We start from the raw sequence: 55,844 nt of genomic DNA, 5'->3' as shown, positions 1-55,844 counted from the left end.
AATCACTTCGAAGAATGTCGGCAAGCGCTTCGCCATCGTGCTCGACAACCAGGTGATCACCGCACCGGTCATCCAGCAGGCGATCACCGGCGGCTCGGGCCAGATCAGCGGCAACTTCACCCCGCAATCGGCCAACGATCTTGCCGTGCTGCTGCGCGCCGGCGCGCTACCGGCCAGCCTCGACGTGGTCGAGGAGCGCTCGGTCGGCCCCAGCCTCGGTGCGGACTCGATCCGCGCCGGCATCACTGCAGGTGCGGTGGCCTCGGTCGCCGTGCTGGCCTTCATGGTTATCGCCTATGGCCTGTTCGGCGTGTTCGCCAACGTGGCGCTGGTGCTCAACATCTTCCTGATCCTCGGATCGCTCTCGGCGATCGGCGCAACGCTGACGCTGCCCGGTATCGCCGGTATCGTGCTCACCATCGGCGTGGCGGTTGACGCCAACGTTCTGATCTACGAGCGCATGCGAGAAGAGCAGCGGGCGGGCAAATCGATCCTCGCGGCGCTGGACGCAGGCTTCCATCGCGCCTGGGGCACCATTATCGACTCCCACCTGACGCAGCTGATTGCGGCCATTGTGCTGTACTTCCTCGGCTCAGGCCCGATCCAGGGCTTTGCCGTGACGCTGGCGCTCGGCATCCTGACCTCGCTGTTCACCGCCTATACGGTGACCCGCTTCTTTATCGGCATCTGGTACCACTGGAAGCGCCCCAAGACGCTGCGGATCCAGCACTTCCGGTTCATCCCGGACGGAACCAAGATCGACTTCATGAAGATGTCCCGCGCGGCGATCATCCTCTCGATCGTCCTGACCGTGCTCGCCATCGGCACCGCCTACTTCAAGGGCTTCAATCTCGGCATCGACTTTGTCGGCGGCTCCGCCATCGAAGTGCAGCACACCACGGGCGATGCCGACCCGGCGCGCGTGCGTGAATTGCTCGAGCCGCTGAACCTGGGTGAAGTGCAGGTGCAGAGCTTCGGCACGCCGCAGGACCTGCTGGTCCGCATTCAGCTGCAGCCGGGCGGCGACGCCGAGCAGCAGGTGGCCGTGCAGGAAGTCACCAAGACGCTGGCGACCGAGGAGTACGAGGTTCGACGCACCGAGGCGGTGAGCGGCACGGTTTCTGGTGAACTGGCCGTCCACGGCACGATCGCCGTGCTGGTGACGCTGTTCGCCATCCTGATCTATGTCTGGTTCCGCTTCGAGTGGCAGTTCGGTCTCGCCGCCGTGACGACGACGCTGCACGACGTGATCATGACCGTCGGGTTGTTCTCGATCACCGGGCTGGAGTTCAACCTCTCCTCGATTGCGGCGGTGCTGACACTGGTCGGCCTGTCGCTCAACGAAACGGTGGTGATTTCCGACCGCGTCCGAGAGAACTTACGAAAATACAAGAAAATGTCGGTGCCCGAGATCATCAACCTCTCGATCAACCAGACGATCGTCCGCACCTCGCTGACGCAGTTCACCGTGCTCCTGGCGCTGTTCCCGCTGGTGTTCTTCGGCGGCGAGTCGATCCGTGGTTTCACCATCGCCATGACCTTCGGCTCGATCTTCGGAATGTACTCCTCGATCTTCATCGGCGGCCCGATCCTGATCTATTTCGGGCTCAAGCCGCGCAGCGAGATGGAAGAAGAGAAGGAAAAGAAGGCCAAGGCGAACAAGCGCGCCGACGGCGCCGCGGTTTAATCCGTGGTTGAGCGAGGGGAGGGGTTCTATCCCCGGCAGGTCCCCATCGATGCCTACGGCAATGGCGGTTTCCGCTTTGCCGGCCTGTCGCATCGCGGCTCGCTGCTCTGTCTCCCCGGCGGCATGTTCGCCTGGGAGGCGACGCAGCCCAGCGAGGTGACGCTCGATAGCCTTCAGGCCGTGCTGGAGGCCGCCGATCAGCTCGATGTGCTGCTGATCGGGCTCGGCGGCGATATCGCCGGGCTCGACCCCGCGGTGCGCGCCGCGCTGAAGGAGCGCCGGGTGATCGTCGAGGCCATCGCCACCGGCGGGGCAGTGCGCACTTACAACGTGCTGCTGGCCGAGGATCGTGCCGTGGGCGCGGCTCTCCTCGCGGTCGAGAACGCCCGATGAGCGAAGACGCCGGGTACGTCGCGAGCTTCCTGCGCGACGCCGATCGCGATCGCTATTTTGCGACGCTGCTGCTGAAAGAGCCGGAACGCACGGCGATCCAGTCGCTCTACGCCTTCAGCGCCGATGTGGCGTCGATCCGTGACCGGGCGCGCGAGCCGACGGCCGGAGAAATCCGCCTGCAATGGTGGGCCGACGCGCTGAAGGGGACAGGGCACGGCAATGTGCGCCAGAACCCACTGGCGGCGGCCCTGCTCGACGCCATCGAAAACTACCGCTTGCCGAGCGGACCACTGCTCCGGCTGGTCGCGGCACGGCGCTTCGACCTCTACCAGGACCCGATGCCGGACGTTCAGAGCTTCGAAGGCTATGCCGGCGAGACGGTTTCGGTACTGTACCAGCTCGCCGCGATGGTGCTGAACGGCGGCACCGAGATCGAGACCGGTGATGCGGCCGGACATCTGGGCGTCGCGCAGGCGCTGACGGGGCATCTGCGCGCCTTCGGCTTCAACGCTTCGCAGGGGCGGATCTTCCTGCCGATGAACATTTTTTCCGCCAATGGCGTGACCGATGGCGAGATTCTGGCGGGGCAGGAGAGCGAGGGGCTGTTTGCGGCGCTCGGGCAGGTCAACGACCTCGCGCTGGAGCATCTCGACAAGGCGCAGCGGGCCATAGCGGCGCTGCCCAGACCGCTGCGGCCGGCCTTCTCGCCAATGGCGCTGCTCGGCCCCGAGCTGCGCCAGGCCGCCCGCAACCGCACGCCGTTTGCCGCGACAGCCGCGACGGCCGACTGGCGCAAGATCCTCGGCCTGTGGTGGTGGTCGGCGCGCAACGTGTGACGGCGCTGGCGGACGGTCCGAGAATCGCCATCATGACACCGCAGGCATTGCCTGAGGGAAGAGGGCGCGATGGGCTTCAGGGCGTGGTTGGAGAAGCAGGCTCCGGATTTCCTGTCGACCGGCCAGCGGTTCCCGTTCGCCATCCTGTTTGCCGCCCTCACCACGATCATCGTCATCGGCGCCATCAACGGCGTTGACTGGATGCGCGATGAGCAGTGGGCGCGCGCGGCGCTTGGCTGCGCCACCGCGGCGGTGCTCGCAGTGGCCGGGGTCTATTTCGCCGAGAGCCGGCCAGAGGCGCGTTTCGTTGGCGCGATCCTCAAATACGCCCTGCCGATCGCCGTCGCCGCAGCGTTCCAGATCACCGACATCGCCTGGTTCGTGCCCTATGCGCTGCCTGCCGTCGCGGTGCTCTGGCTCTCGGTCTCGCCATTCACCCGCATCGAGCGCGGCGCTCCGCGCGAGGAAGTACAGAACCGCTTCTGGTGGGTGAACTTCCAGGCTTTTGCCACCGCCGTGATCGCAGCTGCCGCCTTTCTGATCGTGGCGCTGGGCCTTGCCGCCATCGAACGATCGCTCGGCATCCTGTTCGGGCTGGAGACCGGGCAGGTTTTCTACAACTGGGTGCTACCCCTCACCGGGCTGTTCTTCACCCCGGTCTACTGGCTTTCGACGCTGCCCCGCCTCTCCGGCTATCGCGCCGAGGAGCTGCAACGGCCGGATTTCCTGCCGCGTGCCTTTGGCTTTCTCGGTCAGTTCGTGCTGGTGCCGCTGCTGCTGATCTATGGCCTGATCCTCCTCGCCTATACGCTGCAGATCGTCGTCACGCAGAAGCTGCCCGAGGGTATGATTGGCTGGATGGTGCTGGGCTTCGTCACCGTCGGCGCCGCCACCTGGCTGGTGTTGCATCCGCCCTTCATGCGCAGCCGGGCGCTGGTCCGGGTGTTCCGCACCTGGTGGTTCTGGCTGACGCTGGTGCCGCTGGCGCTGTTCTTCGTCGCGGTGTGGACGCGGGTCGATGCCTACGGGCTCACGGAGGAGCGCATGCTGCTGGCGGCAGGCGGCGTGTGGGCGGCGGTGCTGGCCGCAGTGTTCCTTATCGGCCGTGGCGACATCCGGCTGGTGCCGACGCTCGCAGGCCTCATTCTGCTGCTGGTTTCAGTGGGGCCGTGGAACTACCGCAGTCTCCCCATGCAGCAGCAACTGGGGAAGCTCGACGCGCTGGTCATGAACGCCGGCGCGGACCGCTCGCTCAGCCCGCCGAGACCGGATTGGACGGGCGCGGAAATCGCACAGGCGACAGCCATCATCGACTACCTCAGCGATAGCGCCGAAGGTCGGGCCGGGGTTCGGCAGGTCATGGGTACGTATGGGGTAACCTGGCCGGCCGACCGCGATGGCTCCGCCGAGGTTCTCCCGGCACTCGGATTTGCCCCGCATGGTAGTATGCTAGCGCAACACAACTCAACGATCTGGCGCAGGGTCACCGCGGTTCCGGTCGCGGCGACGCCTTTTTACCTTGGGCAGGTGTCGATCCTGCAGCCCGGGTCCACGGTCAGCACGTTCATGCGTTGGACCGACCAAGAGGGGAGCGAGCACGTCAATACGACTCGTGAAGGCGGCGGCGAGATTGCCCTGTCGATCGACGACGGACAGTTGCGGATCGAGGCCCTTCCTGGTGCGCCGGCATCAGGTGGCCTGGTTCCGGTCGTCGTCAGTCTTGCGGCGTTCGCGGCCCGTCAAACTGACGACTACCTGGTTGAGCCCTGGATCGATTTCACCTTCGCCGAAACGAACTACCGGCTAGCCTTGGACACGGCGGGCTTGGAGCGGGTCGCTGATCGCGAAGATCTGCAAGTCAACGGCCTGTTGGGCCAATTGTTCGCCGACCGGCCGCCTATGCCCACGCCATGATGTCGTCGAGCGCCCGGGAGGTGATCGCCTCCTTCTTGGCGATGGTCTTCTCGGTCGATTTCCAGCGGCCGACATGGCCTTCGGGTTTGGCGATCGATACCGGCGGGAACAGGCCGAAATTGACGTTCATCGGCTGGAAGCTGCGCGCCCCGGAATAGGCCTCGGCCTCGAGATGGCCGCCGGTGATGTGGTTGATCAGGGCGCCCATCGCCGTAGTGGCCGGCGGGATCGCCAGTTGCTCGCCGCGCGCGTCGGCGGCGGCCATGCGGCCGGCCATCAGGCCGACGGCGGCGCTTTCGACATAGCCCTCAACGCCGGTGACCTGGCCGGCAAAGCGCAGCCGCGGCATCGCCTTAAGCCTCAAGTTTGCATCCAGCACCTTGGGGGAGTTGAGGAAGGTGTTGCGATGCAGTCCACCGAGCCGGGCGAACTGCGCATTCTCGAGACCGGGGATCATGCGGAAAATCTCGGCCTGGATGCCGTAGCGCATCTTGGTCTGGAAGCCGACCATGTTCCAGAGCGTGCCCAGCGCATTATCCTGACGGAGTTGCACGATGGCGTGCGCCTTTACCGTCGGGTTGCGCGGGTTGGTGAGGCCGACCGGCTTCATCGGGCCCCAGCGCAGCGTGTCGCGGCCGCGCTCGGCCATCACTTCGATGGGCAGGCAGCCATCGAAATACGGCACCTTCTCCCAATCCTTGAACTCATGCAGCGGGGCGCTGACCAGCGCATCGACGAAGGCGTTGTATTGCGCTTCGTCCATCGGGCAGTTGAGGTAATCCTGGCCGTTGCCCATCGGCCCGACCTTGTCGTAGCGCGACTGCGCCCAGACGATGTCGTGGTTGATCGACTCATGGTGGACGATCGGCGCGATGGCGTCGAAGAAAGCGAGCGAGTCCTCGCCGGTCAGCTGCTGGATTGCCTCGGCCAGGGCAGGGGAGGTCAGCGGCCCGGTGGCGACGACGACGTTCTGCCACGCTTCGGGCGGCAGGCCCGCAACTTCACCGCGCTCGATCGTGACGTTCGGGTGGTTGTGGATGGCGGCGGTGACCGCATCGGAGAACGCGTCGCGATCGACCGCCAGCGCGCCACCGGCCGGCAGCTTGTGCGCATCGGCGGCACGCATGATCAGCGAGTTGCAGCGGCGCATCTCTTCATGCAGCAGGCCGACGGCGTTGTGCTGGTGATCGTCGGAGCGGAAGCTGTTGGAGCAGACCAGCTCGGCAAAGCCTTCGGTCTGGTGCGCGTCGGTCTTCTGGGTAGGCCGCATCTCGTGCAGCACCACCTTGGCGCCGGCTTCGGCGGCTTGCCAGGCGGCTTCCGAGCCGGCGAGCCCGCCGCCGATCACATGAATGGGTTCGAGGTGTTTTGACATGGGCGCCAGATAGCAATTGGGGCGCGGCTGCGCAACGTTGGGGGCGGCGCCTTCGCCATCACGCATCGGCGGGACAGAGCGATCCGGACGACACGGGGACGTGTGTTACCCGCCACGGCCCTCGGTGCTGGAACTTGGAGCGGCCGGGTCGCCCCCCTCGGCGACGCGTTTCCCGCTCTGTCACGGTCCGGTCCCGGACAGCGTGCACCAAGCTTAGGGAGGCCCACATGAAGAGATTGTTCGTTGGTTTTGTCGCCCTCGGAGCGCTCGCCCTGGCAGTCTGGCCAGCGCTGGCGGATGACGCCGCAAACGAGGCGCTCGCCCGGCGGTTCTACACCGAGTTCAACGCTCGAAACTTCGATGCCTTTGCGGAGTTCATCGCTGCCGACATCGTCGATCACACTGGCGGCCCTGATATGGCTGCGGGTGTCGAGGCGCTGACCAAGGAGCTTCAGGGGTTTGCCGCGGCGTTCTCCGACATGAAGATCGAGAACGACATGGTGCTGGTGAGTGGCGACTACGTGACCGTGGTTTCCACCGCCAAGGGCACCAATGACGGGAAGATGATGGAGATGCCCGCCACCAACAAGCCGGTGGACTTCAAAGCGATCGATGTCTGGCTGGTCCGCGACGGCAAGCTCGCCGAGGTCTGGCACGTCGAGCAACTCCTGCAGATGATGACCCAGATGGGCGCCATGAAGCCCCCGGCGGCCAACTGAGACTACAGAGCAAGGCCACGGCCCGCGAATGACGGTTTGCGGGCTCGGTCGGCCTGCCCTTGTTTTGCCATTGCGCGCCAGATAGCTAGCGAGTGGGAACCACGCAACTTTCTGGAGACGCCATGACCATCACGCTTTGGGGGCGCTTGAGCTCGGGGAACGTCCAGAAGGTGGTGTGGGCGCTGGAAGAGCTCGAGCTGCCTTACGAGCATGTGCCGCTGGGCGGCGGTTTCAAGGGCAACGACACGCCCGAGTATCTGGCGATGAACCCCAACGGGCTGGTGCCGACGCTGCGCGACGGCAACCTGACGATCTGGGAGAGTCACGCCATCGTCCGCTATCTGAGCGCCGAGTATGGCAGCGGGCTGCTGTTTCCGATGGAGGCGCGTGATCGGGCGGTGGTGGACCAGTGGACCGACTGGACGGCGACGACATTCCAGCCGGCCTGGATCGGGCTGTTCTGGCTGAAGGTGCGCACGCCGGTGGCGCAACAGGACGCTACGGCGATCGACAAGGCGCTGGCGGCTTCGATCAAGTGCTTCCGCCTCCTGGAAGCGCGGCTGGCCGAAGCGCCGTACCTGGGCGGCAACGAACTCAGCTATGCCGATATCGTCGCTGGTGCGTCGCTGTTCCGCTGGTCAACCATGCCGATCGAGCGGCCATCGCTGCCGCATGTCGAGGCCTGGCATTCGAGGCTCAACGAGCGCGCGGCGTTCCGCAAGGCGATCAACGTGTCATACGAGGAACTGGTGGGGCGGCTGGCGTTTTGACCAGACTGATTCTTGGTCGCGCTGTCGAACCGGAAAAGTCTGCAACTTTTCCTGACAACGCTCCGAGCCCCAGAAAGGCTGAACGCCCGCTTCTATCAGGAAGCGAGCGTTCTAAGATGCCGGCGTCAGGCACGAACCAGAAAGCGAACCGTTAGATGGTGCGCGCATGGTCGCGGGCGATGCGCTGGATGTCGGTGCGAGTGATGCCGAGATCGCTCAGCTGACGGGTGTCGAGAGCATTGAGCTCACGGACGGTCTGCTGGTAGGCGGCCCACTTCTTCAGCGTAGTGCGAATACCCATTTGGAAGTCTCCTTTCGTTTACGAGAACATAGATAGTCTCGTTCGTGGGGGACGAGCAGATGGAGATGTATCAGAACCGTTATGCGTCTGGTGCATGGCATTAACCGCTCACGTTCATTTGCGATTCAGGTTGGCGGCAGGCTCCGGGCAAGAAAATGGCCGCCGGGCACACGGCGGCCATTCTCGAATGGTTAGCGACAGATGAAGGGCTAGCGGTCGAACAGTCCGCGGGTCATCTTCTGGAAGTCGGGTCCCACAATCCCCAGAGCATCGCGGGTTGTGGGGACGTCCAGTTCCCGCAAGGTCTGCCTGATGTCGACCAGTCGCCGATGGCGCCAGACGGCACGAACAAACATGGCGTTCTCCTTTTGCGGATCACCACACCCGGAGCATGAGCCGATTTGCGCCAATGCGCATGCAGTGAGTTATCAGTGCCGACATGCATCAGATGCATGGCAATTTCACGCGACTGTCACAGATTTCGCGCAAAAGCGCCGACCCGCCCGGCCGGCGCCACAAAGGGCAGGGATCGGGGCCGAACAGTTTCATGTGGTCGCGCTTTCGAACCGGAAAAGTCTGCAACTTTTCCTGAAAACGCTTCGGTTCAGCCGATCGTGCGTTCGAGCAACGACAGCCAATTGCTGCTAGCGATACGCTCGAGCAGCGGCCGGTCATAGCCATGGCGCTCGAGTGCCTCGACCAGCACTGGCAGGTCGGCTGCCGAGCCGATAGTCGACGGGATCATGGCGCCGTCGAAATCCGAGCCGATGCCGACATGGGTGTCGCCGGCGATCTCGATCAGGTGGTCGAGGTGGCGGACCATCAGTTCGATATCGGTCTCGGGGTTCATCTGGCCGTCGGGTCTCAAAAAGCCGGTGGCGAAGTTGAGCCCGACCATGCCGTTGCTGTCGCGGATGGCGCGCAACTGGTCGTCGGTGAGGTTGCGCGGCGTCGGGCAGAGGGCGTGGGCGTTGGAGTGGGTGGCGACCAGCGGGGCGCTCGACAGTTCCGCCACATCCCAGAAGCCGCGCTCGTTGAGGTGCGACAGGTCGATCAGCACGCCCAGCCGATTGCAGGCCGCGACCAGGCGCTTGCCGGCCTCGGTGAGGCCCGGGCCGATATCGGGCGAGCCGGGGAAGCGGAACGGCACTCCATAGCCGAAGGCATTGTTGCGGCTCCACACCGGGCCCAGCGAGCGGAGCCCCGCGGCATAGAGCACTTCGAGGAAATCGAGCTCGGGATCGATGCACTCGACGCCCTCGATATGGAGGACAGCCGCCATCGCTCCACGCCCCATGGCGCTGCGGATATCGGCGGCGCTGCGGCATACTGCGAACTGGCCGGCGGAGGCGCGCTCGAGCTGGAACAGCAGCGAGATCATCCGCACGGCGCTCTGGCGGGCCGCGTCCATGGGGAGCGGCGGCGGCATCGGCACCTCGCCACCGGCGGCGCGCAGGGCGCCGAAATCGATCTTCTCAGGCGAAGGGCAGAACACCGCGAACAGGCCACCGGCGAGATGGCCGGCGCGCGCCTTGGGCAGGTCGATATGCCCGTCCTCGCCACCGGCAAGAAAGCCGGCGACCGGGTCCGCAGCAGTCGAATTGAACAGGCGCAGCAGCGCGTCGTTATGGCCGTCGAAGATGGGGAGGGGCGTGGTCAAGGTGAGGTCCATGCGCGAGAGAGTCTGATAGAGAGAAGAGCAGGGGCCGGGGATCGGAACAAGAGCCCGCCGCCCGGTTCCGCGGGCGGTGTCACTTCGCCAAGCGGTTGGCGATAAGCTCGGCCTTCATCCAGTGCGTCTCGTCCTGAACGTGGCCCGCCCGCACATATTTGCCCATGCGGATCGGCATTTCCGCTTCCGGGAACGCAGCCGCGACGCGCACGACGAAGCCTTCCTGCCTCGTCCGATCCAGCGATGCGGCGAGGTTTTCGAACAGGCTTGTCGTGAAGGGCCCGCGATAGAGTGTTGGTACCGGCGTGACGCCGAGCTCTTCGAACCGCGCCAATGTGGCATCCCAGGGCTGGATCTCGTCGTCGATGATCCAACCGAAGCCGAGGAAATAGGACGGCAGGTTGTCATAGCCCACTGAATGTCGGGCGTAGACGTTCTCGCCGACGATGCGTTCGCCATCGGTCAGTTGCGAGCTGATGCCAGCGGCAAAGGCCTTCAGCCAGTCACGGGATGGGTGGTATCGGCTATCGGGGCTGCGGGCGTGCGAACCCCCGTGATGGATGGTGGTGTTCTCGCCGTCCATCTTCTCGGTGACCACCAGATCGTCGGCCATCAGCCCGTCGAGCCCCAGCATGACCTTGTCGTCGCTGGTGACGCCGGGCGAAATCGGCAGGTGGTAGGTCCGTCCGTATTTCTTCATGCTGCGCACCAAGCACGCCGTCGGGCTGCAAAGCAATCACGCCTGCCAGGCAAGGACCGCGCCGGCAGGCTGCTGTCGGGTCGACCGCTTCGCCGATGCCTCGATGCCGGAAGTCATCCCGCAGCCAAGCGGCTTTACTCCGCCGCAGTCCGCTGCGGGCGGCGTTCCATGATTTCCTTGAGGAAGCGGCCGGTGTGCGAGCGCGGGTTGGCCGCGATGTCCTCGGGGGTGCCGATGCCGACCACCTCGCCGCCGCCATCGCCGCCTTCGGGGCCCATGTCGATGACCCAGTCGGCGGTCTTGATGACTTCGAGGTTGTGCTCGATGACCACCACGGTGTTGCCGGTGTCGACCAGCTCGTGCAGCACTTCAAGGAGCTTGGCGATGTCGTGGAAATGCAACCCGGTTGTCGGCTCGTCGAGCATGTAGAGTGTGCGCCCGGTGGCGCGGCGGCTGAGTTCCTTCGAAAGCTTGACGCGCTGCGCCTCGCCGCCCGAAAGGGTGGTGGCCGGCTGGCCTACCTTGACGTAGCCGAGGCCGACGCGCTGCAGGGTGAGGAACTTCTCGCGGATCGAGGGAACCGCGGCGAAGAACTCAACGGCTTCGTCGATGGTCATGTCGAGCACATCGGCGATCGACTTGCCCTTGAACTGCACCTCGAGGGTCTCGCGGTTGTAGCGGTGGCCCTTGCACACTTCGCAGGTGACATAGACATCGGGCAGGAAGTGCATCTCGATCTTGATGACGCCGTCACCTTCGCACTTCTCGCAGCGGCCGCCCTTGACGTTGAACGAGAAACGCCCTGGGCCATAGCCGCGCGCCTTGGCTTCCGGCAGGCCGGCGAACCATTCGCGCATCGGACCGAAGGCGCCGGTATAGGTGGCGGGGTTCGAGCGCGGCGTGCGGCCGATCGGCGACTGGTCGATGTCGATCACCTTGTCGAGGTGCTCGAGACCGGTGAGGTGGTTATGCGGCGCCGGGTTGACGCGCGCGCCGTTCAGCCGGCGGGCGATCGCCTGATACATAGTGTCGATCATCAGCGTCGACTTGCCGCCGCCGGAGACGCCGGTGATGGCGACGAAGTTGCCCAGGGGCACGTCGACCGAGACGTTCTTCAGATTGTTGCCGGTCGCCCCGTCGATGTGGAGCTTCTTGGTCTTCGATTGCTTCCGCCGTTCCACCGGCATCGGAATGCTGAGCGCGCCCGACAGGTACTGGCCGGTGATGCTCTTGGGATTGCTGATCACCTGCTGCGGCGTGCCTTCGGCGACGATGTGGCCGCCATTGACGCCGGCGCCCGGGCCGATGTCGACGACGTAATCGGCGAGTAGGATGGCGTCCTCGTCGTGCTCGACGACGATCACCGTGTTGCCGATATCGCGCAGCCGCTGCAGCGTTTCGAGCAGGCGCGCATTGTCGCGCTGGTGCAGGCCGATCGAGGGCTCGTCGAGCACGTAGAGCACGCCGGTGAGGCCCGAGCCGATCTGGCTGGCAAGCCGGATGCGCTGGCTCTCGCCGCCTGACAGCGAGCCGGAATTGCGGGCCAGCGTCAGATAGTCGAGGCCGACGTCGTTGAGGAAGCCGAGGCGCTCGCGGATCTCCTTGAAGATGCGCTCGCCGATCTTGTTCTGCTGCTCGGTGAGCTTGGCTGGCAGGGTGGTGAACCACTCGGCCGCGGCCTTGATCGACTTCTCGCTGACCTGCGCGATGTGCAGGCCATCGATCTTTACCGCCAGCGCTTCGGGCTTCAGGCGGTAGCCGTTACAGGCGACGCAGGGCGCCTGCGACATGTACTTCTCGATTTCCTCGCGCATGCCGGCGCTCTCGGTCTCCTTGTAGCGCCGCTCGAGGTTGCCGATCACGCCCTCGAAGGGCTTGGTCGACTTGTAGGTACGAAGGCCATCGTCATAGACGAAGTTGATCGGCGTCGAGCCGGTGCCGAAGAGGATCGCGTGCTGCACCTCGAAGGAGAGCTCCTCCCAGGCGGTGCCGGTGGAGGCGCCATAGTGCTTGGCTACCGCCTGCAGGGTCTGCAGGTAGTAGGGCGCGCTGGTCTTCGACCATGGCAGAATAGCCCCGTCGCGCAGCGAAAGGCTGACATCGGGGACGATCAGGTTCGGATCGATCTTCTGCTCGGTACCGAGACCATCACAGACCGGGCAGGCGCCGAACGGGTTGTTGAACGAGAACAGCCGCGGTTCGATCTCGGGGATGGTGAAGCCGGAGATCGGATCGGCGAATTTCTCGGAGAAGATCAGCCGCTTGGGCGCGCCGTTCTCATCGAGCTCGTCGGCGAACTCGGCGAAGGCGATGCCATCGGCGAGCTTCAGCGCCGTCTCGAAGCTTTCGGCGAGGCGGGTGGCGATGTCGGGGCCGACGACCAGGCGGTCGACCACCACTTCGACGTCGTGCTTGATCTTCTTGTCGAGGTTAGGCGCGTCTTCGATGTCGTGGAACTCGCCGTCGATCTTGACGCGCTGAAAGCCCTTGCGCATCAGGTCGTTGAGTTCGCGCTTATACTCGCCCTTGCGGCCGCGGGCGATCGGCGCCAGCAGATAGAGCCGGGTTTCCGGCGGCTGCGACATGACGATGTCGACCATCTGGCTGACGGTCTGGCTCTGGATGGGGAGGCCGGTGACCGGCGAGTAGGGGATGCCGACGCGCGCGAATAAGAGGCGCAGGTAGTCGTAGATCTCGGTGACCGTGCCGACGGTCGAGCGCGGGTTGCGCGAGGTGGTCTTCTGCTCGATCGAGATGGCGGGCGAGAGGCCGTCGATCTGTTCGACATCGGGCTTCTGCATCATCTCGAGGAACTGGCGCGCATAGGCGCTCAGCGATTCCACGTAGCGGCGCTGGCCCTCGGCATAGATGGTGTCGAAGGCGAGCGACGACTTGCCCGAGCCACTCAACCCGGTCATCACGATGAGGCTGTCGCGCGGCAACCTCAGGTCGATGTTCTTGAGGTTGTGTTCCTTGGCGCCCCTGATGACGAGATCGCGGTTCGGGTTAGGTCTGTCGGCCATCAAAGACTTCCACTTGACGAGGGCAAGCGACCATAGTGCCGCTTTGTGCCAAATCGTGTCAGGGTTTCAAAAAAGAGGGGCTAGGCCGCACATCTGGGTATCCGGCGCCCGACTTGCAACTTAACCACGCCGCAACGGTTCCTGTCACCACGGCGGTTCACAGCTCTGCTCAAAACTTCACGTGAACATAAGAGGAACAACCCGAGAGTCGGTCAAGTGCCGTCCTGCGGTGGCACATTGCAGCCCACGCTTGACAAACCGCGGCGCGAGGAGAACATAAGGGGAACAGCGACGCGCCGACGAAGCTGTGGGCTAAGGCCCTTTGGCGCGCGCGCCGGGCGGACGATAGCGGTAGGATACGCGCCGGAGTTTCTCCCGGGCGCGTTTCCGGGAAAAGTTGGAAAGGAAAGTGCCATGGCTGGCAGCGTGAACAAGGTCATCCTGGTGGGCAATCTCGGCAATGACCCCGAGGTGCGGAACCTGCCATCGGGTGGCAAGGTGGTGAACCTGAGCGTCGCGACCTCCGAACAGTGGCGCGACAAGAATTCCGGCGAGCGCAAGGAGCGTACCGAGTGGCACCGTGTGGTGATCTTCTCGGAAGGCCTGGTGCGCGTCGCCGAGCAGTATCTGCGCAAGGGGTCCAAGGTCTACATCGAGGGCCAGCTGCAGACCCGCAAGTGGCAGGACCAGTCGGGCCAGGACAAGTACTCGACCGAGGTGGTGCTGCAGGGCTTCAACTCGAACCTGACCATGCTCGATGGCCGCAATGACGGCGAAGGCGCCGGCGCCTCGGGTGGCGGCGGTTTCTCCAGCCCGCGCGAATCCAGCGGCGGCGGCTTCGGTGGCCCGCCGGCCCGGCAGGAGCGCCGCCCGAGCTCGGCCCCGGCCTTCGAATCCGGCTCGATGGATGACGACATCCCGTTCTGAGGCGGTAGCCGCATCGGACAACTGGGTTACGACGGGTCGCGCAAGCGGCCCGTTTTTGTTTGAGGTCGGGGGCAGCGCTGCGTTTTACCTTTGGAAGGCACAGTTCGCTTAACCCACTCGATGTCATCCCAGCGAAAGCTGGGACCCATCTATCCACCTGCGCGGGAGGCGAAATGGGTCCCAGCTTTCGCTGGGATGACACCGGTGGGGAAGGCGATCCCGCGGGAGTACCGGCGTTTTCGCGGCTGGCAGTCCTGTCGGTCCGCGAGATGCTCTACCCCGGCACGATGCTTCCCCAGGTCACCAGCGTCCTCACCGTGTAGTTCAACTGGCCCGCTACGGCATATGGGCCGAGAAGCTCAGCCAGTTCGGCGTCAAACGCCGCTGTCCGATTGCCGAGCTTCGAATAGGCCCAGGTGTCGCGCGAGTGCTGGCACTTGATGAAATCCTCGAGGCTCTGGTTGACCGGCGCGGTGAAGAACGCGCGGCCCGCCACATCGACGTGGCCGCCAAAGTCACTGGCGATCGCATCACGCCATCGCGGATCGAGCCGGCGGCCGGTGACTTCCATCACCCATTTGCCAAGGAAGCGCTGCCAGTCGGCCTCCCAAGGTGGCTCGAAGGCATCGTCACCGGAGACTGCCGCAAACACGTGGCCGGGCGCCGCGTGCGCCAAGAGCCGCGGGAACAGCCGGTCATGATCCATCCAGTGGATGCTGGCAGCGGCGACCGTGAGGTCGAAGCGCCAACCGTCGAGCGGCGCGTCCTCAGCGAGGCCGCGCACCCAGTGAAGGTTCGGCGCGCGGCCGTCGGGGAGGCTCTTGCCGAGCCCGATCATGTGCTGCGAGGGATCGACGGCAACCACATCGGCGAAGGACCGCGTCAATGGACGGGACACCTTGCCCGGACCGCAGCCGATATCGAGCATCGCGTTGTGCCGGGGCGCCACCTCGCGCAGCTTTTCGAACACCGCTTCGGGGTAGGGCGGACGAAACGGGTAGAGGTCGACGACCTCGCTTTGCTCAAAGGATGCCCCGGGACGATCGTTCATCAGGTGCCTCCAGCTGCGGGCTCCGTAGCAGAAGGTGGTGCCGGTTTGACGACGATCAACCAACCAGCCGTGGGGTGCGGAGCTTGCGGGGGGCGGCGACGCTTTGGTTTCGGCCCTGGCCTTTGGCGTCGTAGAGGGCGAGGTCGGCGGTGCTGATCAGCCAGGAGCCGTCGTGGACGGCATCCTCGTCGCGCGGATCGATCGAGGCGACGCCGATGCTGACCGTCGCGACGCGCCAGGGCAGGTTCCGGGCGTGCGGAATGGCGAGGGCCTGCACCTGGCGGCATAGGTCGGTGGCGATGGCGCGGGCGGCGTCGGTGTCGGTATCAGGCAGCAGCAGGACCAGTTCCTCGCCGCCATAGCGGGCCGCGAGGTCGGTGGGGCGCCGCGCCGCGATGGCGACGACGGCGGCGATCGACTTGAGGCAGGCGTCGCCGGCGAGATGACCGTGATCGTCATTGAAGCGTTTGAAGCGGTCGGCATCGACCATCAGCAGCGACAGCGGGGTGGAGAGCCGGCGGGCGCGGGCGATCTCGCGGGTCAGGGCAGCATCGAAGGCGCGGCGGTTGGCGATGCCGGTCAGGCCGTCGCGCATGGCCAGGCTCTCGAGCTTCAGCTCGAGGCGCTTGCGTTCGGTAACATCGCGGGTGACGCCGACCACCGACAGCCGGTCGGAACGTTCGGCGGCGATCCGCAGCGAGGTTTCGAGCCAGATCTCACGGCCATCCTTGTGCTGCATGCGGAACGACACCGTCTCCTGCTCGGTGGCGCCCTGGCGCAGTCGTTCGGCTGCTGCCTCGACGGCCGGACGGTCCATCGGGTTCACCACCTCGAAGGCGTTCTTGCCCAGCATTTCCTGAGGCAGGTGGCCGGTCAGGCGCTCGAGGGCAGGGGAGATGTAGGTGCGCGTGCCGTCGCTGTCGAAGCGTTCGACCAGGTCGCTGGCGCTTTCAGCCAATAGCCGGAACTCCGCTTCCTTATGCTCGAGCACCGTTTCGCTGCGTTGCCGGCGGCGGATCTGATCGACCAACCGCAGGCCGAGCAGCGCCGCGGCGAGCGTCAGGCCGAGGGTGATGGCGCCGCGCTGCAGGGCGCCGCGGCCCCAGCTGGCCAGCGCCTCGGCATGTGAGACGGCGACCACCGAGACGATGGGGTAGCGCGCCCCACGGTCATAGCCACCGATGCGACGATGGCCGTCAACGGCGGAATCGTAGTGGTAGGCGCCCGAGGCCTGGGCGAGGTCGGGCCGGGCGAACAGCTCGCCCTCGCCGAGGTCTTCATCCCTGAGGTCGGGATGATAGGGTTTGCGGCTGAGCAGCAGGCCATTGCTGTCGTAAAGGCTGATGGTGCCGAGCCCGCCCACGTCGATGCCGTCATAGACATCGGCGAAGTAGCGGGTATCGATCGCCGCGACCACCACGCCGCCAAAACTGCCATCCGACCGGTCGAAGCGACGACTGACCGTGGTGACCATCGCGTCGTCGCCGGCGGCGCGAATCGGCGCGCCGAAGGACGGGGCGTCGCTCGGCGAGTTCATGTGATTGCGGAAGTAGCTGTAGGCGGCCTGGTTGCCGCCCGGCGGCATGTTCTCGGCGGTAGTGACCATCCAGTTGCCGTCGGCATCGTAGACATAGATGCCGCGCAGCCGCTGAGCGCTCTGCATGGTGCGCAGCATGAAGGCTTCGGTCTGCTGCAGCGCCTCGGGTGCGATGCCGGCGGTCTCGATCTGGTAGCTGACGAGGGAGACGGCCTGATCGGCGATTTCGTAGGTATCCTCGGCGTGCTGGCGCATCGAGCGGGCGAGGTTCTGCGTCTCGAGCTCGGCCTTCTGCACGGCGGCGTCATAGGCCACCCACTCGCGCCAGCCTTCCAGCACGACGATCGCCGCGCAGATGGCGACGACGAACAGCGCCGCGCGCCGCGTCAGCGATTTGGGGGCCGGGCGGGCCATGAGGCAGGGCTTCCGGAACGGATTCTGTCCCGGATTTTCTCGCATGATCTCGTTAACATCGGCGAAAGCGGGAACTTAGCATCGTCCCTCATCTGTTCACCAAAACGCAAACGGACGGCCATGGGCCGTCCGTCGAAACGCTTAGTGTTGGGCCAGGGCTTACTTGCTGAACGGCACCGAGGCTTTCAGCATCTCGCCGGTGGCGTTGAACACCACCTGGAAATCGACACCGATCGACTTGCCCGAGCCCTTGAGGACGATCGCAGCCGTAACGGTGAGGTCGTTGCCGGCCTCGTCCTTGTTGCGCTCCTTGAGGTTGAACACGATGCTGTCGCCCGACTTCTTGCCGACGGCGAGGCCGGAGAAGGTGACGTTCGAGGTCATCGCCGCCTCATAGCGCCGGTTCTGGTCGCTATAGGCGAGGGTGCCGTTGACCGCGAGGCTGGTGCCGGCCAGCGTGCAACGGCCCGAATAGTTGACCTTCTCGGAGTTGCCTTCGCTGAGCGTCAGGCGGCACACCACGGACTCGCTCTCGGCGCCCACCAGGGTGCCGCGGCCTTTCCAGCTGCCGACATAGGACTTCAGCAGCGCCACATCGGCCGGTGCGGCCATTACGGGCGCGGCGGCCATGGGGGTGACGGCCAGCAGACCAGCGAGCGCGACAATGCGCGGCAGGGGTCCGAAGAGCTTCATTTCTTAACGCCTCCAAGCGGATGAAAGAATCGCCCCCCGGCGACCAGCAGAGCCGGCAGGATGAACACATCGCCGATCAATGCAAAGCCGAGAGTTATCACAAACAGGGTGCCAAACAAGGCGACTTGCGGCAGCGCCGAGAACATGACGATGGCCATGCCGGAGCAGAGGATCAGCGTGGCGGCAATAATCGCGCCGCCGATACGCTCCATGGTGTGATGAATAGCATCGAGGTGCGAGCGTCCTTCTTCGCGCCGCGAATGCAGATAGTGCGACAGGAAGTGTGTGGTGTCGTCGACGGCGATACCGAAGGCGATAGTCAGCGCCAGCACAGTGGTGAGCTGCAGCCCCGAACCACTGAAGTACAGCCACGCTTCGGTGCCGAGCACCGGGAAGAGGTTGGGGATGGCGGCGGCGACGGCGACCCGCAGCGAGCGGAAGGCCCAACCGATCAGGAACAGGTTGACGATCACCGACAGCGTCAGGTCGAGCTGCAGGCCGCGTACGATGTTATCGGTGGCATAGGTGGTCATCACCCGGAAGCCGCCGACTTCGGCGCCTTCGATGCCGGCTGCCTTGATGTCGGCCTCGATGCCCTCCTTGAGCCGGACCAGCTCTTCGGACGAGATGATCGTCGGCATGAACCCGGTGACGAGGGCGCGGGTGCCGTCGGGTGTCACGAAGCGGCCGCGCAGGTCGCCAACGGCGTTGAAGATCTGCTCGCGGGTAAAGCCGGACTCGGCATAGTGCGTGAAGGCGGCGGCCGAGATCACCTTGTTGACGCCGAGGTGCTTCTCGACGATCTGGTGGACCTTCTTGACCTTCTCGAAGTCCTTGTCGCCGACATCGGCGATGCCTTCGTCCAGCGGCACGTTGACATAGAGCGGCGCGACGCCGCCGACGCCCTGGTCGATCTGCTCGGCCGCGGTCAGGGCGGTCGAGTTCTTGGCCATGAAGTCCTCGAACGAGAACCGCGGCTGGATCAGTGCATAGGGGATCAGCAGCAGGCCGGTGAGGACGATGGCGATGGCGGCGAGCGGGCGGCCGAGCTTCGAAGCGACGAACCAGGCCAGCGGGATCGGCGCGGTAATGGCGTAGCTCGGCTTGGGCGCCTTGAAGCCGAGCCGGATGGCGAGCTTCAGGATCAGCGGCAGGAACGTCATCAGGCAGATGAAGTTGATCACCGAGGCGAGCGAACCGGCCCAGGAGAATTCCTGGATGCCCTGGCCGGCGGTCAGCGACAGCGACAGGAAGGACACCAGCGTCGTCAGCATAGTGAGCCCGCTGGCGGGGCCGACGACACGCACCGTCTCATCGACAGCCTTGTAGGGATCCATGCCTTCTCGCCAGTAGGCGAGCCAGTTGAAGATGAAGAACAGGCTCTCCGCGAAGGCGATCACCAGGACGATCGTGGTGACGATGATGGTGAGGAAGGAGAACGAGCCGAACAGCGCAATGATCGTGCCCATCACCCAGATCACGGCGACGAACGGCGTGGCGGCGACCAGCACGGCGCCCCAGAAGGAGCGGAGCGAGAACAGGGCGATCAGCGCGCCGAGCGCGAAGCCGTAGACCGTGAAGGTGATCTGGTCGTCGACCGCGGCGTTGAGCATCTCGCTGGTCCAGATCGGCGGACCGGTGAGCTCGACCTGGACCTGGTCCGACTCGTAGTCGGCGACCAGCGAGCGCAGGTCGTCGATCATGGCGCGGGTGCCGCCGCCCTTGGTCATTTCGGGATTGGGGAACACGATGATGACCACGCCGGACAGGTCCGGGTTGATCAGGTTCTTCATCATCGGGTCGTTGTTGTAGAGGTCGGTCAGCGCCTTGCTGACTTCCTCCGATGTCTGCATGCCCTCGGGGACGGCGGGCAGGGTGGTGCCATCAGGGGCCGGAACGCGCAGCGTGAACGCCGACATGGTGCCGGTGATGTACTCGCTGTTCGAGATATCGAGCGCCATGGCGCGGATCGTCTCGATGGTCTCGGGGTTGGTGAGACTCGGTGAATTGACCAGCAGGTAGATGTCGTTTTCGAACGTGCCGAAGGTATTGGCGAGGTGTTCGTAGTTGTCGTATTCTTGCCCGGAATGCGCGAAGACGCGCAACATGTCGCCGTCGACGCTGGCGCGCGGCACCTGCACGATGCAGAACACGGTCATCAGCAACACGAAGGCGGTGATGACCCGCGGATGCTTCAGCGTGATGTGGCCGAGCGTTTCAAGCCCGAAGCCGATGGAACGATCATGCCCGAAGGCCCAGTTCCACAGCCGGCCCAACAGAGAATTCTTCGACAATAGACTCGTCCCCTAGACGGTGGCGCCCCGCGTCAGGCGCGGATTACTACGGATTCACGGTCGACGCGTCCAGCCGTTTGAGCGGCGCATCACCCTGCGAATGTGGCGCAACAGGGCGATTCCGGCCCAAAGTTGCCGCAAACCCACGTCACTATCCTGAGACGCGTAGCGCGACGCCTGTTACCAATACCGTGGACATCTCGCCGGCAACCCCGCGCCGATTGGTCTTCGGAACGGGAATCGCCTAAAGCTTTCCGCAGCTTTCATAGTTCGAAAACGGCCCCGTGGCAGACAAGACCGACGACCCGAACGGCGCAGCGCCGCTCCCCTCCGACATCGCCCCGATTTCGATCAGCGACGAGATGCGCGAGTCCTATCTTAGTTACGCGATGAGCGTGATCGTGAGCCGGGCTCTGCCTGACGTGCGCGACGGGCTGAAGCCGGTGCACCGGCGCATCCTCTATTCCATGCACGAGCAGGGCTACGTGTGGAACCGACCGCACCGCAAGTCGGCCCGCGTGGTCGGCGACGTGATTGGTAAGTACCACCCGCACTCCAACGACGCGGTGTACTTCTCGTTGGTGCGCATGGCGCAGGAGTTCTCGCTCCGCGTGACGCTGATCGACGGGCAGGGCAATTTCGGCTCGGTCGATGGCGATATGCCCGCCGCCATGCGCTACACCGAAGTGCGCATGGAGAAGGTGACCGACAGCCTGCTCGATGACATCGACAAGGACACGGTCGACTTCAAGGACAACTACGACGCGTCCGAGCGCGAGCCGACGGTGCTGCCGGCACGCTTCCCGAACCTCCTGGTCAATGGCGGCAGCGGTATTGCCGTCGGTATGGCGACCAACATCCCGACCCACAATCTGGGCGAGGTGATCGACGCCGTCCTGATGCTGATGGACAACCCCGGTGCGATCACCGAGGAACTGATGACCGTGCTGCCGGGGCCGGACTTTCCGACCGGCGCCATCATCCTCGGCCGCTCCGGCATCCGCCAGGCCTATGAGACGGGCCGCGGCGCCATCCTCATTCGTGGCAAGGCCCATACCGAGGAGATGCGCAAGGAGCGCGAGGCGATCATCATCACCGAGATCCCGTATCAGGTGAACAAGGCGACGATGATCGAGAAGATGGCCGAGCTGGTGCGCGACAAGCGCATCGAGGGTATCTCCGATATCCGCGACGAATCCGACCGTAACGGCATGCGCGTGGTCATCGAGCTGAAGCGCGATGCGGTGCCCGATGTGGTGCTGAACCAGCTCTATCGGTTCACCCCGCTGCAGGGTTCGTTCGGCTGCAACTTCGTGGCGTTGAACGGCGGCAAGCCGGAACTGATGAGCCTCAAGCAGATGCTGGTGGCGTTCCTCGACTTCCGCGAAGTCGTGGTGACGCGTCGTACCCGGTTCCTGCTCAACAAGGCGCGCGACCGCGCCCACATTCTCGTCGGCCTCGCCGTGGCGGTGGCCAACGTGGACGAGGTCATCGCGCTGATTCGCACCTCGCCCGACCCGGGCACCGCCCGCGAGCGGCTGATGGCGCGTGACTGGCCAGCCCGCGACGTGGCACCGCTGATTGCGCTGATCGACGATCCGCGTCACCGGATGAACGAGGACGGCACGTTCAAGCTGAGTGACGAGCAGGCGCGCGCCATTCTGGCGCTGACGTTGAGCCGGCTCACCGCGCTGGGCGTCAACGAAATCGGCGAGGAACTGGCCGGGCACGGCAAGGATATCTCCGAGTATCTCAGCATCCTGCGCTCGCGCGAGCGGGTGCTGGAGATCGTCCGCACCGAGCTGACCGAGATCAAGGAGCAGTTCAACACGCCGCGCCTGACCGTCATCGACGAGGCGGCCGGCGACTTCGAGGACGAGGACCTGATCGCCCGCGAAGACATGGTCGTGACCGTCACCCATGGCGGCTATATCAAGCGCGTGCCGCTGACCTCGTATCGGGCGCAGCGCCGCGGCGGCAAGGGCCGCTCCGGCATGGCGACGCGCGACGAGGATTTCGTCAGCCGGCTGTTCATCGCCAACACCCACACGCCGGTGCTGTTCTTCTCGTCGGCCGGCCAGGTCTACAAGATGAAGGTGTGGCGCCTGCCGATCGGCGAGCCGCAGGCTCGCGGCAAGGCGCTGATCAACATGCTGCCGCTTGATCCGGGCGAGCGCATCACCTCGATCATGCCGCTGCCGGAAGATGAAAGCAGCTGGCAGCAGCTCGACGTGATGTTCTCGACCATACGCGGCACGGTGCGCCGCAATTCGCTGGCCGATTTCGTCGAGATCAACAAGAACGGCAAGATCGCCATGAAGCTCGATGAAGGGGACGGCATCGTCGATGTCGCCACCTGCACGGCCAATGACGACGTGCTGCTGACCACGGCGCTGGGGCAGGCGATCCGCTTCCAGGTCGATGAGGTCCGGGTGTTCAAGGGGCGCGATTCGACCGGTGTGCGTGGCATCAGCCTCGCCGAGGGCGACCGCATCATCTCGATGGCGATCGTCCACCACTTCGACGCCGAGTCTTCGGAGCGCTCTGCCTACCTGAAGATGAGCCGCGCGGTGCGCGGCGAGGGCGAAACCGAGGAGGTTTCCGACGACGCCGAGGATGCGGTGCCGGCCGGCGAGCTGAGCCAGGAGCGCTATGCGGCAATGTCGGCCGCCGAGCAGTTCATCCTGACTATCTCGGAAAACGGCTACGGCAAGCGCACCTCGAGCCACGAGTACCGCATCACCGGACGTGGCGGCAAAGGCATCGTCGCCATGGCGGTGAACAAGCGCAACGGCCCGCTGATTGGCTCGTTCCCGGTGGAAGATGGCGACCAGATCATGCTGGTGACCAATGGCGGCCAGGTGATCCGCGTGCCGGTAGATGCCGGCCCGGATAACCGCATCCGCATCGTCGGTCGCTCCTCGCAGGGCGTCACGGTGTTCAACACCGCCGATGGCGAGAAGGTGGTCTCGGTGGAGCGGATCAGCGAGCCGGAAGGCGAGGATGCCGAGCCGGAGGCTGGCGAGCCGGGGCCCGACGAGCCGGGCGATGGCACCGCCACCTGACGGCGACAGGGTTTCGATCAAGCAGCGGGCGGCAATTGCCGCCCGTTTGCGTTCCGCCATCGAGCAGAGCTTCGCCCCACTGGGAGGCGGTGCCCGATCTCGACTTCGATGCCGTATTCGACGCGTATCTCGACGAAGTCTTGGCGGCCGAGACGCGGCTGGCCTTCGTCCTCGCCAACCAGCGGCTGATGGCGCAACTGCGCAACGGGCATAGCGGCTTTCACGATGACTGGGTGATGCAGCGGCACGGGCGATCGTTCGGGCTGATGCTGCGGTCGCTGGCGCCCATCGCGGGCGACTGGCGATCCTGATCGACGGCACGGTCGGCTCGGCAGCGGAAGATTTCGCCATGCCGTTCAAGGACAATGGGCGCGCCCTGCTGGTGGGGGAGGCGACTGCTGGAAGCAGCGGGCAGCCGCACCACTTCGATCTCGGCGAGGGGTTTCGCGCGTGGGTCGGGGCCAAGCGCGAGACGTTTCCCGATGGCGCCAGATTCGAGGGCGTCGGAATTGCTCCTGACCTCGAGATTACCCAACAGGCGGCAGATTCACGCGAAGCCAGCGACCGCGTTCTGAACGGCACTTTGGCATTCATGGCGTCGCAATAGCGAGTAATATGCGATGAATACGCTGATATTTTGGAAATCGATTGACGAACCCGTCCAATTGGCGGAAGACCATGCTGCTGGCCGCGGGTTGCTGACCCTGCTTGCGGCGCAGCGATAGTTGTGGCTGGCTCGTTGGAGCGAGCCAGCCTAACGCCCCGGAGCCCCCGATGATCGATCCCGCCATCCTTCTTCCGTATGTTCTCGCCTGCCTGCTGTTCGCCGTCGTGCCCGGACCGTCGGTCACCGTGGTGGTCGCCAATTCACTGGCGCGCGGCACCAAAGCCGGGCTGCTGACGATTCTCGGCACCGAGATCGCCATGCTGAGCATGGTGTTCATCGTTGCCGTCGGGCTCGACGCGGTGATGACGCTGGTGTCGGAGGCCTTCACCATCATCAAGTTCGTCGGCGCGGCCTACCTGGTGTGGATCGGCTTCAAGATGTTCACCTCGTCGGGCAAGCTCGAGATGGGCACCCCGGGCGAGAAACTGCCGCTTGGCCGCTACATCTGGCAGGGGGCGCTGATCAACTGGTCCAACCCCAAGACGCTGTTGTTCCTCGGGGCGTTCCTGCCGCAGTTCATCGATATGAGCCGCCCGGCCTTCGAGCAGATCATGGTGCTGGGGCTGATCGTCATGGCCGTCGCTACCCTGTCGGACTGCGTCTACGCGGTGATCGCCGGCAGCGCCCGGCAGCTGCTGACCATCGCGCGGGTGCGGATGATGAACCGGGTATCCGGCGTCATCCTGATGATCGGCGGCGTCTGGCTGGCGTTCCAGAAGCGCAGCTGACAGGACTGTCTCAATCCTCATGGCGGTGCTAGTTCAGCGCCGCCATGCCTGATCTCCCGATCCTCATATCGTTCATCGTCACCGCCTTTGTCGTGGTGATCGTTCCCGGGGTTACCGTCTCGGCGCTGGTCAGCACGTCGCTGGCTCGCGGCATGGCGGCCGGGTTGTGGATGGAAGCCGGGGTGCAGGTGGGGCGCTTCACCATGGTGCTGGTGGTGGCGTTGGCGCTCGAAGCAGTAACCGGGTTCGTCGGGGCGGCGTTCGACATCATCAAATATGTCGGCGCGGCCTATCTGATTTGGATCGGCTGGGGCTACATCACCAGCCGGCACGGCATCGCCACCGACCGGGCGATCGTGGCGCGCTCGCCATTGCAGCAGGCAGCAGCCGGTTTCTTCGTCCTGTGGAGCAACCCCAAGGCGCTGATCTTTTTCGGGGCCTTCCTGCCGCAATTCGTCAACCCGGCTTTCCCCGCCTGGCCGCAAGTCGTCGTGCTCGGGCTGATCGAAATGGCGGCGGGCCTCATCACCGACTGCGTCTACATCTATCTCGCCGCCAGGGCGCGTGGGGCGCTGGGCGACGTCCGGATGCAACTGGTCAACCGCATCGCCGGGGTGATTCTGATCGGCGCGGCGATCTGGCTGGTGCTGCAGCGGCACGCTTGATCTGCCCACACAGGCCCGCAAACGTGAATGAACAACCACCGCTCCGTGGTGGCGCGGCGCGACAAGTTCTGGATACTGACGTGCAGGGGTGGGGGAGGACCGGATGGTCATCACGGAATCATGTGTGCTGCTGGCTACCGAGGTCGTCTATGCGCGAGCCATGGAGGCGCTGGCGGGAGATCTGGCGATCTACTTTGCAGCTGGCACGCATCAGCCCCTGGACAACGCGCGTCAGGCCATCACCCGCATGCTCGAGCGGACAATGGAGCTGCCGCTGGCCACCTATCTGGAAGGTTTCTCCCTGACCGCGGCGGAGACTGACGAGGCGATGTCGCGCTCGCTTGCTCGCATCGGCCAGTCGATACAGTTGATCCGTGCCGCAGCGTTGCCGTCGCAGCAGCTCTAGGTGACCAGCCGGAACTTCAGGAAGCGCTGGCCGGCATACTCCAATTCGCCGGCGGGCTCGAAGCCGAGGCGAGCCAGGCCCTTAAGCCGCACGCGGCTTGGCGGCAACATGATGGTGATGTTGCGGATCTGCAGGTCGGCGCCGCGACGGACCAGCTCTCGGAAGATCGCCGCACCGTGTCCCCATTGGCCGGGGAGCAGCACAAGGCCGAGATCGGCCTCGTCGCCTTCCTTCTGATAGCCACCCCAACCGGCGAAGGCGCCGTCGATCCTGATAGCCCAAGGGCCGTAGCCGTTCTGCTGCCATTGCGCATCCTTGGCGCGCGCCCATGCGGCAGCGCTTTCGGCGTCCCAGCTGTCGCCGGCCAACGGCATGTGACGGCGGACATCGGGATCGGTGAGCAGCGCGAGCAGCTCGGTCGCCCGGATCTCGGACAGCGGATGAAAGGTGAGCTCGGTCATCGTCGCCCCTCTTCGACAGGATCGACAGTATATCGCCACCAGACGGCTGTCTCCCGAGCCCGGCTTGCCAGAATTGCCTTGCCGTGACAAAACCCGCCGCAACATCAACGGGGAGGGCGCTCCGCCATGGCCAGACTTGTCGGCTTCTATCCCGGCTCTTTCGATCCCTTGACCAACGGCCACCTCGACGTGATCGAGCGCGCCTGCAAGCTGGTCGATACGCTGGTGATCGCGGTGGGCACCCACCATTCCAAGAAGCCGCTGTTTAGCCATGAGGATCGTGTGGCGCTGCTGCGCGCCGTGCTCGAGCCGATCGGCAAGCGCACCGACACCGAGTTCCAGTTCGTCGATTTCTCCGGCCTGATGGTCAATGCAGCCCGCGCCGCCGGCGCCAAGCTGATCATCCGTGGCCTGCGCGATACCACCGACTACAATTTCGAGATGCAAATGGTGGGCATGAATGCCCAGATGGCGCCGGACCTGCAGACGGTCTTCCTGCCATCCAGCCCGCATGTCCGCCACATCTCGGCCACGCTCGTGCGTCAGATCGCCGAGCTCGGAGGCGATATCAGCGCCTTTGTCCCGCCCATCGTTCTGAAGGCACTGAAGAAATAATGTCCGATCCCATCAAGCGCGCCGGCATCATCCTCGGCATTCTCCTCGCCGCGGTCGCCGCCTTCTTCACCGTCTCGATTGCTGCTCCGCAGGCCGCAAAGGCACAGGAGGGCAAGCCTCACTGGATCCTCGAGCTCAAGGACGGCATCGTCGACATCGAGCTTCGGCCCGACCTCGCACCCGGCCACGTGAAGCGGGTGATCGAACTCACCGAGAAGGGCTTTTACAACGGCATTGTCTTCCACCGCGTCATCGACGGCTTCATGGCGCAGGGTGGCGATCCGACCGGCACCGGCATGGGTGGCTCCGACCTGCCGGACCTCGCGGCGGAATTCACCACCGCCGAGCACTTTACCCGCGGCGTCGTCGCGGCGGCCCGTTCGTCCGATCCGAACAGCGCCAATTCGCAGTTCTTCATCATGTTCGCCGACGCGCCGCACCTCGATGGCCAGTACACCATCTGGGGCAAGGTCGTTTCGGGCATGGAGTTCGTCGATCTGATCAAGAAGGGCGCCGGCGACCAGCCGGTCCAGGACCCGGACAAGATCATCTCCGCCAAAATCGAATACAAGTAAGGAAGGCCCACTCATGGCTTATGCCGATCCCGAGAATACCCTCGTCATCGAAACCACCAAGGGCAAGGTGGTCATCGCCATGCGCCCTGACCTGGCCCCGAACCACGTCGCGCACATCAAGAAGCTGGCGCGTGAAGGCTTTTATGACGGCATCGTCTTCCACCGCGTGATCGATGGCTTCATGGCGCAGACCGGCGATCCGACCGGCACCGGCACGGGTTCGTCGAAGTACCCGAACCTGAAGCAGGAATTCAACGCCGAGCCGCACGTTCGCGGCGTCGCGTCGATGGCCCGGGCGCAGAACCCGGACAGCGCCAACTCGCAGTTCTTCATCGTGTTCAACGATGCCCGCTTCCTCGACCGTCAGTACACGGTCTGGGGCAAGGTCATCGAAGGCATGGAAAACGTCGACCAGATCAAGCGCGGCGAGCCGGTGCGTGATCCGGACTCGATGGTTTCGGTGAAGGTCGCGGCGGACATCGCCGAATGATCCGGCTGGCCGCAATTGCATCGATCGTGAGCCTTTGCGGCCTTGCCACTCCGTCGCTGGCGACGGAGTGGGTGAACTGCGTCGCGCCGGATGGCGCGGCGACGTTCGACTTTCTGGTCGGCTCGGTCGATTTTCTGTCGATTGCCGGCCTCAACATTTCGACCGGCGAGAAGGTGTGGGCCAGCAGCGCCGCCTACGGACCGGGCGATCCGGTGGTGGTCGGGCAGGCCTTCGAGAGCGCCGAGACGATTCTGATCGATGCGGTCGATGAGAGCATGGCGGCCAAGGTTGCCGAGCTACGCCTGTTCAAGACTACGGAAGCCGATGCGACGGTCTATGGCGGCACGCTCCGCATCCCGGGCTATGGCGCCTGGGCGGTGAGCTGCACCGGCCCCTGATGCGCGTCGACGACTTCGATTTCGAACTTCCCGGCGAGTGCATCGCACTCCACCCCGCTGAACCCAGGGATTCTGCCCGCATGCTCATCGTGCGGCCGGGCGAGGCGCTGGAGGATGGTCGGGTAACCGACCTGTTGCGCCTGCTGCGCGCCGGCGACGTGCTGGTGGTGAACGACACCCGTGTGCTGCCGGCCGAACTCACCGGCACCCGGATCCGCGGTGAGCTCAGCGCCAATGTCAGCTTCAACTTGCACAAGCGGGTCGACGCCAATACCTGGCGGGCGTTTGCGCGACCGGCCAAGAAACTGCACCTGCTCGACCGGCTGGAACTGGGCGACAATGGCTCGATCGCCGCCACTGTGACTGGCAAGGGCGAGACGGGCGAGATCACGCTGGCGTTCGACCTCGGCGGGGCGGAGCTCGACGAGGCGATCAAGGCGCATGGCGCCATGCCGCTGCCACCCTATATCGAGGCCAAGCGCCACACCGAAGAGCGCGACAAGTCGGACTATCAGACGGTCTATGCCGCCCGCGATGGCGCGGTGGCGGCGCCGACGGCGGGGCTGCACTTCACCGAAAACCTGCTGCAGCAGCTGGCCGATCTCGGCGTGAGCGTCGAGCGGGTGACGCTGCATGTCGGGGCAGGGACCTTCCTGCCGGTGAAGGTCGATGACACCGACGACCACGTGATGCATGCCGAATGGGGCGATATTCCCGCGGCGGTGGTGGAGCGTATCCTCGCCGCCAAGGCCAAGGGCGGGCGAGTGATCGCGGTGGGGACGACGAGCCTTCGGCTGCTGGAGACGGCGGCGCGGGCGACCGGCACGCTGCAGCCCTTCGTCGGCGACACCGACATCTTCATCACGCCGGGCTACCGCTTCAACGCGGTGGACATGCTGATGACCAACTTCCACCTGCCGCGCTCGACCCTGTTCATGCTGGTCAGCGCGTTTGCCGGGCTCGACACGATGCGCGCCGCTTACGCGCACGCGATCGGGAACGGATATCGGTTCTATTCGTATGGAGATGCATCGCTGCTGTTTCGCGCCTGAGGAGAGAGCGAATGGACGATGATCTCGATGCAATGAACCATGCCGCGCTATTGGCCGAGGTGAAGCGGCTGCGCGCCGGCATCCGCGAACACCGCGACAGCACGATGCATGGGCTCTGCTGGCATCACCCGCAACTGTGGGACTTGTTGCCGGAGCGGACCGACCCGAAGATCATGGTGCCGGACTGGCCGCAATTCATGCGTGGCTGCATCCGCTACCGGCAGTCGCTGGACGAGCAACGGCCCAACGCGCCGCGCAGCGGCAAGGAGTTCGGGCAGTAACGAAAGACATCGTGCGGTTTGCTGCCTGTCGCCTGTAGGGATATTCTCTCGGGGCGAGGGGATGTTCCCCTCGACAACCGGGAGGAGCGAAGATGTCAAAATATATCCTGCTGCTCAACTGGAGCGAGCAAGGCGTCAAGACCGTCAAGGAGTCGGCCAAGCGCTATGATGCCGCCAAGGAGGCGGCCAAGGCCGTCGGCGGGACGCTCGAAACTATCTATATGACGTTCGGCGCCTATGACCTGGTGGGTATCCTCGATGCCCCCAATGACGAGGCTGCTGCCACTTTCGTGCTGCGCACGGGCATGGCCGGCAATATCCGGGCGACGACGCTCAAGGCCTTCTCCGAAGCCGACTATCGCAAGGTCATCGGAGGCATCTGACCGCCGGGGCGGACGAGAGCAAGCCCTCGCCGCGGGGTGACAGGCGCGCGCCGTCCCGCTAATAGGCGCGCATGATCGACTTCTCCTTCACCCTTCAGGCTACCGACGGCATGGCGCGCCGCGGGCGGATCGACACTTCCCGCGGCGACGTGCAGACACCGGCTTTCATGCCGGTCGGCACTGTCGGCACGGTCAAAGCGATGTACCCCGAGCAGGTGCGCGAAACCGGCGCGGATATCCTGCTCGGCAACACTTACCACTTGATGCTCCGCCCCGGCGCCGAACGCGTCGCGGCGCTCGGTGGTCTGCATGACTTCATGGACTGGCAGCGGCCGATCTTGACCGATAGCGGCGGCTTCCAGGTGATGTCGCTGGCGAAGCTCACAAAGCTCACCGAGAAGGGCGTCACCTTCCGCTCGCATATCGATGGCTCGGCCTATGAGCTGACACCGGAACGCTCGATCGAGATTCAGACGCTGCTCGACAGCGACATCATCATGCAGCTCGACGAGTGCATCCCGCTGCCGTCCGAGCACAAGGAAATGCTGCGCGCTATGGAGCTGTCGCTCCGCTGGGCGCAGCGCAGCAAGGACGCGTTCGGGCACCAGCCGCACCGCGCGCTGTTTGGCATCGTGCAGGGCGGCGATGACGCGAACCTGCGAGCCAAGTCGGCTGAGGGACTGAAGTCGATCGGCTTCAACGGCTACTCGATCGGCGGCCTCGCGGTGGGCGAACCGCAGGAGGTGATGTTCCGGGTGCTCAGCGAGATCACCCCGGAGCTGCCGACCGACAAGCCGCGCTACCTGATGGGGGTGGGCAAGCCCGACGACATCCTCGGCGGTATCGAGCGCGGCGTCGACATGTTCGATTGCGTGCACCCGACGCGGGCCGGACGGCACGGGCACGCCTATACGCGCTTCGGTGTCATCAACCTGAAGAACGCCCGGCATAAGGACGATCCGCGTCCCCTCGACGAAACCTCGCCCAACCCGAACTGCCGCCGCTTCAGCCGCGCCTACCTGCACCACCTGATCCGTACCGAGGAGATGCTCGGGGCGATGATCCTGAGCCAGATCAACCTGAGCTACTACCAGCAGCTCTGCATAGGGGCCCGTCAGGCGATCGAGGCTGGTGCGTTCGCCGATTATGCGGCACAAACCCGAGCGACATGGGCGGCGGGCGACATCGCCGCCGTCTGATGTGGAGCGTGGTCAGGAAAAGCTGCAGACTTTTCCGGTTCGACCGCGCGACCAACTAAAGAACCGGAGAACAGCGTCATGGCCACCCCCCGCAAGTCCCTCCTCAACCCGCTGATGAAGTCGCGCAAGCGTCTCGATGAGACGACCATGCGCGAGCTGTTCGCGAGCGATCCCAACCGCTTCAAGAGCTTCTCGGCCAAGGCCGGCGAGCTGCTGCTCGATTACTCGAAGAACCGCATCGACGCGAAGGCGATGGCGGCTTTGTTCGAGCTGGCGCGCGCTGCCGGGGTCGAGGAACGGCGCGACGCGATGTGGAAGGGCGAGCACATCAACATCACCGAAGACCGCGCGGTGCAGCACATGGCGCTGCGCTATGTGGGCGACAAGAAGGTGGTGGTCGACGGCAAGGATGTGATGCCCGAGGTGCGTGGCGTCCTCGCGGCAATGAAGGGCTTTTCCGACGCGGTGCGCGATGGCTCTATCAAGGGTTCTGGCGGCGACAGCTTCACCGATGTGGTCAATATCGGCATCGGCGGCTCGGACCTCGGCCCGGCCATGGTAACCCTGGCGCTGGCGCCCTACACGCGGGCCGACCTGCGCGCGCACTATGTGTCGAACGTCGACGGCGCCCATATCCACGACGTGCTGCGCGGGCTCGATCCGAAGCGGACGATGTTCATCGTCGCCTCCAAGACCTTCACCACCGACGAGACGATGACCAACGCGGCGACTGCCCGCGCCTGGATCGCTTCGGCACTGGGTGAGGCGGGGGTGCCGGATCATTTCGCGGCGCTTTCGACCAACCTCAAGGCCTGCGCCGATTTCGGCATCAAGTCCGATCGCATCTTCGGCTTCTGGGACTGGGTCGGCGGCCGCTACTCGGTGTGGTCGGCCATCGGGCTTCCGGTGGCGATTGCCGTCGGCTACGAGAACTTCGAGGCGTTCCTGCGCGGCGCTTACGAAATGGACCAGCACTTTTTGAAGACCAAGCTGGAAAAGAACCTGCCGGTCATCATGGGCGTGCTCGGCGTCTGGTATCGCAACGCCTGGGGCTTTTCGACCCATGCCGTGCTGCCTTACGACCAGCGGCTTTCCCGCTTCGCCGCCTACCTGCAGCAGCAGGATATGGAATCGAACGGCAAATCGGTGACCCTTAGCGGCAAAGCGGTGGACTATCCGACCGGGCCGATCATCTGGGGCGAGCCGGGCACCAATGGGCAGCACGCCTTCTACCAGCTGATCCACCAGGGCACCGACGTGATCCCGGTGGATTTCCTGATCGCCGCGCAGCCGCATGAGCAGTTGCCGCCGCACCACGACAAGCTGGTGGCGAACGTGTTGGCGCAATCCGAAGCGCTGATGCTGGGCAAGACCAAGGACGAGGTGGTGGCTGAACTCAGCGCCCAGGGCCTCGACAAGGCGCGGATCAAGGAACTGACGCCGCACAAGATGTTCCCTGGCAACCGTCCCTCGAACACGCTGCTCTACCCCAAGCTGACGCCGGAACGGCTCGGCAGCCTGATCGCGCTCTACGAGCACAAGGTGTTCGTGCAGGGCACCATCTGGGGCGTGAATTCTTACGACCAGTGGGGGGTTGAGCTTGGCAAGCAGTTGGCCAAGGCGCTGCTGCCCAAGGTGCAGGGTACGGAGAAGGCAACGGCCCATGACAGCTCCACCAGGGGGCTGGTGGACGCGTACCTTAAGCTCAAGCAATGACCGAGGCGGTGGAAGAGCAAGGGGTGAAGAAAGCAGCGCCGGTCGGGATCGATCTCGATCGGCTCGCGGCCACGTTTGCCGATTTCGGCCTTGGTGTTCCCGCGGCGATCACCGAACTCCTTGGTGGCGGCGCACGCTCGTTCCGCATCGACCGCGTGGACGGCCCGCCGGTCGTGCTCAAGGTATTCAACGACGCGCTGCCGTACGCGACCGGCAAAGAGACTTATGCGTCGCAGTTGCTACGCGACCTCGATGTGCCGATGACTCGCTTCCTCGCCTCGGACGAGACCCGCACCCGGATGCCGTTCCGCTACACCATCGCCAACTACCTGCCTGGCAGGCAGGTGATGACCTTCAAGGACGCGCCGGACGTCGGCGACCTCTACCGGCAGATGGGTGAGATGCTGCGCAAGCTGCACACCGTACCGGTGTCCGGCTACGGCGCCTTCGATGCGGACGGCCTCCACGATCCGGTGTCGACCAATACCGAATATCTCGCGCGCCGCTTCGCCCACGGCATCGGCCAGTTCCGCCGCTACGGCGGTGGCGAGGCGCTGGCGCAGCGGCTCGAGGCGATCTTCGCCGCCCATGCGGATGTCATCGCCGAAAGCCGGGGCGCGGTGTTTGCGCATGACGACTTTCAGCCGCACAACGTGCTGGCGGAGCGCGATGCGAACGTGCGGCTGCAGCTCACGGGGCTGCTCGACTTCGGCAATGCGCGGGCGTCGGATCCGATCTGCGACCTCGCCAAGGCGCTGTTCTGCTCGGAGCATGATGCGCCGGGCTCAACGCCGCATATCCGGGCCGGCTACGGCGCCTTCGATCATCCCGATCCCGAAGCGGCCCTGTGGATCTACACGCTCGTGCACCGCGTCACGATGTGGATGTGGTTGCGGCATGTCGGGGTGATCCTAGAGGGTGAGCGGCACGACCTGATGGGCGATCTCGAGGCGATGGCGGAAGCCGGGGCGTACACGGCATGACCATCACGACCGAAACTGAACTCGAAAAGCTCAAGGCCATCGGTCGCATCTGCGCCGTGGCGCGCGATGCGATGGCGGCGGCGCTGGCGCCGGGGATCACCACGCAGGAACTGGATGACATCGGCCGGCGCATCCTCGATGCTGCCGGGGCGCGTTCGGCGCCCGAGATCACCTATGATTTTCCGGGCGCCACCTGCATTTCGGTGAATGAGGAAATCGCGCACGGCATTCCCGGGTCGCGCGTCATCCGGGCAGGTGACCTGGTGAATATCGACGTGTCGGCGGAGCTCGACGGGGTGTTCGCCGATACCGGCGCGTCGTTCCTAGTGCCGGAAGCCGATCCGCGGCTGGTGGCGCTCTGCCGCGACGGCAAGCGCGCCATGTGGGAAGGGATCCGGGCGGTGAAGACCGGTGCCCCGCTCAACGGCATCGGCATCGCCATCGGCGCCTTCGCCAGAAAACACCGCTACACGCTGATCGAGAATCTCGCCAGCCATGGGGTCGGCGACAGCCTGCACGATGAGCCGGGCGAGATCGCCACCTGGCCGGACAAGTCCGATCGGCGGGTGATCACCGAAGGGCTGGTGTTCACGGTGGAACCGTTCCTGTCGCTGGGCGGCCGGATGGCCGAGCAGCGCGACGAGGACGACGAATGGACGCTGGTGGCCGATCCGCCGGCTCCTTGCGTGCAGTACGAGCACACTATCGTCGCGACACGTCGTGGCGCGATTGTGGTGACCGCGGCATAAGTGCGGCGCTGCGCTGAATGGTTTCTGAAGGGATGGTTCTAAACGCGTTCAAAATCAGTGCGCTAGGGTGATATCAACGCTGCAGATGCAGCACTGAACCAAACCCCAAGGACTACTGAAATGACCGTTCTCAACACCCTCCGGCAGACCGGCCGCGCCGCGGTCCTTGCCGTCGTCCTCGCCGGCACCGCCCTGAGCGCGGTCCCGGTCCAGGCTGCCCCGAACATGGGCGGCTTCTCGCTCGATGTGAAGCCGCAGGGCGGCGACCAGAAGCAGCTGCAGCAGTTCAAGAAGAAGAACTTCGGCCCGAACGACTTCTTCAACTGGTGCCTGACCGACAAGCAGATCCGCAAGGGCCTGAAGGCCTACGGCTTCTTCGAGGTGGAGATCGTCGATTACCTGAGCAAGAACCGCGTTCGCGTCCAGGCCGGCTATGACGACTGGTACTACTCGATGCGTATCAACCGCTGCTCGGGCATGGTCGACCGCATCAAGAAGCTCTACCCGGTCGATGACGAAGACGACTGGGGTGACGACGACGACTGGTACCCGTCGCCGTATTGATCGAGATCAGGGCAGGGGCCGGAAACGGCCCCTGTTTATTTCCTGGTGACCACCGATTGGGTAGCACCGTTTGCCCCACCAACTCGGTGTCATCCCAGCGAAAGCTGGGACCCATTCATCCGCTTGCGCTGTGGTGAGTTGGGTCCCAGCTTTCGCTGGGATGACACCGGTGGGGGAGGCGAGGCAGCGGACAATCTTGCCGGGCATCGTCGTCAACTGGCGGTTCGATCGATCTAGAGATCGATGCGTCGGAACAGCCACCAGGGCATTTCGCGCACGAGGCGCATGATCAGCCGCCAGCGGCGCGGGGCGTATTGCACCGGTCCGCCGTGCTCGGCGGCGCGGCGCACCAGTCGCGCCACATTATCGGCGGAAGCCAGCCGGCGGCCCGGTGGACTGTTCGCCGTCATTGCCGTCGCCGTCGGGCCCGGCTTCACCACCACGGCGCGCGGAGCTTTGCCGGCGAAACGGTGGGCGATGCCCTCGACCAGTGTTTCGATGCCGGCCTTGGTCGAGGCGTAGATGAAGTTCCTGCGCCGGCCCCGATCACCGGCAACCGAGCCGAGCACCACCAGCGCGCCATGCCCCTGCGCCTCGAGCAGGTTGGCGGCCGCCAGCGACCACAGGGCGGTGGAGGTGTAGTTCGTGGTCATCATCCGGGTGGCGACGGCAAGATCGGCAGCGGCAGCGGACTGCTCGGGCATGATGGCGTAGGCGATATGCAGGTGGTCGACGCCGCCGAGCCGGGCGGCGAGCAATGGCAGCTCTGAGCCGGGATCGGCAGCCACCAGGTCGAGCACCGCGGTTTCGCACCGGCTGGCGCCGAGCTTTCGTAGCTCGTCGGCCAGGGCTGCAAGCCGACCGGCATGGCGGCCGGCCAGCAGCAGGGCTGCCCCTTCGGCGGCGTAGAGCCGCGCAGTAGCTTCGGCGATGCCGGAATTGGCGCCGAGGATCAGCACGCGCAACGGCCCGGCGGCCGGGCTTTTCGATTCGAGTTGGGCCATGCTCCTTGGCTTAGCAGCCATAATGAAACATGGCGTTACAGCGGCCAGTGCCATAATTGAGCTTCGCGAGGTGACGCCGCGGATGGAACAGAGGCTCGTCTGCCGTTTCGTTGGCCAAGGCGGGAAACCGGAAAAACCGCAATGTTCCCCGTGCCCATCGCGTCCGGTTGACACGCGGCGCCACCGACGGAATCAACGCGTCTGCAGCGCGGCGGTTGCGCCGTGGATGCAAGTTTATCGACCGCGTTTCCGCCCTATTGCAGTCCCTTCAGGGACACACTGAACCCCTAGCATTTGCTGGTATCCGCAGCAGATCGGGGGGCAATCCGATGACTGCCTTGACCATCCGTCCATCCTTGCTGGACGGCGATATCGCCAGCGCCTTCGAGCGCGAGAAGAGCCTGTTCATGGCGCGTAACAGGGAGCGGTGCAGCCACCTCCTGGTCCGCTTCGGGCCGGATGCGGCCGACGAGAACTTCGCCATCTCGGCGGCGTTCACGCTCGACGAGGCGCGCAACTGGCATCAGGTGGAAGTCGCGGTGCCGTTCAAGGAACTGCGCCGCGAGGACGGGCCGGACCGCGGGCTCATCTCAGCCTTTGGCGAGCTCGACGACGGCATCAGCGCGGCGCGCATCGCCCGGCTGTTCGCTCCGCTTTCGGTGGCCCAACGCATGGCTGGCGGGCGTCGCGATTAGACATTCGATTTGTCGCGCTTTCGAACGGGAAGGGCCAGCAGCTCTTTCTGAAGGCGCATGGCTGCAACCGATGGTGGCCGTTCCCGCGGCCGGGGAGCATCAATGAAAACCTGCTGGTTCATCGTTATCGAGAGCATGGGCTCGTGGTGGGTCGACTGCGAGGGCAAGGCCTATGGACCGTTCGAAAGCCGCGACGATGCCCAAAGCCAGGCACGGCGGATCGCCATGACCTATGGCGATGACGGCCGTCGCTCCGAGGTGTTCGCGCCGACGGATCAGGGATCGCACAGGCTGATCTGGAAGGGCCCGGTGCCGACCACGTCCTGACGCCCGCTAGCGCTGGTCGTTGTAGGGTTCCTTGACGGTGCCGACACGACGCGCCAGGGCCGAAAACGACAGGGCGCCGTCATCCGAGACGGTGGCATTGGCCATGCGCAGCAGGCGTGCCGGAAAGGCCAGGGCATCGCGCTCGGCCGGACGGAGGTTCTCGATCGAGCGGTGGTCGTTGATGGCGGTCTGCTCGGCGGCCCGCATGGCGTCGTCGACGTCCTGGCGGGAGACCAGGCCCCTGGCGATCATCGTCTCGTGCATGGCGGCGATGGCGAGGTAGAGGCCTTCGAGCTGCAGGTTGGCGCTATTCATCGCACGGGTCCTTTCTCACAAGCAGGAGGCAGGCCGGAGCCCGCCTCCATGCTGCGCTCATCCTCAGCGGATGAACAGCACGATGATGATGATCAGCCAGATGGGGACACCCAGGAGCCAGAGCCCAAGTCCTCTCAGCATTTGTCTTCTCCTTTATCGAACGCGCCGGAACACGGTGCGGAACACCGTGGCGTTGTCGCGGTGGTTGCCACCCATCTGGGCCGCCCAGTAAGCGCCGACAGCGCTGACCAGCAGCGACGCGGCGGTCAGGAAAGCGGCGACGATGCCGGTCTTCCGGGCCGTTTCAGCGGCCGCCGCGGCCTCGGCCTTAGCCTGGTCTACAGCGGTGATGACTTCGGTGACACGGGCGTTGGCTTCTTCGGCCGTCAGGCCCGTATTGGTCGAGACCACCTGAGCCAGATAGGCTTTGTCCGGATCGCTGATCGAGCCCGCGAGGGCGCCCTGGGCGATGATCCGTCCGGCCTCGGCGCGGACGCCGGTCGTGTCCGTTGCCGGCTGGGTGGTTGCGGTGGCGGCGGGACGGAACAGCTGGTCGACGAAGTAGGCGTTCGGGTCGAGCGCGTTGCCGGCGTCGTCGGCGACGGTTGCCGCGGCGTTGGTGAGGGTCGAGGCCGCGGCGCCGACGGCGTTTGCCGCGGCGCTGATGCCGCCAACGGCGATGAGACCGCCGATGACGAGAGCACCGCCCCAGACCAGGAGGCCGTGGGCGCCGTCGCGGACATCGGCTTCATCCTCGGTGGCATCGAAGTGACGCCGGCGGAGGCGGCCGGTGACATAGGCGCCGGCCATGAAGCTCGAGACTTCTACCCACAGCAGCCAGGTGCCTGCTGCGATAGCGATCCAGATCAACGGAACATCGGGGCCGGCGTGGAAGTTGACGAAGTTCAGCCCGATTGCCGAGCCGAAGGTCAGGAGGACGAGCGAGATCGCCGAGGCGATCACGATGCCGGCGATAATCGCCGGCCAGTCGACGTAGGAGCTGGTGTCTGCCTTTGCTGCCGGAGCAGCGGCGACGATCACGTCAGTTTCGCTTGGCATGGTCATGGCGCGGTCCTTACCTCAGGCCGAAGAAGGACAGGACGGCGAGGATTACGACCACCAGGCCGACGAGGTAGATGATCCCGTTCATTTTACTTGTTCTCCTATGACGCGGTTGGTCACAGAAAAGTGCAGAAACGGACAATTGGTTGCCTTGATCGGCAAATTATCCTAGCGCCCATCGGTCATGCGGCTGTCGATCTGCTCAAGTGTCTGCTCGTCATTTTCGACGCGCTGGGCGATCATTTTGCGAAGTTTGTGGAGCTCGTGCCCGGTGAGCTCCTCGGCGCCGATCAGCCGATTGTCGGCGCGGCGCAGCGCCATGATCAAGTCATCGAGCTTGGCCTGCACCGCCTCACCGTCGCGGTTCTGGGTGTGCTGAACCACGAACACCATCAGGAACGTTATGATAGTGGTGGCGGTGTTGATCACCAGTTGCCAGGTCTCAGAGAAACCGAACAGCGGTCCGCTCACCGCCCAGAGCACGATCAGCCCACAAGCCGCTGCGAACGTCACCGGCTTGCCGGCGCCGCGCGAGACGATGTTGGAGAACTGGTGGAAGAAACCTGCGGCCATGACGACACCTCGCGTTGCAAAGTGCCCGATTCAATCGCTGCAGGCGGCCGCGGGTTCCCGCCGGGGCGCAGCCGGCTTGCACGTGGCCTTCTCGGCTTGGCTGATAGGCGCCAGCTTTTTCCGATGGCGGCTGGCGCTTGGGAGCACGTTGCATGGTGCGAACTCTAAGGACGTTGCCTATTCCCGCCATCTCGGCTGGATACCTGATTGCAGGAGCCGACGAGTGGCATCCCGGATAACCTGTTCTCGTAGCAGTCCCGGATAACCCTCGAGGTTGACGACAATTGGCTCCCCTGACGACCCGCGAAAATGCAGATGAATCAGTGTGCCTTCCTCACCGGTCCGCTCGGTAAACATTTCAAAATCTCGCCACAGCGCGCTCCGTCGGTTGAACACGGAACGGCTTACTTGGATACCATCATCACCGACCACTATGGCCGCGGGCTCCAGTAGTAGTAGGAACAGGCGAAGCGACATGGCCGCAAGGACAGCCGCACTCGTCCAGTGCAGGGCGGCGCGGACGGCCCAAGGAACGGCGACCAGTTCGCTGAAGAAGCCAGGCAGCTGATCGTCCGGCAGCCCGCCAGCAAACAAGAGGGCTGTTATGCCCGCAGCCACGAGCGCCCACATAGCGGTCTGCCAGCGGCTTGCTCGGTAGACAGTCTGGTTAGGGCCCAACTCCACCCCCCGCCAACGCGTGCCGAAATTTCTATCAGCCCGAGGTACTAGTTCGCACGCGGGAAGGCGAAGCAACCCCGTGAGGAGGGATGGTCGCCGCGACACGGGAATCCAGTTTGGCGTGATGCTCCTCGAGTGGCTGCCCGATGCGGACTGGCCCCGATCGGGCACAATGCCTGACTCCCCAACTGGATAATCGCTTAACTAACGACTGTAACGTACTGAAATTTATGGAGGAAACTGGTACGCCCGGATGGATTCGAACCATCGACCATCCGATTAAAAGTCGGATGCTCTACCACTGAGCTACGGGCGCTCAAGCCGCGCGGGGCGGATCGGCGCGGAACATAGGCATTGTGCCCCGGCTGTCAATCGCTAACGACGAATACCCGTCAGTTGAGCAGCGGCACCGGCTGGCCGGCATAGCTCGCAGGCTCACACGGAACGCCCGCGCGGTCGAGCCGGGCGCACAGTTCGATGGCCGAGGCGCGATCGACCATCGGGCCGGCGACGATGATCTTGCCGTCGGTACCGTCCTGGTCGGCGAGCACCGGCGACAAGCCCACCAGCATGGTGCCGACCTGCGCGAGCAGTTCCTGCCACTGCGCTTCGGCGGTATCGGCGCGCACCGGGAAGCCGAGCGCGATACCGGGGGAGGTGCCGTCCGGAATGGCCAGTGGCATGGTGTTGGCGGAGAGCGGTACAGCCTTGAGTTTCACATCATTGGAGCCCGGAAGCAGCGGGCGCTGCTGCACGGCAACAGTACCGCCTTCGGTCTCGAAGGTCAGGGTCTTGCCCGGGGTGATCGAGCCCGTGGTGGTGGTGTCGATGGCAGCGGCAGCGCTGCGGGCCTTGATCTGCACTTCCTCGAGAACCTTGGGCACGCTGATCTCGAGCGCACCGACGCGCTTGGTCACCGCGCCGGCGGCCTCCTCGTTCATGGAGAAGCGCTGCAGCAGCTGGGTGTTCTCGCGCTGCATGCGCGCCGATTCTTCTTCGAGCGTTGCGACCTGAGTGCGCAACTGGTTGATGGTCGAGCCTTCGAGGCGCGAGGCGTGGAGCGCCCCGTAGACGCTGGGTGGGATCAGGCCGGAGAGGTTGGCGCCCAGAATAGCCACCGCCCAGATGCCAAGCGCCGCGATGCCCCACATTGTCACGTCAGCCGGACGAAACTGGTCTGCTGCCTTCGCCAAAGGTCTTATCTCCCAAGAGCCCTACGAATCAGGCCGATTTTCGAGTTTACCACTCCGTAACCGCGTTATCGGATTCCCAACAACTTGCTGCCATAAACACGGGGGAAACGATGACCCCTGACGAGGGCCCTCCATGACTGAATTGCTGTCGATCATCCTGGCCGCGGGCGAAGGCACCCGCATGCGCTCGGCTACGCCGAAAGTGCTGCATCAGGTGGGGGGATTGCCGCTTGTTGGGCACGTGGTGCGGACGGTCGCGGCCAGCTCTTCGGCTATCTCGGTGGTGATCGGGCCGGGACACGACGCGGTCCAGGCAATGGTCGCGGGGCTGGCCCCGGCGGCAACATTCTCGACGCAGGCCGACCGCAGGGGCACTGCCCACGCAGTGAAACAGGCCGAAGCCGCCTACAGCAGCGCCAAGGGGAACGTGATCGTGCTTTATGCCGACACGCCGCTCGTCTCGGCCGAAACGTTGGGGGGCATCACCACGCGGCTCGATGGCGGCGCAGATATCGTGGTGGTGGGCTTCCGGCCCGAGGACACCACCGGTTACGGGCGGTTGATCACTGACAACGGACAGTTGCTGGCAATCCGCGAGCACAAGGATGCAACCGAGACCGAGCGGGCGATTGGGCTGTGCAACTCCGGTATTATGGGGTTTCGCGCCGACACGCTGCGTTCGGTGATCGACCGGATCGGCAACGCCAATGCCAAAGGCGAATTCTACCTCACCGACGCGGTGGAACTGGCGAGCGGCGACGGACGACGGATCGAGGTGGTAGAGGCCGATGCGAACGAGGTGATCGGAGTCGACGACCGGCGGAAGCTGTCGCAGGCCGAGGCACAGTTCCAGGAGCTGCGGCGCGACGACTTCATGCGCGCCGGGGTGACGCTGAAAGACCCGTCGACGGTGTACTTCTCCTATGACACCGAGATCGGCCGCGACGTGACGATCTTCCCCAACGTGGTGTTCGGGCCCGGGGTGAAGATCGCCGATGGGGTCGAGATCCGGGCGTTCTGCGATATCGAGGATGTGACGATCGGCGAGGGCTCCAGCATCGGGCCGTTCGCCCGCATCCGCGGCGGCGCCGAGTTGGGCAAGGACGTACACCTCGGCAACTTCGTCGAGGTGAAGAAGTCGGTGATCCATGATGGCGTGAAGGCCGGGCACCTGAGCTACCTCGGCGACAGCGAAGTGGGCGCCAGGACCAACATCGGGGCAGGGACCATCACCTGCAACTATGACGGCGTGAACAAATCCAAGACCAGCATCGGGGCGGATGCCTTTATCGGCTCGAACTCGTCGCTGGTGGCGCCGGTAAGCATCGGCGACGGGGCCTATATCGCTTCGGGCAGCGTCATCACTCACAATGTCGAACCGGATGCGCTGGCCATCGGCCGCGCCCGGCAGGAGAACAAGCTCGGCTATGCGCCAAAGCTCAAGGCGCGGGCCGAAGCCATCAAACGCGCCAGATCCGGCAAGTAGGGGACAGACGAGATGTGCGGTATTGTCGGGATTATCGGAACGGAACCGGTGGCGCCGCGGCTGGTCGATGCGCTGAAGCGGCTGGAATATCGCGGCTATGACAGCGCCGGCGTGGCGACGCTGGAGGCTGGCCAGATCGGCCGCCGCCGCGCCGAGGGCAAGCTCGGCAATCTCGCCGCCAAGCTGAGTTTTGAACCGCTCAGCGGCAATATCGGCATCGGCCACACCCGCTGGGCGACGCATGGGGCGCCGACCGAGGGCAATGCCCATCCGCATGCCACCGACAAGGTGGCGGTGGTCCATAACGGCATTATCGAGAATTTCCGCGAGCTGCTCGCCGACCTCGCCAAGGACGGCTATCTGCCCAAGACGCAGACCGATACGGAATCGGTGGCGCTGTGGGTGACCCGCGAGATCGATCGCGGGCTCGACCCCGAGATGGCGGTGGCGCGGACGCTGAAAGTGCTGCGCGGCGCCTTCGCGCTGGCCTTCATGTTCAAGGGCGAGGATGCCCTGCTGATCGCCGCGCGCTCTGGCGCGCCGCTGGCTATCGGCTATGGCGCGACCGAGATGTATCTGGGCTCCGACGCCATGGCGCTGGCGCCGTTCACCTCGCGGCTGAGTTACCTGCTCGATGGCGACTGGGCGGTGCTGACCAAGAACGGCGTCACCATCCGCGACGGCTCGGACGCGATCGTCCAGCGCGAGATGCTGGTTTCGGCCGCCTCGGCGCTGCTGGTCGACAAGGGCAACCACCGGCACTTCATGGCCAAGGAAATCTACGAGCAGCCCGAGACGGTCTCGCACACCCTCAGCCACTATGTGGATATGAGCAGCGACCGGGTGGCACTCCGAGAGAACCTGCCGTTCGATTTCGCCAAACTGTCGCGCCTGACCATTTCGGCCTGCGGCACCGCGTCCTATGCCGGCATCGTCGCCAAATACTGGTTTGAGCGCTATGCGCGGCTGCCGGTGGATGTTGATGTCGCCTCGGAGTTCCGCTATCGCGAGCCGCCGCTGGAGCAGGGCGGGCTCAGCCTCTTCATTTCCCAATCCGGTGAGACCGCCGATACCCTCGCGGCCTTGCGTTATTGCGCCGGGCAGGGGCAGCACATCGCCTCGCTGCTGAACTCGCCGGAATCGACGATGGCGCGCGAGAGCCAGGTGGTGTTCCCGACGCTGTGCGGGCCGGAAATCGGCGTCGCCTCGACCAAGGCGTTTACCGCCCAGCTGACGGCGCTGGCGAGCCTTGCCGTCGCGGCGGGCGTGGCGCGCGGCACGATCTCGGCGGCGCAGGAAGCCGAGCTGGTGCATAGCCTCACGACGCTGCCCACCGCCATCTCCGCCGCGCTGGCGCTCGAGGGGCAGGTCGAGGATATCGCCAAGCGGTTGAGCAAGGCCAAAGACGTGCTCTATCTGGGCCGCGGGCAGATGTTCCCGATCGCCATGGAAGGCGCGCTGAAGCTCAAGGAACTGAGCTATATCCACGCCGAGGCCTATCCGGCCGGCGAGCTGAAGCACGGGCCGATCGCGCTGGTGGACGAATTGATGCCGGTGATCGTCGTCGCCCCGTCGGACGAGCTGATGGGCAAGACCCTCTCCAACATGCAGGAAGTCGCGGCGCGCGGCGGCAAGATCATCCTGATCACCGACGAGGTGGGCAAGGAGGCGGTGGGCGAGGGCGTGGCGGAGGTGCTGGTGCTGCCCAAGGTCGCGAGCTTCGTGGCGCCGATCCTTGCGACCATCCCGGTGCAGCTCCTGGCCTATCACACCGCCTCGTTCATGGGCACCGATGTCGACCAGCCGCGCAACCTCGCCAAGAGCGTAACGGTCGAGTAGCTCGTGCTCTCGACCAGCCTGCCGGGTGAACTGACGACCGCGATCCGCGAACGCTATGAGCCAGCCGGGCTGGTGCTGACCGACCGGCCGCGGCGCGAGGCAGAAAGCGCTGAGTACGGCGCCTGTCGGTTCGGCCTCAACGGCCACCAGGTGGCGTTCCGCGTGGCGCGGATCACGCCGACCAAGCTCGGGCAGTTCGTCACCATCTGGAAGCGCGAGACCCCGGACGCGGAGATCGCACCCCTCGATGCTGCCGATGGCGTCGACTTTGTGATCGTCAGTGTCGCCGATGCCGGGCAGCGCGGCCAGTTCGTCTTCGATCGGCAGTCGCTGGTCGAGCGCGGCGTATTTTCGGTCGATGGCAAGGGTGGCAAACGCGCTGTGCGAGTCTATCCGCCCTGGAGCAAACCCATTGCCAAAGCCGCTCAGCGCACGCAGCAATGGCAGTTGCGGCACTTCCTGCCGTTCGAGGCGCGCGATTGCAGCGCGGAGCTACGGCGGCTGATGGCGGTGACCGAGTGAATAAACCCTTCTTCGAGCAGGAGCCGGAACTCAACGTCTTCGGCGAAAAGCTGGTGCTGTGCTCGATGCATCCGCTGACCGGGTTCTTTCGGAACGGCAACTGCATCACCGGCCCGCTCGACGAGGGCCGGCATACCGTCTGTGCCGAGATGAACGACGCATTCCTGGCGTTCTCGAAATCACGCGGCAACGATCTTTCGACCCCGATGCCGGAATATGCGTTTCCGGGCCTCAAGGCCGGCGACCGCTGGTGCCTCGTAGCGCTGCGCTGGGTCGAGGCGCTGGAAGCCGGCATGGCGCCCCGCGTGGTGCTGAAGGCGACGCACCAGTCGGTGCTGAACTATGTCGAGATCGATGTGCTCAGGAAGTACGCGGTGGAGTGAGGGCTCCGCGGGGACCCGGCGCGGGGTAGTACGGTTACTCCTGGTGGCCCCCCAAACTCGGTGTCACCCCAGCGAAAGCTGGGGCCCATTTCTCGGCCCGCGCCAGAGGATGGTTGGGTCCCAGCTTTCGCTGGGATGACAGCCGGTGGGGTGGGCGAGTTGTTCTGGCAAGCCCCCACCAGCCGCCTCCGCTAATCCTCGATCAACCGCCTCCCGAGGCTGAGCGAGTCGTGCCGCTCATAGCCGAGGCGGTCGTAGAACTTCAGCACGCCCTCGTTCTCGCCGCGCACCAGCAGGTTGATTTTTGGGCATCCCATAGCCGTCAGCAAGCGTTCCAGCTCTGCCAGCAGCGCGGCGCCATGGCCCTTGCCGGCGTGCGCCGCCGCCGTCGCGAGGTAGTAGACCGAGCCGCGGTGGCCGTCATAGCCGCCCATGGCGGTGGCGATGACCTCGCCGTCCTGCTCGCCGACGAGGAACAGTTCGGGTTGCACCGCGAGCTTGCGTTCGATGTCCTTGACTGGATCGTTCCATGGCCGGGTCAGGCCGCGGGCCTGCCAGAGGGCGACGACCGCGTCGGTGTCGCGGCGTTCGAAGGGGCGGATATGCATGGGGTCAGCCGGCTCGGAGCAGGGGAATGGCGAGGTCCTTGCGGAACAGGTAGAGCAGCGTGCGCAGGGCGTCGCCGTCGCGTCCGGTCAGGCCGGGGTTACGGGTAAGCGCGTCCTTGGCATCCTCATGCGCCCATTCGAGCAGGTGGCGGTGCACATCGGGGACGGCGAGGTGATAGCCGGGCATGCCGGATTGGCGGGTGCCGAGCACGTCGCCCTGGCCGCGCAGCTCGAGGTCCTTCTCGGCGATGACGAAGCCATCTTCGGTGCCCTTGATGGTCTCGAGTCGGGCCTTGGCGGTTTCGCTCAACGGCTCCTTGTAGAGCAGCAGGCAGGCCGAGCGCTGACTGCCGCGACCGACGCGGCCACGCAGCTGATGCAGCTGAGCAAGACCGAAGCGTTCGGCATGCTCGATGATCATGATGGTGGCGTTGGGCACGTCGACGCCGACTTCGATGACGGTGGTGGCGACGAGGATTTTGGCCTCGTTGCGCTGGAAGCGGTCCATCGCCTCGGCCTTCGCCGCAGCGCTCATCCGGCCATGGATCAGCACCACCCTATCGCCGAACACCTTCTTCAGCTCGGCAAAGCGATCCTCGGCGGCGACCACTTCGAGATGCTCGCTCTCCTCGACCAGCGGGCAGACCCAGAAGGCCTGCGCCCCCTCGGCGATGCGGCTCTCGAGGCGCTGGATGACGCGGGCATACTCGCCGATCGACAGCACCGCGGTATCGATGGGCTGCCGGCCACGCGGCTTTTCACGCAGGATGCTGACCGCCATGTCGCCGAAATGGGTGAGCACCAGGGTGCGCGGGATCGGCGTGGCGGTCATCACCAGGAGGTCGGCATGGATGCCCTTCTCGCTGAGCGCGAGGCGCTGGTGGACGCCGAAGCGATGCTGCTCGTCGACCACGGTGAGGCCGAGATTGTGAAAGTCGACGCCGGTCTGGAACAGCGCGTGGGTGCCGACGACGATAGCGGTCGAGCCGTCGGCGATGCCTGACAGCACGGCACGGCGCTCGGCGGCGGTCATCTTGCCGGTGAGCAGCACGATGCCGAGGCCGACCTGGTCGCAGAGCGGCTTCAGCGTCTTGAAGTGCTGGCTGGCGAGGATTTCGGTCGGCGTCATCAGCGCCGACTGCGCACCGCTCTCGGCCATCGCCGCCATCGCCATCAGCGCCACGACGGTCTTGCCGGCGCCGACATCGCCCTGCAGCAGGCGCGACATCCGTTCGGGCGCCGCGAGGTCGTGGCGGATATCCTCGACGGCGAGGCGCTGGCCCTCGGTGAGGGTATAGGGCAGGGCGGCCTCGACCCTGGCGGAGATCGCACCGGTGAAGCTGCGGGCGATACCGCGCGGCGCGATCAGCTGCGAGCGGACGATCAGCAGGGCGAGCTGGCCGGCGAGATACTCGTCATAGGCGAGCCGCATCCGGTTCTTCGACCAGAGCTGTGCGTCATCGGGGGTTTCGGGGGCGTGCGAGGCCTGCATTGCTGCCTGAAAGCTGGGCCAACCGAACTCGGCGATGCGCTCGGCGGGCATCCATTCGGGCAGGTCGGGCAAGGTCTCCAGCACCTGACGGGTGAGTTTGATCAGGGCGCGGGAGCTGAGGCCGTGGGTCAGCGGATAGACCGGCTCGACCAGCGGCATGTCCTCGAACTTGTCGGCCTCGACGACATAGTCGGGATGGGTGATCTGCTTTTCGCCCTGGAAGAAGCCGATGGTGCCTGAGACGTAGCGGGTCTCGCCGACCGGCAGGAGCTTTTCCACCCAGCCGCCCTGGGCCCGGAAGTACACCAGCTGGATCTCGCCGGTTTCGTCATGCGCGAAGACACGATGCGGGATGTGCTCCCGGCCGCGCGGCGGCGGCTGGTGGCGGTCGATATGGAGCTTCAGCGTCGCGATATTGTTGTGCACGGCATTGGCGATGCCATCCATGCGGCGGCGGTCGAGGATGCCGGTGGGCATGTGCATCAACAGGTCGAGCGCGATGGCTTCCTGCCCCTCGGGCGCGCCGAAGAAGCGGGTCAGCAGGGCGCTGAGCTGTGGCCCCACCCCCTTGATGGAGTGGAGCGAGCGAAACAGCGGATCGAGGGCCGGCGGACGGGACATGCAACTCGGGTCGGAGAAATTTGCCGATGAGTTGTGGCAAAATCGGCTGCCGATTGCCACCGGCTTGCAGGCGTCTGTTGCGGCGAAAGCACCACGTCGCGGCGACGGGTATGCTTGTCGACCACGTGACACGCGGGCGATATCCGCGTAAACACGCCATCCACATTCCCCGAGACCACCCGCTCATGGCCCTTCAAAAAGACGCCGGTGAAGATTCTGCTATGCGATTGCGGCGCCTGCGCTATCGCGCCTGGCACCGCGGCACCAAGGAGATGGACCTGCTGCTCGGGCCCTACGCGGATGCGCGGCTGGCGGCCATGGACGGGGGGGAACTCGATCGCTTCGAGATCCTGCTCGAGGAGCTGGATACGGACCTCCTCGCCTGGCTGATGGGGCAGGAGCCGGCCCCTCAGCATGCCGACCACGACCTGCTCGCCGACCTGCTCAGATTCCGGACTGCCAAATGACCGACCAGCGCGCCGATCGCACCCTTTCGAACGTCCCCGACGGCATGCAGCCGGTGGTGCTGGCGCGCCTGGTCGAGGACCGGCTGAAGGCCGCGCCGGACGCGGCGGTGAGCGCCGTATTCGTGGCGCGCGACGGGCGGCGCCTGCAGCGCATGGTGGAGATCCTCGAGCAGCTGATGCCGGGGCACCAGTTGCTGACGCTGCCGGCCTGGGACTGCCTGCCCTATGACCGCGTGTCGCCCAACGGGGTGACCATCGCGGCGCGGATGACGACGCTCTCGAGCCTCGCCAGCGGCGCGGCCAAGGGGGCTATCGTCCTCACCACTGTCAACGCGCTGGTGCAAAAGCTGCCGCCGCGCGAAGTCGTCGCGGGGATGAGCTTTGCCGCGGCGGCGGGGCAGGTGGTCGATAGCGAGAAGCTGATCGCCTGGGCCGCAGGCAATGGCTACCTGCGGGTGCCGACGGTGCGCGAGACAGGCGAGTATGCGGTGCGTGGCGGACTGGTCGACCTCTATCCGGCCGGGGTCGAATCGCCGCTGCGCTTCGATTTCTTCGGCAAGCAGCTCGAGACTATCCGCACCTTCGATCCGGACACGCAGCGCACCACAGGCAACCTGAAGCGCATCGCTCTGGCGCCGATGAGCGAGGTGCTGCTGAGCGAGGAGGCGATCCGCCGCTTCCGGGCCCGCTACACCACGATGTTCGGCGGCAATACGGTGGACGATCCGCTCTATGCGGCGGTGAGCGCCGGCCAGCGCTACCCGGGTGTCGAGCATTGGACGCCGTTCTTCTACGACGAGCTGGACCACCTCGCCGCCTATACCGAGGACGCGCCGTTCGTCTTCGACGACCAGGCCCGGGAAGCCTTTGCCGACCGGCAGACGCAGATCTCGGACTACTACCAGGCGCGCGAGGATGCACGGCACGAGAAGCAGTCCTCGCAGGGCGCGGCGCCCTACAAGCCGGTGCCGCCGGCGCAGCTCTACGAGATGGAGCGGGCGCCCTACACGCTGGCGCCGGACAAGGGCGTGGTGCAGCTCTCGCCGTTCGCGACACCGGATATGCGCAAGGCCGACGATGTCGGCGGGCGGGTGGCGCCGAGCTTTGCCGCCGAACGGCAGGCGCAGGACGTCAACCTGTTCGAGGCGGTGGTCAAACTGTTCCGCGCCGAGCGGAAGAAGGCGCGCAAGACCATCATCGCCTGCTGGTCGGAAGGCTCGCGCGATCGCATGGCGCAGGTGCTGGCCGACCATGGCCTGGCGCATCCGCGCCTCGCTGAGAACTGGCGCGATGCCGAGACCACCTCGCCGGAAACCACGGCGCTGGTGGTGCTGGGGCTCGAGACCGGCTTCCAGACCGACGACATGCTGGTGCTATCCGAGCAGGACATTCTCGGTGAGCGGCTGCTGCGGCCGCAGAAGCGGCGCAAGGCCTCGGATGCGCTGACCGAGGCCGCCGGCCTCGCGGCTGGCGATCTGGTGGTGCATGTCGACCACGGTATCGGCCGGTTCCTCGGTTTGAAGACCATCGAGGTGCAGGGCGCGCCGCACGACTGCGTCGAGATCGAATATGCCGGCAACACCAAGCTCTACCTGCCGGTCGAGAACATCGAGCTGTTGTCGCGCTACGGCGCCGACGCGATCATCGAGCTCGACAAGCTCGGCGGCGTCGCCTGGCAGGCCAAAAAGAGCAAGCTCAAGAAGCGCATCCGCGACATGGCGGAGCAGCTGATCAAGATCGCGGCGTTGCGGCAGCTGTCGACGGTGCCGCCGATGGATGTGCAGCCGGGGCTCTACGAGGAGTTCGCAGCGCGCTTCCCCTACGACGAAACCGAGGACCAACTGGTCGCCATCAACGCGGTGTTCGAGGACCTGGCATCGGGTCGGGTGATGGACCGGCTGGTGTGCGGCGATGTCGGCTTCGGCAAGACCGAGGTGGCGCTGCGCGCGGCGTTCGCCGTGGCGATGTCCGGGCGGCAGGTGGCGGTGGTGGTGCCGACAACGCTGCTGTCGCGCCAGCACTTCAAGACCTTCAGCGAGCGCTTCTCCGGGCTGCCGCTGCGGATCAGGCAGGCTTCGCGCCTGGTGTCGTCGACCGAACTCAAGGCGACCAGGGAAGAACTGGCCAAGGGTACCGTCGACATCGTCGTCGGCACGCATGCGCTGCTGGCGAAATCCATTCAGTTCAAGGACCTGGGTCTGCTGATCATCGACGAGGAGCAGCACTTCGGCGTCGGCCACAAGGAACGGCTGAAGGAGCTGAAGGGCAACGTCCACGTGCTGACGCTGACCGCGACGCCGATCCCGCGTACGCTGCAGCTGGCCCTGACCGGGGTGCGCGACCTGTCGCTGCTCGCCACACCGCCGATCGATCGCCTCGCTATCCGCACGTTCGTCTCGCCATTCGATCCGCTCAGCGTGCGCGAAGCGCTGCTGCGCGAGAAGTATCGTGGCGGGCAGGCGTTCTATGTGGTGCCCAAGATCAAGGATCAGCCCGATATCGCAGAATTCCTGCGCCAGCAGGTGCCGGAGGTCAGCTACGTCGTTGCCAATGGCCAGATGCCGCCGGGCGAGCTCGACGACATCATGAACAATTTCTACGACGGCAAGTTCGACGTGCTGGTCGCCACCACGATCGTCGAGTCCGGGCTCGATATCCCCAATGCCAACACCCTGGTGGTGCACCGGGCCGACAATTTCGGCCTCGCGCAGCTCTACCAGATCCGCGGCCGGATCGGCCGGGCCAAGCAGCGCGCCTACGCGCTGTTTACTATCCCGCCGGACAGGAAGCTCAACGACACCGCCGAACGGCGGCTGACGGTGCTGCAGTCGCTGGAAACGCTGGGGGCGGGGTTCCAGCTCGCAAGCCACGATCTCGATATCCGCGGCGCCGGGAACCTGCTCGGCGACGAGCAGTCGGGCCATATCCGCGAGGTCGGGTTCGAACTCTATCAGGCGATGCTGGAAGAGGCGGTGGCGGCGCTGCGCGACGGTGACGCGGAATACGAGGAGCGCAACGAGTGGAGCCCGACGATCTCGCTGGGCATGCCGGTGATGATCCCCGAATACTATGTGCCGGACCTGCAACTGAGGATGCAGCTCTATCGCCGGCTCGGCGACCTCTCGGATGCGCGCGAGATCGATGCGGCCGGCGCCGAACTGATCGACCGCTTCGGGCCGCTGCCGGAAGAGGTGGAGGCGCTGCTCAAGGTGATCCTGGTGAAGGCACTTTGCCGCACCGCCAATGTCGAGAAAGTGGATGCCGGGCCCAAGGGCGCAGTCGTTACGCTCAGGAACAAGACATTCCCCAACCCGGCCGGGCTGGTGCGGATGGTCTCCGATCCACAGATGCAGGTCCGGATCAAACCTGATCAGAAACTCGTGTTCAGCCGTGACTGGCCGACAGCCGAGGCGCGACTGAAGGGAACAGCCGCGATACTGTCGAGAATGGCCCGGCTCGCGGCGGAAACGGGTGCTGCGGCAACACTCGCAGGTTAAAGCTTTCGGAAGTCATCTCGGTCATGTTATTGCCGCGTTTCGTGCCTTGAAGAGCGCACGAAGAAGGGTGGCCGGGAGAGTCACCGATGGTAGGACACCACAAGGAAATTCAATGACCCTCAAAAAGCTCGTCGTTGCTGGTTTCGCGGTTGCCGCGCTGATGATGCCCTCGTTCGGGGCGCTCGCGCAGGAAGCCACCACGCCGGCAGCCCCCGCCGAGGGTGCAGCAGCACCGGCGGCGCCTGCTGCCGATGCTGCAGCAGCGCCGGCGGCGCCAGCCAATCCCGCTCAGAACTGGCTCAAGGTCTGCGACCCCATCGATGGTGGCAAGCAGGCCTGCATCATGCGCCAGGTCGTCGTCGCCAATGGCCAGTTCCTCGGCTCGTTCCTTCTGCGTGACGATCCGGGCCAGGAGAGCCGCCTGCTCGCCGTTGCCGCGGTACCGCTTGGGGTGCTGCTGCCGTTTGGCCTCACCTGGCAGATCGACGGCGGCAAGCCGATCCGCGTGCCGTTCATGCTGTGCGATCCGCAGAGCTGCGCCACCCAGCTGGTGATCAACGAGGCCTACGTGAACAGCCTCAAGAAGGGTGGCATCCTGAAGCTCACCGCCAAGAACCGGCAGAACAAGGACCTGGTGATCGACATCACGCTCGCCGGATTCACCTCGGTCTATGATGGCGCCGCCGCGATGACCTTCGACGAATTCAACAAGCAGTCGACCGCTCCGTCGGCGCTGGAAAAGCAGCTGCAGGATCGCGCCGAAGAACTGCGCAAGCAGCTCGGCACCGATGGCGCCGCCCCGCCGGCCACTCCGGCTGCCCCGCAGTAAGCGGAGCGACGGGGTTAGAATCGAAAGGGCGCTCTCGGGCGCCCTTTTTGTTCTTGGTGGCTTACCTACCCATCGAATGATCGCCTGTGTGCACCCGGAGAGCGGTCGAGCTAACCCACCGTGATCACCCCATCTACGATGACAGCCGGTGGTGGGTGCATGGCCGAGGCCAGCCACTGGCCGGCTCAGCACAATAGAAATGATGCCGCCTTGCTTCAGCCCTGGCCCATGCCGAGCCCGAAGGCGCGCTTGCGCAGTGGCGGCAGCAGGCGCAAGGCCCACAGGCCGCCGGCGCGCAGCGCCTGGGCCGGCAGGAAGTCGCTGAGCAGCGAACGGAACAGGGCGTCGACCATGCCGCCGGTGCGCTCGAGATCGTCGGCGCGACGGGCGGCATAGTCGGTGCTGACGGCATTGGCCCAGCCGGACGCGGTGCGATCGGCGGCGGCGAGTGAGGCGGCAAGATCGGCGACGTCGCGCAGCCCGAGGTTGAGGCCCTGCGCGCCGATCGGCGGAAAGGCATGCGCGGCCTCGCCGGCGAGCACAATGCCATCCATGCCGGCGCGCTCGACGGTAAGGGTCGAGAGCAGGAACATGTGCGCCGGGGTCAACAACTGGATATCGCCGAACAGGCGCTGCGACTTCTCGAGGAAGGTGGCGCGGAGGCCATCCTGGCCAGTCGCCTGGGCGGCCTTCAACACCTCGCGGTCGTCGATCCAGACGAGGTTGGCGCGCGAGCCGCCGGCCGGAACCAGCGTGAACGGGCCCTGCTCGTAGTGGAACTCCACCGAGGCGCCGCCGAGCGGGCGGTCAAGCTCGAGATCGCAGACCAGCGCCGACTGGGTGAAGCCGTGCTCGCGGGCGCGGAAATCGGTGGCGACGCGGACCAGTGACTTCTTGCCGTCGGAGCCGACGACCAGTGGCGCTTCGACGACGCTGCCATCGGCAAGCGTCAGCACCCAACCAGTAGAGCCGCGCTCGATGGATGAGAGAGCGAGCTCGCGGGTCTCGAGGTTGTCGAGCGAGGCGCGCGCCGCCTCGAAGGCTTCGAGCAGCCTGATATTGGGAAAGTTCCAGCCGAAGGCCTCGAGGCCGGCATCCTTGCTGTCGAACAGCGTCTCAGGGGCGCGGAGCAGCCGGTCGGTGGCATCGATGATGCGGATCTGGGTCAGCGGGTGGCCGAGCTCGGCGGGATTGCCGATCAGCCCGGAGGCGCGCAGGTAATCGACGCTCGGGCCCATCAGCGCCGAGGTGCGCCGGTCGGGTGGGCCTTTGGGCGCGAGGTGGAGGGTACGGAGGCCGGCGCGGGCGACAGCGACCGCCGCCGCCACCCCGGCAAGGCCGCCACCCACGACGACCGCTTCAGGAGCGCCACTCATCGCGCCAGCGCCAGCCGCTTGTCGCGGCCGCTCGGAATGACCAGCGCACCGGCATAGGAGCCGGCGAACATGGCGAGAAGGAAGATCAGCAGGTTGTCGGGCCAGAAGGCGATCAGCGAGATCGCCGGGCCCGGGCAGATGCCCGACATGCCCCAGCCGATGCCGAACAGCACAGCGCCGCCGACCAGCGGCGCGTCGATGTGGTGGAATTCCGGCTCATGGAACTGCGTATCGAACAGCGGCGCCTGCCTGCTGCGGCCGACGCGCACAGCAATGAACATCACGGCAATGGCGGCGACGATGACGAAGGCGAGGCTCGGGTCCCAGCCGCCGGTGGGGATGGCGGTGAAATCGAGGAAGCGCAGCACCTTCAGCGGATCGACCATCTGCGAAATGTAGAGGCCGGCGCCGAACAGCAGGCCGCTGACGGCGGCGGTGGCGAGATAGGGCAGGCGAAGGTTGGCGGCCATCTCAGACGATCCCGGTGACGGCGACAGTGAGGATGGCGACCGAAAAGAACACCCCGACCGCGACGAAGGAACGCTTCGATAGCCGCGCGATGCCGCAGACGCCGTGGCCCGAGGTGCAGCCATTGCCGATCTTGGTGCCGAAGCCGATCAACAGGCCGGAGATGGCGATCCAGAGTGGGGCAGGGATGTTCCAGCCTGGCGGCGGCGAGGCCAGTTGCGCCGGCGCGCCGCCGGGGCCGCCGACGCCGAGGCCCGGGATGAGCCACGCGGCCGCGAGGGCGCCGAGCACCAGCGCCAAGAGGAACGCCAGCCGCCATACCACGGTGCGTGCCGGCGGCAGCAATTGCCCAAAGATTCCCGAGATGCCGGCGATGCGGCCGTTGCCGAGCCAGAGGAGCGCCGAGGCGAGCCCGATGAGCACACCGCCAATCAGGGCGGGGATGGGAGAGAACGCGTCCATGGGGAAACTTTCGAGTGGAGCCGAGCCATTACAATAACAGCGGCGGCATGGGCGGGCCAGCTTCGGCACGATGCGATCGTGCCACGGGCCGGGGGCGCGGTGAAAAACCGCACCCTGTGCGGAGCCTCGCGCGCACTCTTCCAACAATCGCGCCACGGCCCTAAGTATGGCGCCACCTGATCATCACCACTGGAGCTGTCGATGCTGGAACTCCTCTACGATCCCAACGTGTGGGCCGCCTTCCTGACCCTCACGGCGATGGAGATCGTGCTCGGCATCGACAACATCGTGTTCATCTCGGTGCTGGTGTCGCGCCTCCCCAAGGAGCAGGCGGATCGCGCCCGCAAGCTCGGCCTGGCGCTGGCGCTGGTCTTCCGCATCCTGTTGCTGCTGGTGATCTCCTGGATCATCAGCCTCACTCAACCAGCCTTCGACATCTTGGGCTTTGCCCCGTCGTGGAAGGATCTGATCCTGATCGCTGGTGGCGCTTTCCTCGTCTACAAGGCGACGCACGAGATGCATGCCGAGCTCGAGGAGCCGCACGAGGAGGAAGACAACCTCAAGAAGCAGGCCTCGATGGCGTTTGCCGCGATCATCAGCCAGATCATCGTTATCGACCTGGTGTTCTCGATCGACTCGATTGT

General features: G+C 65.2%; 57 protein-coding genes and 1 tRNA gene (2 of these 58 cut by a window edge). 35 read left to right on the top strand and 23 right to left on the bottom strand.

Translation table 11 applies throughout. The annotated features are described in order from the left end of the window. The 4 genes from secD to ASC89_RS18670 all read left to right on the top strand — a co-directional run. Nucleotides 1–1,687, top strand: partial view of a protein translocase subunit SecD gene (gene secD / locus ASC89_RS18685; RefSeq protein ID WP_056000532.1) — the 3' portion only. Its footprint begins 869 nt before the window's first position; only the last 1,687 of its 2,556 coding nucleotides appear in the window; its start codon lies beyond the left edge, outside the window; it ends in the stop codon at nt 1,685–1,687. A gap of 3 nt (nt 1,688–1,690) precedes the next feature. Beyond that, nucleotides 1,691–2,080 (top strand): Mth938-like domain-containing protein, encoded by a 390-nt coding sequence (locus tag ASC89_RS18680; RefSeq protein ID WP_055880002.1) that lies wholly within the window; start codon nt 1,691–1,693, stop codon nt 2,078–2,080. Then, nucleotides 2,077–2,916 carry a phytoene/squalene synthase family protein gene (locus ASC89_RS18675; protein WP_056000529.1) on the top strand — a complete coding sequence of 280 codons (840 nt, stop codon included), beginning with the start codon at nt 2,077–2,079 and terminating at the stop codon, nt 2,914–2,916. The genes ASC89_RS18680 and ASC89_RS18675 overlap by 4 nt, the downstream gene beginning before the upstream one ends. 69 nt (nt 2,917–2,985) lie before the next feature. Then, nucleotides 2,986–4,830, top strand: a complete 1,845-nt coding sequence (locus ASC89_RS18670; RefSeq protein WP_056000526.1) for a DUF4153 domain-containing protein — start codon at nt 2,986–2,988, stop codon at nt 4,828–4,830. Here ASC89_RS18670 and trmFO read toward each other — a convergent pair. Next, nucleotides 4,814–6,205, bottom strand: a complete 1,392-nt coding sequence (trmFO, locus tag ASC89_RS18665; protein WP_056001918.1) for a methylenetetrahydrofolate--tRNA-(uracil(54)-C(5))-methyltransferase (FADH(2)-oxidizing) TrmFO — start codon at nt 6,203–6,205, stop codon at nt 4,814–4,816. The two genes, ASC89_RS18670 and trmFO, sit on opposite strands and share 17 nt — an antisense overlap. A 227-nt stretch (nt 6,206–6,432) precedes the next feature. Between trmFO and ASC89_RS18660 the strand changes: the two genes are divergently transcribed. Both ASC89_RS18660 and ASC89_RS18655 read left to right on the top strand, forming a co-directional pair. Continuing rightward, nucleotides 6,433–6,924, top strand: a complete 492-nt coding sequence (locus ASC89_RS18660) for an ester cyclase (protein ID WP_056000523.1) — start codon at nt 6,433–6,435, stop codon at nt 6,922–6,924. A gap of 122 nt (nt 6,925–7,046) precedes the next feature. After that, a complete protein-coding gene (locus ASC89_RS18655; protein WP_056000520.1) occupies nt 7,047–7,694 on the top strand; it encodes a glutathione S-transferase family protein in 648 nt (215 codons plus the stop codon). A gap of 151 nt (nt 7,695–7,845) precedes the next feature. Here ASC89_RS18655 and ASC89_RS28215 read toward each other — a convergent pair whose 3' ends face one another. The 5 genes from ASC89_RS28215 to uvrA form a co-directional block, all read right to left on the bottom strand. Continuing rightward, nucleotides 7,846–7,995: a DUF1127 domain-containing protein gene (locus ASC89_RS28215; protein WP_082434573.1), complete on the bottom strand. Its 150-nt coding sequence runs from the start codon at nt 7,993–7,995 to the stop codon at nt 7,846–7,848. Nucleotides 7,996–8,204: 209 nt separating this feature from the next. Beyond that, nucleotides 8,205–8,351 carry a hypothetical protein gene (locus tag ASC89_RS28520; RefSeq protein ID WP_156384681.1) on the bottom strand — a complete coding sequence of 49 codons (147 nt, stop codon included), beginning with the start codon at nt 8,349–8,351 and terminating at the stop codon, nt 8,205–8,207. Nucleotides 8,352–8,599: 248 nt separating this feature from the next. Beyond that, nucleotides 8,600–9,667 carry a dipeptidase gene (locus ASC89_RS18650; protein WP_056000517.1) on the bottom strand — a complete coding sequence of 356 codons (1,068 nt, stop codon included), beginning with the start codon at nt 9,665–9,667 and terminating at the stop codon, nt 8,600–8,602. Nucleotides 9,668–9,746: 79 nt separating this feature from the next. Continuing rightward, complete coding sequence (locus tag ASC89_RS18645; RefSeq protein WP_056001915.1) at nt 9,747–10,367, bottom strand: RNA ligase family protein; 621 nt, start codon at nt 10,365–10,367, stop codon at nt 9,747–9,749. Between the two features lie 134 nt (nt 10,368–10,501). After that, on the bottom strand, nt 10,502–13,390 hold the full coding sequence (gene uvrA, locus ASC89_RS18640; protein ID WP_056000514.1) for an excinuclease ABC subunit UvrA: 2,889 nt from the start codon (nt 13,388–13,390) through the stop codon (nt 10,502–10,504). Nucleotides 13,391–13,804: 414 nt separating this feature from the next. Here uvrA and ssb point away from each other — a divergent pair, with 414 nt between their 5' ends. Continuing rightward, nucleotides 13,805–14,317 (top strand): single-stranded DNA-binding protein, encoded by a 513-nt coding sequence (ssb, locus tag ASC89_RS18635; RefSeq protein WP_055879983.1) that lies wholly within the window; start codon nt 13,805–13,807, stop codon nt 14,315–14,317. Between the two features lie 274 nt (nt 14,318–14,591). Here the strand turns inward: ssb and ASC89_RS18630 are convergent, their stop codons facing one another. From ASC89_RS18630 to ASC89_RS18615, 4 genes are all read right to left on the bottom strand, one after another. Then, on the bottom strand, nt 14,592–15,368 hold the full coding sequence (locus ASC89_RS18630) for a trans-aconitate 2-methyltransferase (protein WP_056000511.1): 777 nt from the start codon (nt 15,366–15,368) through the stop codon (nt 14,592–14,594). Between the two features lie 55 nt (nt 15,369–15,423). Further along, on the bottom strand, nt 15,424–17,319 hold the full coding sequence (locus ASC89_RS18625; protein WP_055882502.1) for a GGDEF domain-containing protein: 1,896 nt from the start codon (nt 17,317–17,319) through the stop codon (nt 15,424–15,426). 159 nt (nt 17,320–17,478) lie between these two features. Beyond that, the gene (locus ASC89_RS18620) at nt 17,479–18,012 is read right to left on the bottom strand and encodes a hypothetical protein (RefSeq protein ID WP_055882499.1); all 534 of its coding nucleotides are present in this window, start codon (nt 18,010–18,012) and stop codon (nt 17,479–17,481) included. Further along, nucleotides 18,009–20,306 (bottom strand): RND family transporter, encoded by a 2,298-nt coding sequence (locus ASC89_RS18615; RefSeq protein WP_156384680.1) that lies wholly within the window; start codon nt 20,304–20,306, stop codon nt 18,009–18,011. Before ASC89_RS18615 ends, ASC89_RS18620 begins: the two co-directional genes overlap by 4 nt. 284 nt (nt 20,307–20,590) lie before the next feature. Here ASC89_RS18615 and gyrA point away from each other — a divergent pair, with 284 nt between their 5' ends. The 6 genes from gyrA (at nt 20,591) to ASC89_RS18585 (ending at nt 25,837) form a co-directional block, all read left to right on the top strand. Beyond that, nucleotides 20,591–23,371: a DNA gyrase subunit A gene (gene gyrA, locus ASC89_RS18610; RefSeq protein WP_055882493.1), complete on the top strand. Its 2,781-nt coding sequence runs from the start codon at nt 20,591–20,593 to the stop codon at nt 23,369–23,371. An 89-nt stretch (nt 23,372–23,460) separates the two neighbouring features. Then, nucleotides 23,461–23,682, top strand: coding sequence for a hypothetical protein (locus ASC89_RS18605; protein ID WP_056000505.1), 222 nt, complete (start codon nt 23,461–23,463; stop codon nt 23,680–23,682). Continuing rightward, nucleotides 23,601–23,978: a S41 family peptidase gene (locus ASC89_RS18600; protein WP_082533455.1), complete on the top strand. Its 378-nt coding sequence runs from the start codon at nt 23,601–23,603 to the stop codon at nt 23,976–23,978. The genes ASC89_RS18605 and ASC89_RS18600 overlap by 82 nt, the downstream gene beginning before the upstream one ends. A gap of 167 nt (nt 23,979–24,145) precedes the next feature. After that, complete coding sequence (locus ASC89_RS18595; protein ID WP_056000502.1) at nt 24,146–24,766, top strand: LysE family translocator; 621 nt, start codon at nt 24,146–24,148, stop codon at nt 24,764–24,766. Between the two features lie 44 nt (nt 24,767–24,810). Beyond that, complete coding sequence (locus ASC89_RS18590) at nt 24,811–25,431, top strand: LysE family translocator (protein ID WP_056000499.1); 621 nt, start codon at nt 24,811–24,813, stop codon at nt 25,429–25,431. A gap of 103 nt (nt 25,432–25,534) precedes the next feature. Then, a complete protein-coding gene (locus ASC89_RS18585; protein WP_055882482.1) occupies nt 25,535–25,837 on the top strand; it encodes a hypothetical protein in 303 nt (100 codons plus the stop codon). Here the strand turns inward: ASC89_RS18585 and ASC89_RS18580 are convergent. Next, the gene (locus ASC89_RS18580) at nt 25,834–26,298 is read right to left on the bottom strand and encodes a GNAT family N-acetyltransferase (protein WP_056000496.1); all 465 of its coding nucleotides are present in this window, start codon (nt 26,296–26,298) and stop codon (nt 25,834–25,836) included. The two genes, ASC89_RS18585 and ASC89_RS18580, sit on opposite strands and share 4 nt — an antisense overlap. Before the next feature lie 126 nt (nt 26,299–26,424). Between ASC89_RS18580 and coaD the strand changes: the two genes are divergently transcribed. From coaD to ASC89_RS18520, 12 genes are all read left to right on the top strand, one after another. Further along, the gene (coaD, locus tag ASC89_RS18575; protein ID WP_055882476.1) at nt 26,425–26,913 is read left to right on the top strand and encodes a pantetheine-phosphate adenylyltransferase; all 489 of its coding nucleotides are present in this window, start codon (nt 26,425–26,427) and stop codon (nt 26,911–26,913) included. After that, complete coding sequence (locus tag ASC89_RS18570; protein WP_056000493.1) at nt 26,913–27,488, top strand: peptidylprolyl isomerase; 576 nt, start codon at nt 26,913–26,915, stop codon at nt 27,486–27,488. Before coaD ends, ASC89_RS18570 begins: the two co-directional genes overlap by 1 nt. 13 nt (nt 27,489–27,501) lie before the next feature. Continuing rightward, the gene (locus ASC89_RS18565) at nt 27,502–27,978 is read left to right on the top strand and encodes a peptidylprolyl isomerase (RefSeq protein WP_055882471.1); all 477 of its coding nucleotides are present in this window, start codon (nt 27,502–27,504) and stop codon (nt 27,976–27,978) included. Further along, on the top strand, nt 27,975–28,376 hold the full coding sequence (locus ASC89_RS18560) for a hypothetical protein (RefSeq protein WP_056000490.1): 402 nt from the start codon (nt 27,975–27,977) through the stop codon (nt 28,374–28,376). Before ASC89_RS18565 ends, ASC89_RS18560 begins: the two co-directional genes overlap by 4 nt. Then, nucleotides 28,376–29,428 carry a tRNA preQ1(34) S-adenosylmethionine ribosyltransferase-isomerase QueA gene (gene queA / locus ASC89_RS18555; protein ID WP_056000487.1) on the top strand — a complete coding sequence of 351 codons (1,053 nt, stop codon included), beginning with the start codon at nt 28,376–28,378 and terminating at the stop codon, nt 29,426–29,428. Before ASC89_RS18560 ends, queA begins: the two co-directional genes overlap by 1 nt. An 11-nt stretch (nt 29,429–29,439) precedes the next feature. Continuing rightward, on the top strand, nt 29,440–29,709 hold the full coding sequence (locus ASC89_RS18550; RefSeq protein ID WP_056000484.1) for a hypothetical protein: 270 nt from the start codon (nt 29,440–29,442) through the stop codon (nt 29,707–29,709). Between the two features lie 92 nt (nt 29,710–29,801). After that, entirely contained in the window at nt 29,802–30,092 is a 291-nt protein-coding gene (locus tag ASC89_RS18545; protein WP_056000481.1) for a GYD domain-containing protein, read from the top strand. Between the two features lie 71 nt (nt 30,093–30,163). After that, nucleotides 30,164–31,291: a tRNA guanosine(34) transglycosylase Tgt gene (tgt, locus tag ASC89_RS18540; RefSeq protein ID WP_056000479.1), complete on the top strand. Its 1,128-nt coding sequence runs from the start codon at nt 30,164–30,166 to the stop codon at nt 31,289–31,291. Between the two features lie 78 nt (nt 31,292–31,369). After that, the gene (pgi, locus tag ASC89_RS18535; protein WP_056000476.1) at nt 31,370–33,007 is read left to right on the top strand and encodes a glucose-6-phosphate isomerase; all 1,638 of its coding nucleotides are present in this window, start codon (nt 31,370–31,372) and stop codon (nt 33,005–33,007) included. 23 nt (nt 33,008–33,030) lie between these two features. Next, nucleotides 33,031–33,990 carry a phosphotransferase family protein gene (locus tag ASC89_RS18530; RefSeq protein WP_162247964.1) on the top strand — a complete coding sequence of 320 codons (960 nt, stop codon included), beginning with the start codon at nt 33,031–33,033 and terminating at the stop codon, nt 33,988–33,990. Then, nucleotides 33,987–34,739: a type I methionyl aminopeptidase gene (map, locus tag ASC89_RS18525; protein WP_055882452.1), complete on the top strand. Its 753-nt coding sequence runs from the start codon at nt 33,987–33,989 to the stop codon at nt 34,737–34,739. Before ASC89_RS18530 ends, map begins: the two co-directional genes overlap by 4 nt. Nucleotides 34,740–34,859: 120 nt before the next feature. Beyond that, a complete protein-coding gene (locus tag ASC89_RS18520; RefSeq protein WP_055882449.1) occupies nt 34,860–35,303 on the top strand; it encodes a hypothetical protein in 444 nt (147 codons plus the stop codon). A 233-nt stretch (nt 35,304–35,536) separates the two neighbouring features. Here the strand turns inward: ASC89_RS18520 and ASC89_RS18515 are convergent, their stop codons facing one another. Next, nucleotides 35,537–36,307 (bottom strand): SDR family NAD(P)-dependent oxidoreductase, encoded by a 771-nt coding sequence (locus ASC89_RS18515; protein WP_082533454.1) that lies wholly within the window; start codon nt 36,305–36,307, stop codon nt 35,537–35,539. Nucleotides 36,308–36,636: 329 nt separating this feature from the next. On the opposite strand from ASC89_RS18515, the gene ASC89_RS18510 reads away from it, so the two are divergent. Continuing rightward, nucleotides 36,637–37,002 (top strand): hypothetical protein, encoded by a 366-nt coding sequence (locus ASC89_RS18510; protein WP_055882444.1) that lies wholly within the window; start codon nt 36,637–36,639, stop codon nt 37,000–37,002. Nucleotides 37,003–37,104: 102 nt separating this feature from the next. Then, nucleotides 37,105–37,329, top strand: a complete 225-nt coding sequence (locus ASC89_RS18505) for a hypothetical protein (RefSeq protein ID WP_055882442.1) — start codon at nt 37,105–37,107, stop codon at nt 37,327–37,329. Nucleotides 37,330–37,335: 6 nt separating this feature from the next. Here ASC89_RS18505 and ASC89_RS18500 read toward each other — a convergent pair whose 3' ends face one another. From ASC89_RS18500 to ASC89_RS18475, 6 genes are all read right to left on the bottom strand, one after another. After that, nucleotides 37,336–37,644: a hypothetical protein gene (locus ASC89_RS18500; RefSeq protein WP_055882439.1), complete on the bottom strand. Its 309-nt coding sequence runs from the start codon at nt 37,642–37,644 to the stop codon at nt 37,336–37,338. A 153-nt stretch (nt 37,645–37,797) separates the two neighbouring features. Beyond that, a complete protein-coding gene (locus tag ASC89_RS18495; protein ID WP_055882437.1) occupies nt 37,798–38,709 on the bottom strand; it encodes a hypothetical protein in 912 nt (303 codons plus the stop codon). 165 nt (nt 38,710–38,874) lie between these two features. Then, entirely contained in the window at nt 38,875–39,279 is a 405-nt protein-coding gene (locus ASC89_RS18490) for a low affinity iron permease family protein (RefSeq protein WP_055882434.1), read from the bottom strand. A 177-nt stretch (nt 39,280–39,456) separates the two neighbouring features. Further along, nucleotides 39,457–39,909, bottom strand: coding sequence for a hypothetical protein (locus ASC89_RS18485; protein ID WP_055882431.1), 453 nt, complete (start codon nt 39,907–39,909; stop codon nt 39,457–39,459). Nucleotides 39,910–40,198: 289 nt separating this feature from the next. Next, nucleotides 40,199–40,273 (bottom strand) — tRNA-Lys (locus ASC89_RS18480). 76 nt (nt 40,274–40,349) lie between these two features. Next, nucleotides 40,350–41,150, bottom strand: a complete 801-nt coding sequence (locus ASC89_RS18475) for a hypothetical protein (RefSeq protein WP_156384679.1) — start codon at nt 41,148–41,150, stop codon at nt 40,350–40,352. Nucleotides 41,151–41,283: 133 nt separating this feature from the next. On the opposite strand from ASC89_RS18475, the gene glmU reads away from it, so the two are divergent. The 4 genes from glmU to ASC89_RS18455 are packed head-to-tail and all read left to right on the top strand — an operon-like array spanning nt 41,284 to nt 45,380. Next, nucleotides 41,284–42,636, top strand: coding sequence for a bifunctional UDP-N-acetylglucosamine diphosphorylase/glucosamine-1-phosphate N-acetyltransferase GlmU (glmU, locus tag ASC89_RS18470; protein ID WP_056000471.1), 1,353 nt, complete (start codon nt 41,284–41,286; stop codon nt 42,634–42,636). Between the two features lie 12 nt (nt 42,637–42,648). Next, nucleotides 42,649–44,475, top strand: a complete 1,827-nt coding sequence (gene glmS, locus ASC89_RS18465) for a glutamine--fructose-6-phosphate transaminase (isomerizing) (RefSeq protein ID WP_056000468.1) — start codon at nt 42,649–42,651, stop codon at nt 44,473–44,475. Nucleotides 44,476–44,478: 3 nt separating this feature from the next. Next, nucleotides 44,479–44,997 (top strand): MepB family protein, encoded by a 519-nt coding sequence (locus tag ASC89_RS18460; RefSeq protein ID WP_056000465.1) that lies wholly within the window; start codon nt 44,479–44,481, stop codon nt 44,995–44,997. Continuing rightward, nucleotides 44,994–45,380, top strand: a complete 387-nt coding sequence (locus ASC89_RS18455) for a DUF2237 family protein (protein ID WP_056000462.1) — start codon at nt 44,994–44,996, stop codon at nt 45,378–45,380. The genes ASC89_RS18460 and ASC89_RS18455 overlap by 4 nt, the downstream gene beginning before the upstream one ends. A 191-nt stretch (nt 45,381–45,571) precedes the next feature. On the opposite strand, the gene ASC89_RS18450 is transcribed toward ASC89_RS18455, so the two are convergent. Continuing rightward, on the bottom strand, nt 45,572–45,988 hold the full coding sequence (locus tag ASC89_RS18450) for a GNAT family acetyltransferase (RefSeq protein WP_056000457.1): 417 nt from the start codon (nt 45,986–45,988) through the stop codon (nt 45,572–45,574). A gap of 4 nt (nt 45,989–45,992) precedes the next feature. Further along, complete coding sequence (recG, locus tag ASC89_RS18445; RefSeq protein WP_056000455.1) at nt 45,993–48,101, bottom strand: ATP-dependent DNA helicase RecG; 2,109 nt, start codon at nt 48,099–48,101, stop codon at nt 45,993–45,995. Nucleotides 48,102–48,322: 221 nt separating this feature from the next. Between recG and ASC89_RS28720 the strand changes: the two genes are divergently transcribed. The 3 genes from ASC89_RS28720 to ASC89_RS18430 all read left to right on the top strand — a co-directional run bounded on the left by ASC89_RS28720 (nt 48,323) and on the right by ASC89_RS18430 (nt 52,894). Then, entirely contained in the window at nt 48,323–48,568 is a 246-nt protein-coding gene (locus tag ASC89_RS28720) for a succinate dehydrogenase assembly factor 2 (RefSeq protein ID WP_162247963.1), read from the top strand. Beyond that, entirely contained in the window at nt 48,565–52,065 is a 3,501-nt protein-coding gene (gene mfd, locus ASC89_RS18435) for a transcription-repair coupling factor (protein WP_200940463.1), read from the top strand. The genes ASC89_RS28720 and mfd overlap by 4 nt, the downstream gene beginning before the upstream one ends. Before the next feature lie 112 nt (nt 52,066–52,177). Continuing rightward, the gene (locus ASC89_RS18430) at nt 52,178–52,894 is read left to right on the top strand and encodes an invasion associated locus B family protein (protein ID WP_055882408.1); all 717 of its coding nucleotides are present in this window, start codon (nt 52,178–52,180) and stop codon (nt 52,892–52,894) included. Nucleotides 52,895–53,109: 215 nt separating this feature from the next. Here ASC89_RS18430 and ASC89_RS18425 read toward each other — a convergent pair whose 3' ends face one another. Genes ASC89_RS18425 through ASC89_RS18415 form a run of 3 tightly spaced genes read right to left on the bottom strand, consistent with a single transcriptional unit; the run spans nt 53,110 to nt 55,200 of the window. Continuing rightward, entirely contained in the window at nt 53,110–54,270 is a 1,161-nt protein-coding gene (locus ASC89_RS18425; protein ID WP_082533451.1) for an FAD-dependent monooxygenase, read from the bottom strand. Next, complete coding sequence (locus tag ASC89_RS18420; RefSeq protein ID WP_055882403.1) at nt 54,267–54,740, bottom strand: DUF6691 family protein; 474 nt, start codon at nt 54,738–54,740, stop codon at nt 54,267–54,269. Before ASC89_RS18420 ends, ASC89_RS18425 begins: the two co-directional genes overlap by 4 nt. Nucleotide 54,741: 1 nt before the next feature. Next, entirely contained in the window at nt 54,742–55,200 is a 459-nt protein-coding gene (locus ASC89_RS18415) for a YeeE/YedE family protein (protein ID WP_056000443.1), read from the bottom strand. Between the two features lie 201 nt (nt 55,201–55,401). Between ASC89_RS18415 and ASC89_RS18410 the strand changes: the two genes are divergently transcribed. Continuing rightward, nucleotides 55,402–55,844 carry the 5' portion of a TerC family protein gene (locus ASC89_RS18410; RefSeq protein WP_082533450.1) on the top strand. Its footprint extends 418 nt past the window's final position, so only the first 443 of its 861 coding nucleotides appear in the window; the start codon lies at nt 55,402–55,404; the stop codon falls past the right edge of the window.

This window comes from Devosia sp. Root413D1, from assembly GCF_001425235.1.
GTDB lineage: Bacteria > Pseudomonadota > Alphaproteobacteria > Rhizobiales > Devosiaceae > Devosia_A.
Note: the sequence above shows the minus strand (reverse complement) of the source record. Positions and strands in the feature narration are given on the sequence as shown.

Excerpts from the sequence above, each read along its gene's own strand:
- ASC89_RS18675 (WP_056000529.1), top strand. The coding sequence starts at position 2,077 with ATGAGCGAAGACGCCGGGTACGTCGCGAGCTTCCTGCGCGACGCCGAT.
- ASC89_RS18670 (WP_056000526.1), top strand. The coding sequence starts at position 2,986 with ATGGGCTTCAGGGCGTGGTTGGAGAAGCAGGCTCCGGATTTCCTGTCG.
- trmFO (WP_056001918.1), bottom strand. The coding sequence starts at position 6,205 with ATGTCAAAACACCTCGAACCCATTCATGTGATCGGCGGCGGGCTCGCC.
- ASC89_RS18660 (WP_056000523.1), top strand. The coding sequence starts at position 6,433 with ATGAAGAGATTGTTCGTTGGTTTTGTCGCCCTCGGAGCGCTCGCCCTG.
- ASC89_RS18655 (WP_056000520.1), top strand. The coding sequence starts at position 7,047 with ATGACCATCACGCTTTGGGGGCGCTTGAGCTCGGGGAACGTCCAGAAG.
- ASC89_RS28215 (WP_082434573.1), bottom strand. The coding sequence starts at position 7,995 with ATGGGTATTCGCACTACGCTGAAGAAGTGGGCCGCCTACCAGCAGACC.
- ASC89_RS28520 (WP_156384681.1), bottom strand. The coding sequence starts at position 8,351 with ATGTTTGTTCGTGCCGTCTGGCGCCATCGGCGACTGGTCGACATCAGG.
- ASC89_RS18650 (WP_056000517.1), bottom strand. The coding sequence starts at position 9,667 with ATGGACCTCACCTTGACCACGCCCCTCCCCATCTTCGACGGCCATAAC.
- ASC89_RS18645 (WP_056001915.1), bottom strand. The coding sequence starts at position 10,367 with ATGAAGAAATACGGACGGACCTACCACCTGCCGATTTCGCCCGGCGTC.
- uvrA (WP_056000514.1), bottom strand. The coding sequence starts at position 13,390 with ATGGCCGACAGACCTAACCCGAACCGCGATCTCGTCATCAGGGGCGCC.
- ssb (WP_055879983.1), top strand. The coding sequence starts at position 13,805 with ATGGCTGGCAGCGTGAACAAGGTCATCCTGGTGGGCAATCTCGGCAAT.
- ASC89_RS18630 (WP_056000511.1), bottom strand. The coding sequence starts at position 15,368 with ATGAACGATCGTCCCGGGGCATCCTTTGAGCAAAGCGAGGTCGTCGAC.
- ASC89_RS18625 (WP_055882502.1), bottom strand. The coding sequence starts at position 17,319 with ATGGCCCGCCCGGCCCCCAAATCGCTGACGCGGCGCGCGGCGCTGTTC.
- ASC89_RS18620 (WP_055882499.1), bottom strand. The coding sequence starts at position 18,012 with ATGAAGCTCTTCGGACCCCTGCCGCGCATTGTCGCGCTCGCTGGTCTG.
- ASC89_RS18595 (WP_056000502.1), top strand. The coding sequence starts at position 24,146 with ATGATCGATCCCGCCATCCTTCTTCCGTATGTTCTCGCCTGCCTGCTG.
- ASC89_RS18590 (WP_056000499.1), top strand. The coding sequence starts at position 24,811 with ATGCCTGATCTCCCGATCCTCATATCGTTCATCGTCACCGCCTTTGTC.
- ASC89_RS18585 (WP_055882482.1), top strand. The coding sequence starts at position 25,535 with ATGGTCATCACGGAATCATGTGTGCTGCTGGCTACCGAGGTCGTCTAT.
- ASC89_RS18580 (WP_056000496.1), bottom strand. The coding sequence starts at position 26,298 with ATGACCGAGCTCACCTTTCATCCGCTGTCCGAGATCCGGGCGACCGAG.
- coaD (WP_055882476.1), top strand. The coding sequence starts at position 26,425 with ATGGCCAGACTTGTCGGCTTCTATCCCGGCTCTTTCGATCCCTTGACC.
- ASC89_RS18570 (WP_056000493.1), top strand. The coding sequence starts at position 26,913 with ATGTCCGATCCCATCAAGCGCGCCGGCATCATCCTCGGCATTCTCCTC.
- ASC89_RS18565 (WP_055882471.1), top strand. The coding sequence starts at position 27,502 with ATGGCTTATGCCGATCCCGAGAATACCCTCGTCATCGAAACCACCAAG.
- ASC89_RS18560 (WP_056000490.1), top strand. The coding sequence starts at position 27,975 with ATGATCCGGCTGGCCGCAATTGCATCGATCGTGAGCCTTTGCGGCCTT.
- queA (WP_056000487.1), top strand. The coding sequence starts at position 28,376 with ATGCGCGTCGACGACTTCGATTTCGAACTTCCCGGCGAGTGCATCGCA.
- ASC89_RS18550 (WP_056000484.1), top strand. The coding sequence starts at position 29,440 with ATGGACGATGATCTCGATGCAATGAACCATGCCGCGCTATTGGCCGAG.
- ASC89_RS18545 (WP_056000481.1), top strand. The coding sequence starts at position 29,802 with ATGTCAAAATATATCCTGCTGCTCAACTGGAGCGAGCAAGGCGTCAAG.
- tgt (WP_056000479.1), top strand. The coding sequence starts at position 30,164 with ATGATCGACTTCTCCTTCACCCTTCAGGCTACCGACGGCATGGCGCGC.
- pgi (WP_056000476.1), top strand. The coding sequence starts at position 31,370 with ATGGCCACCCCCCGCAAGTCCCTCCTCAACCCGCTGATGAAGTCGCGC.
- map (WP_055882452.1), top strand. The coding sequence starts at position 33,987 with ATGACCATCACGACCGAAACTGAACTCGAAAAGCTCAAGGCCATCGGT.
- ASC89_RS18520 (WP_055882449.1), top strand. The coding sequence starts at position 34,860 with ATGACCGTTCTCAACACCCTCCGGCAGACCGGCCGCGCCGCGGTCCTT.
- ASC89_RS18515 (WP_082533454.1), bottom strand. The coding sequence starts at position 36,307 with ATGGCCCAACTCGAATCGAAAAGCCCGGCCGCCGGGCCGTTGCGCGTG.
- ASC89_RS18510 (WP_055882444.1), top strand. The coding sequence starts at position 36,637 with ATGACTGCCTTGACCATCCGTCCATCCTTGCTGGACGGCGATATCGCC.
- ASC89_RS18505 (WP_055882442.1), top strand. The coding sequence starts at position 37,105 with ATGAAAACCTGCTGGTTCATCGTTATCGAGAGCATGGGCTCGTGGTGG.
- ASC89_RS18500 (WP_055882439.1), bottom strand. The coding sequence starts at position 37,644 with ATGAATAGCGCCAACCTGCAGCTCGAAGGCCTCTACCTCGCCATCGCC.
- ASC89_RS18495 (WP_055882437.1), bottom strand. The coding sequence starts at position 38,709 with ATGACCATGCCAAGCGAAACTGACGTGATCGTCGCCGCTGCTCCGGCA.
- ASC89_RS18490 (WP_055882434.1), bottom strand. The coding sequence starts at position 39,279 with ATGGCCGCAGGTTTCTTCCACCAGTTCTCCAACATCGTCTCGCGCGGC.
- ASC89_RS18485 (WP_055882431.1), bottom strand. The coding sequence starts at position 39,909 with ATGTGGGCGCTCGTGGCTGCGGGCATAACAGCCCTCTTGTTTGCTGGC.
- glmU (WP_056000471.1), top strand. The coding sequence starts at position 41,284 with ATGACTGAATTGCTGTCGATCATCCTGGCCGCGGGCGAAGGCACCCGC.
- glmS (WP_056000468.1), top strand. The coding sequence starts at position 42,649 with ATGTGCGGTATTGTCGGGATTATCGGAACGGAACCGGTGGCGCCGCGG.
- ASC89_RS18450 (WP_056000457.1), bottom strand. The coding sequence starts at position 45,988 with ATGCATATCCGCCCCTTCGAACGCCGCGACACCGACGCGGTCGTCGCC.
- recG (WP_056000455.1), bottom strand. The coding sequence starts at position 48,101 with ATGTCCCGTCCGCCGGCCCTCGATCCGCTGTTTCGCTCGCTCCACTCC.
- ASC89_RS28720 (WP_162247963.1), top strand. The coding sequence starts at position 48,323 with ATGCGATTGCGGCGCCTGCGCTATCGCGCCTGGCACCGCGGCACCAAG.
- mfd (WP_200940463.1), top strand. The coding sequence starts at position 48,565 with ATGACCGACCAGCGCGCCGATCGCACCCTTTCGAACGTCCCCGACGGC.
- ASC89_RS18430 (WP_055882408.1), top strand. The coding sequence starts at position 52,178 with ATGACCCTCAAAAAGCTCGTCGTTGCTGGTTTCGCGGTTGCCGCGCTG.
- ASC89_RS18425 (WP_082533451.1), bottom strand. The coding sequence starts at position 54,270 with ATGAGTGGCGCTCCTGAAGCGGTCGTCGTGGGTGGCGGCCTTGCCGGG.
- ASC89_RS18420 (WP_055882403.1), bottom strand. The coding sequence starts at position 54,740 with ATGGCCGCCAACCTTCGCCTGCCCTATCTCGCCACCGCCGCCGTCAGC.
- ASC89_RS18415 (WP_056000443.1), bottom strand. The coding sequence starts at position 55,200 with ATGGACGCGTTCTCTCCCATCCCCGCCCTGATTGGCGGTGTGCTCATC.